At 72.4% G+C, this 54,935-nt stretch carries 57 protein-coding genes and 1 riboswitch (2 of these 58 cut by a window edge); of the genes, 34 read left to right on the top strand and 23 right to left on the bottom strand.

The window, feature by feature from the left end; all coding sequences use genetic code 11:
- The 9 genes from ACF08B_RS36020 to ACF08B_RS35980 all read left to right on the top strand — a co-directional run.
- Positions 1-17: the final stretch of a mannose-1-phosphate guanyltransferase gene (locus ACF08B_RS36020; RefSeq protein WP_123438583.1), read on the top strand. It extends 2,479 nt beyond the left edge of the window; only the last 17 of its 2,496 coding nucleotides appear in the window; its start codon lies beyond the left edge, outside the window; its stop codon occupies positions 15-17.
- Between the two features lie 173 nt (positions 18-190).
- Positions 191-1,108: a DUF881 domain-containing protein gene (locus ACF08B_RS36015; RefSeq protein ID WP_392321249.1), complete on the top strand. Its 918-nt coding sequence runs from the start codon at positions 191-193 to the stop codon at positions 1,106-1,108.
- Entirely contained in the window at positions 1,105-1,437 is a 333-nt protein-coding gene (locus ACF08B_RS36010; RefSeq protein WP_003988855.1) for a small basic family protein, read from the top strand. The genes ACF08B_RS36015 and ACF08B_RS36010 overlap by 4 nt, the downstream gene beginning before the upstream one ends.
- Before the next feature lie 5 nt (positions 1,438-1,442).
- Complete coding sequence (locus ACF08B_RS36005; protein WP_392321248.1) at positions 1,443-2,381, top strand: DUF881 domain-containing protein; 939 nt, start codon at positions 1,443-1,445, stop codon at positions 2,379-2,381.
- A 190-nt stretch (positions 2,382-2,571) separates the two neighbouring features.
- Complete coding sequence (locus tag ACF08B_RS36000) at positions 2,572-3,402, top strand: FHA domain-containing protein (protein ID WP_218137930.1); 831 nt, start codon at positions 2,572-2,574, stop codon at positions 3,400-3,402.
- Positions 3,403-3,446: 44 nt separating this feature from the next.
- Positions 3,447-4,184 carry a MerR family transcriptional regulator gene (locus tag ACF08B_RS35995; RefSeq protein WP_392321247.1) on the top strand — a complete coding sequence of 246 codons (738 nt, stop codon included), beginning with the start codon at positions 3,447-3,449 and terminating at the stop codon, positions 4,182-4,184.
- Between the two features lie 84 nt (positions 4,185-4,268).
- Positions 4,269-4,742: a bifunctional nuclease family protein gene (locus ACF08B_RS35990; RefSeq protein WP_026253112.1), complete on the top strand. Its 474-nt coding sequence runs from the start codon at positions 4,269-4,271 to the stop codon at positions 4,740-4,742.
- A gap of 258 nt (positions 4,743-5,000) precedes the next feature.
- Positions 5,001-5,684 carry a MerR family transcriptional regulator gene (locus ACF08B_RS35985; protein WP_392321246.1) on the top strand — a complete coding sequence of 228 codons (684 nt, stop codon included), beginning with the start codon at positions 5,001-5,003 and terminating at the stop codon, positions 5,682-5,684.
- A gap of 68 nt (positions 5,685-5,752) precedes the next feature.
- Complete coding sequence (locus tag ACF08B_RS35980; RefSeq protein WP_392321245.1) at positions 5,753-7,255, top strand: DNA polymerase IV; 1,503 nt, start codon at positions 5,753-5,755, stop codon at positions 7,253-7,255.
- 175 nt (positions 7,256-7,430) lie between these two features.
- Here ACF08B_RS35980 and ACF08B_RS35975 read toward each other — a convergent pair whose 3' ends face one another.
- The gene (locus ACF08B_RS35975; RefSeq protein ID WP_392321244.1) at positions 7,431-7,802 is read right to left on the bottom strand and encodes a PRC-barrel domain-containing protein; all 372 of its coding nucleotides are present in this window, start codon (positions 7,800-7,802) and stop codon (positions 7,431-7,433) included.
- Between the two features lie 119 nt (positions 7,803-7,921).
- A riboswitch (glycine riboswitch) is annotated at positions 7,922-8,017 on the top strand.
- A gap of 174 nt (positions 8,018-8,191) precedes the next feature.
- Here ACF08B_RS35975 and gcvP point away from each other — a divergent pair.
- A complete protein-coding gene (gcvP, locus tag ACF08B_RS35970; RefSeq protein ID WP_392321243.1) occupies positions 8,192-11,077 on the top strand; it encodes an aminomethyl-transferring glycine dehydrogenase in 2,886 nt (961 codons plus the stop codon).
- A gap of 53 nt (positions 11,078-11,130) precedes the next feature.
- Here the strand turns inward: gcvP and ACF08B_RS35965 are convergent, their stop codons facing one another.
- The 4 genes from ACF08B_RS35965 to modA are packed head-to-tail and all read right to left on the bottom strand — an operon-like array spanning position 11,131 to position 14,390.
- On the bottom strand, positions 11,131-11,550 hold the full coding sequence (locus ACF08B_RS35965) for a molybdopterin-binding protein (RefSeq protein ID WP_392321242.1): 420 nt from the start codon (positions 11,548-11,550) through the stop codon (positions 11,131-11,133).
- Positions 11,551-11,578: 28 nt separating this feature from the next.
- Positions 11,579-12,736, bottom strand: a complete 1,158-nt coding sequence (locus ACF08B_RS35960) for an ABC transporter ATP-binding protein (RefSeq protein WP_392321241.1) — start codon at positions 12,734-12,736, stop codon at positions 11,579-11,581.
- Entirely contained in the window at positions 12,733-13,593 is an 861-nt protein-coding gene (locus ACF08B_RS35955; protein WP_093479298.1) for an ABC transporter permease, read from the bottom strand. Before ACF08B_RS35955 ends, ACF08B_RS35960 begins: the two co-directional genes overlap by 4 nt.
- On the bottom strand, positions 13,590-14,390 hold the full coding sequence (gene modA / locus ACF08B_RS35950) for a molybdate ABC transporter substrate-binding protein (protein WP_392321254.1): 801 nt from the start codon (positions 14,388-14,390) through the stop codon (positions 13,590-13,592). The genes ACF08B_RS35955 and modA overlap by 4 nt, the downstream gene beginning before the upstream one ends.
- Positions 14,391-14,623: 233 nt before the next feature.
- Between modA and ACF08B_RS35945 the strand changes: the two genes are divergently transcribed.
- A complete protein-coding gene (locus tag ACF08B_RS35945) occupies positions 14,624-15,142 on the top strand; it encodes a molybdopterin-dependent oxidoreductase (RefSeq protein WP_392321240.1) in 519 nt (172 codons plus the stop codon).
- Here the strand turns inward: ACF08B_RS35945 and ACF08B_RS35940 are convergent.
- Both ACF08B_RS35940 and ACF08B_RS35935 read right to left on the bottom strand, forming a co-directional pair.
- Complete coding sequence (locus ACF08B_RS35940; RefSeq protein WP_392321239.1) at positions 15,027-17,795, bottom strand: molybdopterin-dependent oxidoreductase; 2,769 nt, start codon at positions 17,793-17,795, stop codon at positions 15,027-15,029. The genes ACF08B_RS35945 and ACF08B_RS35940 overlap by 116 nt on opposite strands.
- Positions 17,792-18,616 carry an FAD binding domain-containing protein gene (locus ACF08B_RS35935; RefSeq protein ID WP_392321238.1) on the bottom strand — a complete coding sequence of 275 codons (825 nt, stop codon included), beginning with the start codon at positions 18,614-18,616 and terminating at the stop codon, positions 17,792-17,794. The genes ACF08B_RS35940 and ACF08B_RS35935 overlap by 4 nt, the downstream gene beginning before the upstream one ends.
- Before the next feature lie 212 nt (positions 18,617-18,828).
- On the opposite strand from ACF08B_RS35935, the gene ACF08B_RS35930 reads away from it, so the two are divergent.
- On the top strand, positions 18,829-20,439 hold the full coding sequence (locus tag ACF08B_RS35930) for a helix-turn-helix domain-containing protein (protein WP_392321237.1): 1,611 nt from the start codon (positions 18,829-18,831) through the stop codon (positions 20,437-20,439).
- Between the two features lie 28 nt (positions 20,440-20,467).
- Here the strand turns inward: ACF08B_RS35930 and ACF08B_RS35925 are convergent, their stop codons facing one another.
- The 4 genes from ACF08B_RS35925 to ACF08B_RS35910 all read right to left on the bottom strand — a co-directional run bounded on the left by ACF08B_RS35925 (position 20,468) and on the right by ACF08B_RS35910 (position 24,587).
- Entirely contained in the window at positions 20,468-20,863 is a 396-nt protein-coding gene (locus tag ACF08B_RS35925) for a molybdopterin-binding protein (protein WP_392321236.1), read from the bottom strand.
- A gap of 104 nt (positions 20,864-20,967) precedes the next feature.
- Positions 20,968-22,926, bottom strand: a complete 1,959-nt coding sequence (locus tag ACF08B_RS35920) for an amino acid transporter (RefSeq protein ID WP_392321235.1) — start codon at positions 22,924-22,926, stop codon at positions 20,968-20,970.
- A 483-nt stretch (positions 22,927-23,409) separates the two neighbouring features.
- Complete coding sequence (locus tag ACF08B_RS35915; protein WP_392321234.1) at positions 23,410-23,943, bottom strand: hypothetical protein; 534 nt, start codon at positions 23,941-23,943, stop codon at positions 23,410-23,412.
- A gap of 113 nt (positions 23,944-24,056) precedes the next feature.
- Positions 24,057-24,587 (bottom strand): universal stress protein, encoded by a 531-nt coding sequence (locus tag ACF08B_RS35910; protein WP_392321233.1) that lies wholly within the window; start codon positions 24,585-24,587, stop codon positions 24,057-24,059.
- Positions 24,588-25,035: 448 nt separating this feature from the next.
- Here ACF08B_RS35910 and ACF08B_RS35905 point away from each other — a divergent pair, with 448 nt between their 5' ends.
- Genes ACF08B_RS35905 through ACF08B_RS35895 form a run of 3 tightly spaced genes read left to right on the top strand, consistent with a single transcriptional unit; the run spans position 25,036 to position 28,154 of the window.
- Complete coding sequence (locus ACF08B_RS35905) at positions 25,036-26,331, top strand: extracellular solute-binding protein (RefSeq protein WP_392321232.1); 1,296 nt, start codon at positions 25,036-25,038, stop codon at positions 26,329-26,331.
- Between the two features lie 6 nt (positions 26,332-26,337).
- Positions 26,338-27,330 (top strand): carbohydrate ABC transporter permease, encoded by a 993-nt coding sequence (locus ACF08B_RS35900; protein WP_392321231.1) that lies wholly within the window; start codon positions 26,338-26,340, stop codon positions 27,328-27,330.
- 59 nt (positions 27,331-27,389) lie between these two features.
- Complete coding sequence (locus tag ACF08B_RS35895; protein ID WP_392321253.1) at positions 27,390-28,154, top strand: carbohydrate ABC transporter permease; 765 nt, start codon at positions 27,390-27,392, stop codon at positions 28,152-28,154.
- A 111-nt stretch (positions 28,155-28,265) separates the two neighbouring features.
- Here ACF08B_RS35895 and ACF08B_RS35890 read toward each other — a convergent pair whose 3' ends face one another.
- Complete coding sequence (locus tag ACF08B_RS35890; protein ID WP_067045924.1) at positions 28,266-28,472, bottom strand: DUF5999 family protein; 207 nt, start codon at positions 28,470-28,472, stop codon at positions 28,266-28,268.
- Positions 28,473-28,777: 305 nt separating this feature from the next.
- On the bottom strand, positions 28,778-29,362 hold the full coding sequence (locus ACF08B_RS35885) for a hypothetical protein (protein ID WP_093479306.1): 585 nt from the start codon (positions 29,360-29,362) through the stop codon (positions 28,778-28,780).
- A 571-nt stretch (positions 29,363-29,933) separates the two neighbouring features.
- Here ACF08B_RS35885 and ACF08B_RS35880 point away from each other — a divergent pair.
- Positions 29,934-31,451, top strand: a complete 1,518-nt coding sequence (locus ACF08B_RS35880; protein ID WP_392321230.1) for a glutamate--cysteine ligase — start codon at positions 29,934-29,936, stop codon at positions 31,449-31,451.
- A 352-nt stretch (positions 31,452-31,803) separates the two neighbouring features.
- Positions 31,804-32,568: a CPBP family intramembrane glutamic endopeptidase gene (locus ACF08B_RS35875; RefSeq protein ID WP_392321252.1), complete on the top strand. Its 765-nt coding sequence runs from the start codon at positions 31,804-31,806 to the stop codon at positions 32,566-32,568.
- Positions 32,569-32,587: 19 nt separating this feature from the next.
- Here ACF08B_RS35875 and ACF08B_RS35870 read toward each other — a convergent pair whose 3' ends face one another.
- The gene (locus ACF08B_RS35870; RefSeq protein WP_392321229.1) at positions 32,588-33,400 is read right to left on the bottom strand and encodes a PhzF family phenazine biosynthesis protein; all 813 of its coding nucleotides are present in this window, start codon (positions 33,398-33,400) and stop codon (positions 32,588-32,590) included.
- 45 nt (positions 33,401-33,445) lie between these two features.
- Positions 33,446-33,883 carry a hypothetical protein gene (locus ACF08B_RS35865; RefSeq protein ID WP_392321228.1) on the bottom strand — a complete coding sequence of 146 codons (438 nt, stop codon included), beginning with the start codon at positions 33,881-33,883 and terminating at the stop codon, positions 33,446-33,448.
- A 91-nt stretch (positions 33,884-33,974) separates the two neighbouring features.
- Between ACF08B_RS35865 and ACF08B_RS35860 the strand changes: the two genes are divergently transcribed.
- Positions 33,975-34,337, top strand: a complete 363-nt coding sequence (locus ACF08B_RS35860) for a MerR family transcriptional regulator (protein WP_392321227.1) — start codon at positions 33,975-33,977, stop codon at positions 34,335-34,337.
- 51 nt (positions 34,338-34,388) lie between these two features.
- Positions 34,389-34,994, top strand: coding sequence for a TetR/AcrR family transcriptional regulator (locus ACF08B_RS35855; protein ID WP_392321226.1), 606 nt, complete (start codon positions 34,389-34,391; stop codon positions 34,992-34,994).
- A gap of 197 nt (positions 34,995-35,191) precedes the next feature.
- Here the strand turns inward: ACF08B_RS35855 and ACF08B_RS35850 are convergent, their stop codons facing one another.
- Positions 35,192-35,956, bottom strand: a complete 765-nt coding sequence (locus ACF08B_RS35850) for an SDR family NAD(P)-dependent oxidoreductase (RefSeq protein ID WP_392321225.1) — start codon at positions 35,954-35,956, stop codon at positions 35,192-35,194.
- A 204-nt stretch (positions 35,957-36,160) separates the two neighbouring features.
- On the opposite strand from ACF08B_RS35850, the gene ACF08B_RS35845 reads away from it, so the two are divergent.
- Positions 36,161-36,787: a PadR family transcriptional regulator gene (locus tag ACF08B_RS35845; RefSeq protein WP_073895396.1), complete on the top strand. Its 627-nt coding sequence runs from the start codon at positions 36,161-36,163 to the stop codon at positions 36,785-36,787.
- A gap of 61 nt (positions 36,788-36,848) precedes the next feature.
- Here ACF08B_RS35845 and ACF08B_RS35840 read toward each other — a convergent pair whose 3' ends face one another.
- A complete protein-coding gene (locus ACF08B_RS35840; RefSeq protein ID WP_073895212.1) occupies positions 36,849-37,277 on the bottom strand; it encodes an SRPBCC family protein in 429 nt (142 codons plus the stop codon).
- A gap of 279 nt (positions 37,278-37,556) precedes the next feature.
- Here ACF08B_RS35840 and ACF08B_RS35835 point away from each other — a divergent pair, with 279 nt between their 5' ends.
- The 3 genes from ACF08B_RS35835 to ACF08B_RS35825 all read left to right on the top strand — a co-directional run bounded on the left by ACF08B_RS35835 (position 37,557) and on the right by ACF08B_RS35825 (position 40,485).
- Complete coding sequence (locus ACF08B_RS35835) at positions 37,557-38,261, top strand: Clp protease N-terminal domain-containing protein (RefSeq protein ID WP_392321224.1); 705 nt, start codon at positions 37,557-37,559, stop codon at positions 38,259-38,261.
- An 85-nt stretch (positions 38,262-38,346) separates the two neighbouring features.
- A complete protein-coding gene (locus ACF08B_RS35830; RefSeq protein ID WP_392321223.1) occupies positions 38,347-39,351 on the top strand; it encodes a DMT family transporter in 1,005 nt (334 codons plus the stop codon).
- Between the two features lie 192 nt (positions 39,352-39,543).
- Positions 39,544-40,485: a DMT family transporter gene (locus tag ACF08B_RS35825; protein WP_392321222.1), complete on the top strand. Its 942-nt coding sequence runs from the start codon at positions 39,544-39,546 to the stop codon at positions 40,483-40,485.
- 28 nt (positions 40,486-40,513) lie between these two features.
- Here the strand turns inward: ACF08B_RS35825 and ACF08B_RS35820 are convergent, their stop codons facing one another.
- Positions 40,514-41,194, bottom strand: coding sequence for a pyridoxamine 5'-phosphate oxidase family protein (locus ACF08B_RS35820; RefSeq protein ID WP_392321221.1), 681 nt, complete (start codon positions 41,192-41,194; stop codon positions 40,514-40,516).
- Between the two features lie 49 nt (positions 41,195-41,243).
- On the opposite strand from ACF08B_RS35820, the gene ACF08B_RS35815 reads away from it, so the two are divergent.
- Entirely contained in the window at positions 41,244-42,575 is a 1,332-nt protein-coding gene (locus ACF08B_RS35815; RefSeq protein ID WP_392321220.1) for an aminotransferase class I/II-fold pyridoxal phosphate-dependent enzyme, read from the top strand.
- 549 nt (positions 42,576-43,124) lie between these two features.
- On the opposite strand, the gene ACF08B_RS35810 is transcribed toward ACF08B_RS35815, so the two are convergent.
- Complete coding sequence (locus tag ACF08B_RS35810; RefSeq protein WP_392321219.1) at positions 43,125-44,063, bottom strand: DMT family transporter; 939 nt, start codon at positions 44,061-44,063, stop codon at positions 43,125-43,127.
- Positions 44,064-44,137: 74 nt separating this feature from the next.
- On the opposite strand from ACF08B_RS35810, the gene ACF08B_RS35805 reads away from it, so the two are divergent.
- Positions 44,138-45,040 (top strand): LysR family transcriptional regulator, encoded by a 903-nt coding sequence (locus ACF08B_RS35805; RefSeq protein WP_093479319.1) that lies wholly within the window; start codon positions 44,138-44,140, stop codon positions 45,038-45,040.
- 3 nt (positions 45,041-45,043) lie between these two features.
- On the opposite strand, the gene ACF08B_RS35800 is transcribed toward ACF08B_RS35805, so the two are convergent.
- Positions 45,044-45,514 (bottom strand): pyridoxamine 5'-phosphate oxidase family protein, encoded by a 471-nt coding sequence (locus tag ACF08B_RS35800; protein WP_073895197.1) that lies wholly within the window; start codon positions 45,512-45,514, stop codon positions 45,044-45,046.
- 149 nt (positions 45,515-45,663) lie between these two features.
- On the opposite strand from ACF08B_RS35800, the gene ACF08B_RS35795 reads away from it, so the two are divergent.
- A complete protein-coding gene (locus ACF08B_RS35795; protein ID WP_392321218.1) occupies positions 45,664-46,326 on the top strand; it encodes a cysteine hydrolase in 663 nt (220 codons plus the stop codon).
- Here ACF08B_RS35795 and ACF08B_RS35790 read toward each other — a convergent pair.
- Positions 46,313-46,753, bottom strand: a complete 441-nt coding sequence (locus ACF08B_RS35790) for a Rieske (2Fe-2S) protein (protein ID WP_093479321.1) — start codon at positions 46,751-46,753, stop codon at positions 46,313-46,315. The two genes, ACF08B_RS35795 and ACF08B_RS35790, sit on opposite strands and share 14 nt — an antisense overlap.
- 173 nt (positions 46,754-46,926) lie before the next feature.
- Between ACF08B_RS35790 and ACF08B_RS35785 the strand changes: the two genes are divergently transcribed.
- From ACF08B_RS35785 to ACF08B_RS35755, 7 genes are all read left to right on the top strand, one after another.
- Positions 46,927-47,697, top strand: a complete 771-nt coding sequence (locus ACF08B_RS35785) for a HipA family kinase (RefSeq protein ID WP_392321217.1) — start codon at positions 46,927-46,929, stop codon at positions 47,695-47,697.
- Between the two features lie 17 nt (positions 47,698-47,714).
- Positions 47,715-48,143 (top strand): DUF3037 domain-containing protein, encoded by a 429-nt coding sequence (locus ACF08B_RS35780; RefSeq protein WP_392321251.1) that lies wholly within the window; start codon positions 47,715-47,717, stop codon positions 48,141-48,143.
- 148 nt (positions 48,144-48,291) lie between these two features.
- On the top strand, positions 48,292-49,053 hold the full coding sequence (fabG, locus tag ACF08B_RS35775; RefSeq protein ID WP_392321216.1) for a 3-oxoacyl-ACP reductase FabG: 762 nt from the start codon (positions 48,292-48,294) through the stop codon (positions 49,051-49,053).
- 21 nt (positions 49,054-49,074) lie between these two features.
- Positions 49,075-49,833, top strand: a complete 759-nt coding sequence (locus ACF08B_RS35770) for an SDR family oxidoreductase (protein WP_392321215.1) — start codon at positions 49,075-49,077, stop codon at positions 49,831-49,833.
- Positions 49,834-50,035: 202 nt separating this feature from the next.
- Positions 50,036-51,613, top strand: a complete 1,578-nt coding sequence (locus ACF08B_RS35765; protein ID WP_392321214.1) for an ABC transporter substrate-binding protein — start codon at positions 50,036-50,038, stop codon at positions 51,611-51,613.
- A 93-nt stretch (positions 51,614-51,706) separates the two neighbouring features.
- Complete coding sequence (gene ung / locus ACF08B_RS35760) at positions 51,707-52,390, top strand: uracil-DNA glycosylase (protein WP_392321213.1); 684 nt, start codon at positions 51,707-51,709, stop codon at positions 52,388-52,390.
- 100 nt (positions 52,391-52,490) lie between these two features.
- The gene (locus ACF08B_RS35755) at positions 52,491-53,006 is read left to right on the top strand and encodes a tetratricopeptide repeat protein (RefSeq protein ID WP_093479327.1); all 516 of its coding nucleotides are present in this window, start codon (positions 52,491-52,493) and stop codon (positions 53,004-53,006) included.
- 36 nt (positions 53,007-53,042) lie between these two features.
- Here the strand turns inward: ACF08B_RS35755 and ACF08B_RS35750 are convergent, their stop codons facing one another.
- Together ACF08B_RS35750 and ACF08B_RS35745 are read right to left on the bottom strand one after the other, a co-directional pair.
- Positions 53,043-53,510 (bottom strand): hypothetical protein, encoded by a 468-nt coding sequence (locus tag ACF08B_RS35750; protein WP_392321212.1) that lies wholly within the window; start codon positions 53,508-53,510, stop codon positions 53,043-53,045.
- 147 nt (positions 53,511-53,657) lie between these two features.
- The gene (locus ACF08B_RS35745) at positions 53,658-54,275 is read right to left on the bottom strand and encodes a TetR/AcrR family transcriptional regulator (RefSeq protein WP_392321211.1); all 618 of its coding nucleotides are present in this window, start codon (positions 54,273-54,275) and stop codon (positions 53,658-53,660) included.
- Positions 54,276-54,359: 84 nt separating this feature from the next.
- On the opposite strand from ACF08B_RS35745, the gene ACF08B_RS35740 reads away from it, so the two are divergent.
- Positions 54,360-54,935, top strand: partial view of an FAD-dependent monooxygenase gene (locus tag ACF08B_RS35740; RefSeq protein ID WP_392321210.1) — the beginning only. Its footprint extends 615 nt past the window's final position; the window shows 576 of its 1,191 coding nt (coding positions 1-576); it begins with the start codon at positions 54,360-54,362; the stop codon falls past the right edge of the window.

Genomic DNA, 54,935 nt, shown 5'->3' with positions numbered 1-54,935 from the left:
ACAGCGCGGGCCGGTGAGGCCGGTGACGGTGGACGGTTCCCGGAGCGCGGCCGCCGGCTCCTGACGGTCGGCGGCCCGCTCCGGGAGGGCGAAAACCACCGCACGCGCGCGTGCCGGACAAGTGTCCCCAAGGGGGCCTGTCCGGCACGCCGGTGGGGCCATTCGGAGGTACTGCTCGCGACATGCGACGATGTGCGGCATGCCGCAGCAACCCCCCGTTCGGAGCAGCCCCACGCGGCCGTCGCGTCCGGACGCCTCCATGTCGTTGATCACCAACGTCATGGACCACAGCCTCGACGACGGGTATGCCGAGGCCGCGGCCCGGAGGAAGACGCAGGGCGAGGGCGGGCTGCCGAAGACCCTCCGCGCGAAGCTGGGCCTGGCGGCCGGTCTAGTCCTCGCCGCGCTGGTCGTGACCCTCGGGGCGGCGCAGGCGCGGGTGGCGGCCCCGGTGGTGGCCAAGGAGCGCCAGGAGCTGATCGACCGCATCGACACCGAGACCTCGGCCGCTGACCGGCTCGAGGGCTCCGTGGACAAGCTGCGCGACGAGGTCGGGGCACGGCAGCGGGCGGCGCTGAGGTCGAGCGGCGGCAGCTCCGAGGCGGATCTGGTGGGCCTGCTGTCGGGCGCCACACCGGTGCACGGGCCCGGCGTCCGGCTCGTCGTGAACGACGCCAAGGAGGCCGCGGGCGGCGGCGAGGGGAGCAACCCGCGGGAGACCTCGGGCTTCTCCGACACCGGACGGGTGCGCGACCGGGACATGCAGCGCGTGGTCAACGGGCTGTGGGCCTCGGGGGCCGAGGCCGTCTCCATCAATGGCCAGCGGCTGACCGCCCTGTCCGCGATCAGGGCCGCGGGTGACGCGATACTGGTCGACAACAAGCCGCTGGTGCCGCCGTACACGGTGCTCGCAGTGGGGGACGGTCAAAAGCTCGGCACCCGGTTCCAGGACAGCCCCGACGGGCTGTATCTGCACGCCCTGAGGGAGAACTACGGCGTCCGCGCCACCATCTCCACGGAGGGCGACATCCGTCTGCCCGCCGCACCGAGTGTGATCGTACGAACCGCACAGCCGCACGCCGACACAACTGAGAAGGGCACATCGTGATCGCCGTACTGGGCCTCGTCGTGGGAGTCGTGGCCGGCCTGTTGGTCCGGCCCGAGGTTCCGGCGGTCGTCGAGCCTTACCTGCCGATCGCCGTCGTCGCGGCGCTGGACGCCGTCTTCGGTGGTCTGCGGGCCATGCTCGACGGGATCTTCGACGACAAGGTCTTCGTCGTGTCGTTCCTGTCGAACGTGGTCGTGGCCGCCCTGATCGTCTTCCTGGGCGACAAGTTGGGCGTGGGCGCCCAGCTGTCCACGGGCGTCGTCGTGGTCCTCGGTATCCGTATCTTCTCCAACGCCGCGGCGATCCGGCGGCACGTGTTCCGGGCGTGAGGGCGATGAGCGACGAGACCGGCCGGAACGGCCAGGACGAACAGAACCAGAACCCGGAGAGCGGCCCCGAGCGGAACGGCCCGGAGCGTCCGGACGCCGCTGACGGCCGCGGCGGCCGGGAGCCGCGGCCGGAGAACGGTCTGCGCAGGGAGCTGCCCGCCGAGGTCCCCGCCCCGGCGCCCGGTGCCGGGCAGACGCCGGGGGAGCGGCCCGAGGAGCCGGTGACCGGCCGGCAGCGGCTGGCCGAGGGATTGTGGCCGCCGCGTGTCACCCGCGCCCAACTCATCGTCGCCGTGCTGCTGTTCGGCCTCGGTTTCGGCCTCGCCGTGCAGGTGGCGTCGAACAGCGACAGCGACAGCGCGCTGCGCGGGGCGCGGCAGGAAGATCTTGTTCGCATCCTCGATGAACTTGATTCGCGTACTCAGCGTCTTCAGGACGAGAAGCAGGGACTGGAGAAGCAGAGTCAGGAGTTGCAGAGCAGCTCCGACCAGGCCGCGGAGGCGCGCAAGCAGACCGCCGAGAAGGAGAGACAACTCGGCATTCTCGCGGGCACCGTGGCGGCGCAAGGTCCCGGCATCACCATGACGATCGAGGACACGAAGGGGGCGGTCCAGGCGGACATGCTGCTCGACGCGATCCAGGAGTTGCGCGCGGCCGGTGCCGAGGCGATCGAGGTCAACGGAGTGCGAGTGGTCGCCAACACCTACCTCACGGACTCCGGTGATTCGGTGAGCGTCGACGGGAACAAGATCAACGCCCCCTATCGTTTCAAGGTCATCGGCAAGCCGCAGGACCTGGAGCCGGCGCTGAACATTCCCGGAGGCGTGGTGCAGACCCTGGAGAAGGAGCAGGCCACGGTGATCGTCGAACGGTCCGACAAGATCGTCGTGGACGCCTTGCGGCACGTGAAGCGGCCTGACTACGCTCGGTCGTCCTCCCAGTGAACCGGTGGTGCATGGGGGACGTCAGGCAGGGGCATGAGGTTGCGGGGGGTCGGCGCACCGAAGAGGTGGCGCGTGGTGGAAACTGTCTGGTGGTTACGGACGTTGTGAAGATGTCCGGCTCGGCCGGTGTAGGCAATCAGGGTTCGTCCTGCCCCACGGGCGGGTCTGTTTCGGTCAAGGGGAATCGCCCGTGAAGTTGTTTGCGAAGTTGTTCGGCAAGAGCGCGCGAGAGGGCAGCGACAACGCGACCGCTCGCCATCGCGCCCAGCCTGACCAGGAAGGACAGCGTCCGCTGTTCCGTGACCAGGTCGCTGGTCCGGGCGGTGACATTTCGGGTGGTCAGGGCGCGGCGTCTGTTGACCCTGCCCAGTCCGGCGGCATAGGTTTCGGGCAACCGTCAACCTCAGGTGCGGGTGGAGGGTTTGCCTCCGGTCCGTACGCGTCCAACGCCCCGGGTGGGCAGCCGCGGCAGGAGGATCCGTCGATGTCGGCCCTGGTGTGTACGAGGTGCGGTAACCGCAACGCGGAGAACGCTCGCTTCTGCTCCAACTGCGGTGCGCCGCTGCGTCCCGGTGTGGCGCCCGAGCGCGCCTCCGAGACGACGTCCACGATCTCGATCTCGGGTATCGAGGCCTACGAGGCGGAGGCGACCGGCCAGACCCCGCTGCCGATGCTGTCGCCCGAGGCGCAGGCCGCGGTGGACGCGCTGCCGCTGGGCTCGGCGCTGCTGGTGGTGCGCCGCGGCCCGAACTCGGGCAGCCGCTTCCTGCTGGACAGCGACCTGACCACGGCCGGACGCCACCCGCAGAGCGACATCTTCCTGGACGACGTGACGGTCTCCCGTCGGCACGTGGAGTTCCGGCGCTCCCCGGACGGCTCGTTCACCGTGGCCGACGTGGGCAGCCTGAACGGCACGTACGTCAACCGGGAGCGGATCGACCAGGTCGCCCTGTCGAACGGTGACGAGGTGCAGATCGGCAAGTACCGGCTGGTGTTCTACGCGAGCCGGCAGGGCATCTGACCCGCCCCCGGACCGGCGTCCGGGGGGAACCCCAGGGAAGGTCCATGCTTCACACACCGAGCGGCGGTGCCGGAAGCGGTACCGCCGCCAGGGACAGCGGGCTGATGAGCATCGGCGCGGTGCTGAACGCGTTGCACGACGAGTTCCCCGAGGTCACCATCTCCAAGATCCGTTTTCTGGAGGCCGAGGGGCTCGTCGAGCCGCAGCGGACCCCGTCGGGGTACCGCAAGTTCAGCCCCGGGGACGTCGAGCGCCTCGGCCATGTCCTGCGGATGCAGCGGGACCACTATCTGCCGCTCAAGGTGATCCGCGAGCACCTCGACGCGATGGAGCGAGGCGAGGCCGTCCCGCTGCCCCTGGTGGGGCGGCAGCGCACCGGGGACGACGTGCCCGTGCGGACCGAGGGGCCCACGGTGGCCCGGGTCGGCCGGGCCGAGCTGCTCGCGGCGGCTGACATCGACGAGGGCGAGCTGAAGGAGTGGGAGTCCTACGGGCTCCTCGCTCCGCTGGCGGACGGGGCGTACGAGGCCGAGGCCGTCACCGTGGCCGCGCTCGTCGCCGCGCTGGGCCGGTTCGGCATCGAACCGCGCCACCTCCGGGTGATGAAGGCCGCCGCCGACCGGGAGGCCGGCCTCGTCGACCAGGTGGTGGCTCCGCTCAGGCGGCACCGCAATCCGCAGACCAGGGCACATGCCGAAGCCCGCACGAAGGAGCTGGCGGCGCTCGCGGTGCGGCTGCACGCGGCTCTGGTGCATACCGCCCTCGGTGTGCGGCTGCCCTGAGGCTGAGTGCCGGGGGCGGCCGGATCGGCCACCTGTTCCCGGCCCGACTACCCAAACATCCCGGGCACGGCCTAGGGTTGCTGTGTGAACGAGCTCGATGTCGTAGGTGTCCGGGTCGAAATGCCCTCCAACCAACCGATCGTGCTCCTGCGCGAAGTGGGGGGCGACCGTTACCTCCCCATCTGGATCGGACCGGGGGAGGCGACGGCGATCGCTTTCGCCCAGCAGGGCATGGCGCCCGCGCGACCGCTGACCCACGATCTGTTCAAGGACGTGCTGGAGGCCGTCGGCCAGGAGCTGACCGAGGTGCGCATCACCGATCTGCGGGAAGGCGTCTTCTACGCGGAGCTGGTCTTCGCCAGCGGCGTCGAGGTCAGTGCCCGTCCTTCCGATGCCATAGCGCTGGCCCTGCGCACCGGGACGCCGATCTACGGCAGTGACACGGTGCTGGACGACGCGGGTATCGCCATTCCGGACGAGCAGGAGGACGAGGTGGAGAAGTTCCGCGAGTTCCTCGACCAGATCTCGCCCGAGGACTTCGGCACCAGCAGCCAGTGAGCGGCGGACGCGGCGGCCGGCTCGGCGGAACGAGGGCCGGCCACCTGGCGTGTGCGCCCTGGAGCGCGGCAAATGCCACCGGCCATTGAGAGCGTCCTACGGCCCGGCGCGAGCGCATTCGGCTAGCCTTTCCCCGCGGTGGGGCACGGAAAACCACTCCTAGGGTGATTATCACTCGGCGTGCCGAGTGTGGCGATCGTTGACGCACCCCTGGTGACTGCCTACCGTCGAGAAGGCAGGTCAAGGACGGAGGTCGGCGTGAGAACGAGCGGCGACGGTACGGCTGGGGGTGCCCCCGGACACGGTCTGGGGGAGAGCGGTCCGTACCCTTCCCCGAGCTCTCAGCTGCGTTCGAACAGGGGTCATCCCCATTCCGGCAGCGCGGTCGACAACGCTCCGCAGCGACCGACGGCGGTGCCGAACGGCGGAGGGGCGGCGTCCATGACGTCCGAGGAGATCGGCTACCGCGGGCCCACGGCCTGCGCGGCCGCCGGCATCACCTACCGGCAGCTCGACTACTGGGCCCGTACCGGCCTCGTCGAGCCGAGTGTGCGGCCCGCGTACGGGTCGGGCACCCAGCGTCTGTACAGCTTCCGGGACGTCGTCGTCCTGAAGATCGTCAAGCGGTTCCTCGACACGGGTGTCTCGCTGCAGAACATCCGCACGGCCGTCCAGCACCTGCGGGAACGCGGTTTCCGCGACCTGGAGCGGATGACGCTGATGAGCGACGGGGCGACCGTGTACGAGTGCACCTCGCCGGACGAGGTCCATGCCCTGCTCCAGGGCGGTCAGGGCGTCTTCGGGATCGCGGTGGGCGTGGTGTGGCGGGACGTGGAAAGCGCGCTCTCCCAGCTGCACGGTGAGCGCGTCGACACGGGCGAGACCCTCGTCGGTCACAACCCCGCGGACGAGCTGGCGCGGCGCCGCAACCGCGCGGTCTGACCTCCTCGCCGGGTGGGTGCGCCCGGGGCGCACCCGCATTGTCAGTGCCGTGGTGCAGCATCGGAGATGTGAGAAACGCGCCCACGATCCTGCATCTCGACATGGATGCCTTCTTCGCCTCGGTGGAGCAGGCGTCCAAGCCGAGCCTGCGCGGGAAGGCGGTCGTCGTGGGCGGGCTCGGACCGCGCGGGGTGGTGGCGACCGCGTCGTACGAGGCCCGGGTGTTCGGGGTCAACTCGGCGATGCCGATGGCGCAGGCGCGCCGGAGGGCCCCCAACGCCGCCTATCTGGTGCCGCGCTTCACCGTGTACCGGTCGATCAGCGAGCAGGTGATGGCGCTGCTGAGGGAGCTGTCGCCGCTGGTGGAGCCGCTCAGCCTGGACGAGGCGTTCGTGGATCTGGAGGCCGGGGGGACGGCCTGGGACGAGGAGTCGGCGCGGCTGGCCGGGGTGAAGCTGCGCGCGGACATCCGGGCGGTCACCGGGCTCACCGGGTCGGTGGGGCTCGCCGCCTCCAAGATGCTCGCGAAGATCGCCTCCGAGCAGGCCAAGCCGGACGGCCTTGTGCTCATCGAGCCGGGGACCGAGCGGGCACTGCTGGCGCCGATGACGGTCCGGACGCTTCCGGGGGTCGGGCCGGCCACAGGGGACCATCTGCGCAGAGCCGGGATCACCACGGTCGAGGAGCTGGCCGAGGCGGGGGAGGACGAGCTGGTCCGGCTGCTCGGCAAGGCGCACGGGCACGCGCTGTACGCGATGGCCCTGGCGCACGACGATCGGCCCGTGGTGGCCGAGCGGGAGGCCAAGTCGGTGTCGGTCGAGGACACCTACGACGTGGACATCCACGACCGGCTGCGGGTGGCCCTCGAGGTGCAGCGGCTGGCCGACCGCTGTGTGGGGCGGCTGCGCGGTGCCGGGCTGTCGGGGCGGACCATCGTGCTCAAGGTGCGGCGGTACGACTTCTCGACGCTCACCCGTTCCGAGACGCTGCGGGGGCCGACGGACGATCAGGCGGTGATCCGGGAGGCGGCCGCGCGGCTGCTGGAGGCGGTGGACACGACGGGCGGGGTGCGGTTGCTCGGTGTGGGGGTGACGGGGCTAGCGGACTACACCCAGGAGGACCTGTTCGCGCAGGCGGCGCAGCCGCAGTCCTCGGGGGCGGTGCAGGCGCCGCCGGTGGACGCCGTGGCCGAGGTGGTGCCGGTGCCGGAGGAGCCCCCCGAGCGGCACTGGCGCGCGGGTCAGGACGTGCGGCACGCGGAGTACGGGCCCGGTTGGGTGCAGGGCAGCGGGCTGGGGCGGGTCACCGTTCGGTTCGAGACTCCGCAGTCCCCTCCCGGGCGGGTGCGGACGTTCTCGGTCGGGGATCCCGCGCTCGAGGTGGGTGAGCCGCTGCCGCTGGTCCTGGACCCGGGCCCGGCCCGCTCGCCCATCCGTCCCACCCCGCCGAGCGGTGCTCCCCACGAGGCTCCGCCCCGGACCGCGGCAGAAGCCGCCGCGCCGACCGCCGGTGGACGGGCGACTCCGGGGGAGACGGCGGACGGCCAGGTCGCCGTGCCGGGCAACGGCTGACGCACGGTTCCGCCCCGGGCCCCGGCGCGCGTACCGCGAGGGTGCCGCCTGCCGGTGGACCGCCCGCGACGGAGCCGAGCGTTCGCGGACGGGCGGCCGAGGACGTGCGGAGCCCGGCGCGCGGGGTGCCGTGGACGCTTTCGGATGGGTGGGTGGGAGAGGGAGGGTGCCGGGGTCAGGGTTCTTCCGAGCCTGCCAGCTTGCCGAAGTCGTGATCGGGGAACGCGTGGGGCGGGGCCACGTCGAGGCCGTAGTGGTGGTAGAGCTGGAGTTCCTGCTCGGGGGAGAGATGGCGGCCGACGCCGAAGTCGGGGGCGTCCTTGATGAGCGCGCGCTCGAAGGGGACCCGGAGGACCCCCTCGATCAGTTCGCTGGGCTCCAGGGGGACGAAGGCGTCCCGGGAGAACAGGCCGGTGCGTATGGCCGCCCACTCGGGCACGCCGGTGGCGTCGTCGAGGTACACCTCGTCGATGGTGCCGATCTTGGTGCCATTGCGGTCGAACGCCTTGCGGCCGATCAGGTTGCGCGGATCGATGTCGGTCAGCACGGTCCCTCTCCCTCCACGTGGTCGCAACTCATCCGTAAGCACTACAAAAGAGCACATTCAAGGAGGCGGCCACTCGAAGCCCCGGGCGTTGACCTCGCTGGTAGGCTGACAGCGGCTGCTGACCCCGTGCGGGAGAGTCCTCCGACCACCGTCGGAGGCGCCGAAGGAGCAAATCCTCCCCGGAATCTCTCAGGCCCACGTACCGCACGGACGAGGTCACTCTGGAAAGCAGGGCGGATGTCGACGGCGTCCGCCCTCACCGACGGTGAAAGCCGGCGTCCACGGACGTCCGGTGAAGCTCTCAGGTTGAGATGACAGAGGGGGAGGCCGTCGGGGTATCCGTACCGGGGTGCCCCTCGAAGGTCGCGTCAGACCAGGAGGCCTCCGCAATGACCGCCCATCGCACCCCGCTCGCCGAGCTCGAAGCCGGCATTCCCTTCGAGCAGCGCCACATCGGCCCCGACCACGAGGCGCGGGCCAAGATGCTCGCGCACGTCGGCTACGGCTCCCTCGACGACCTGACCGCCGCCGCGGTCCCGGACGTGATCAAGAACGCCGACGCGCTGGACCTGCCGGGTGCCCGCACCGAGGCCGAGGTGCTCGCCGAGCTGCGCTCGCTCGCCGACCGCAACCAGGTCCTCGGCTCCATGATCGGGCTCGGTTACTACGGCACCTTCACCCCGCCGGTCATCCTGCGCAACGTCATGGAGAACCCGGCCTGGTACACCGCCTACACGCCGTACCAGCCGGAGATCTCCCAGGGCCGTCTGGAGGCCCTGCTGAACTTCCAGACGATGGTCGCCGAGCTGACCGGCCTGCCCACCTCCGGCGCCTCCCTGCTGGACGAGGGCACCGCCGCCGCCGAGGCGATGTCGCTGTCCCGGCGCATGGGCAAGAACAAGAAGGGCCTCTTCCTGATCGACGCGGACGCGCTGCCGCAGACGATCGCCGTGATCGAGACCCGTGCCGAGCCGACCGGTGTCGAGGTCGTCGTCGCCGACCTCAGCGACGGCATCCCGGCCGACATCGCCGCCCGTGAGATCAACGGCGTTCTGCTCCAGTACCCGGGCGCCTCCGGAGCCGTACGCGACCTCAAGCCGGTCATCGACCGGGCGCACGAGCTGGGCGCCCTCGTCACCGTCGCCGCCGACCTGCTGGCCCTGACCCTGCTGACCTCGCCGGGCGAGCTCGGCGCGGACATCGCCGTCGGCACCACCCAGCGCTTCGGCGTGCCGATGGGCTTCGGCGGTCCGCACGCCGGCTACATGGCCGTCCACGAGAAGTTCGCGCGCAGCCTGCCCGGCCGCCTCGTCGGTGTCTCCGTCGACGCCGACGGCCACAAGGCCTACCGCCTCGCGCTCCAGACGCGTGAGCAGCACATCCGCCGTGAGAAGGCCACCAGCAACATCTGCACCGCGCAGGTCCTGCTCGCGGTGATGGCCGGCATGTACGCCGTCTACCACGGCCCCGAGGGACTGCGGACCATCGCCCGCCGCACCCACCGCTACGCCTCCCTCCTCGCCGCGGGCCTGCGCGCCGGCGGGATCGAGATCGTCCACGGCGCGTACTTCGACACGCTCACCGCGCGCGTCCCCGGCAGGGCCGCCGAGGTCGTCGCCGCCGCCCGGGACAACGGGGTCAACGTGCGCGCGGTCGACGCCGACCACGTCTCCGTCGCCTGCGACGAGACCACCAACCGCGCGCAGCTCGCCGCCGTCTGGTCCGCCTTCGGTGTGGACGCCGACATCGAGGCGCTGGACGCGACGGCCGAGGACACCCTGCCCGAGGCGCGGCTGCGCACCGACGACTACCTGACCCACCCGGTCTTCCACGAGCACCGCTCCGAGACCGCGATGCTGCGCTACCTGCGCAAGCTCGCCGACCGCGACTACGCGCTCGACCGCGGCATGATCCCGCTGGGCTCCTGCACCATGAAGCTCAACGCGACCACCGAGATGGAGCCGGTCACCTGGCCCGAGTTCGGCCAGCTGCACCCCTTCGTGCCCGCCGAGCAGGCCGAGGGCTACCTCACGCTCATCCGCGAGCTGGAGGATCGTCTCGCCGAGGTCACCGGCTACGACAAGGTCTCGCTCCAGCCGAACGCCGGTTCGCAGGGCGAGCTGGCCGGTCTGCTGGCCGTCCGCGGCTACCACCGGGCCAACGGTGACGAGCAGCGCACCATCTGCCTCATCCCGTCCTCCGCGCACGGCACCAACGCGGCGAGCGCCGTGATGGCCGGCATGAAGGTCGTCGTCGTCAAGACCGCCGACGACGGCGAGATCGACGTCGAGGACCTGCGCGCCAAGATCGAGAAGCACCGTGACGAGCTGTCCGTGCTGATGATCACCTACCCGTCGACGCACGGTGTGTTCGAGGAGCACGTCGCCGACATCTGCGCGCAGGTGCACGAGGCCGGCGGTCAGGTCTACGTCGACGGCGCCAACCTCAACGCGCTGGTCGGCCTCGCCAAGCCGGGCCACTTCGGCGGTGACGTCTCCCACCTGAACCTGCACAAGACCTTCTGCATCCCCCACGGTGGCGGCGGCCCCGGCGTCGGCCCGGTCGCGGTCCGCGAGCACCTGGCGCCGTACCTGCCGAACCACCCGCTCCAGCCGGCGGCAGGCCCCGAGACGGGCGTCGGCCCGATCTCGGCGGCGCCGTGGGGCAGCGCGGGCATCCTCCCCATCTCGTGGGCGTACGTCCGCCTGATGGGCGGCGAGGGCCTCAAGCGCGCCACCCAGGTCGCCGTGCTCTCGGCCAACTACGTCGCCAAGCGCCTCGAGCCGCACTTCCCGGTTCTCTACACCGGTCCGGGCAACCTGGTCGCGCACGAGTGCATCATCGACCTGCGCCCGCTGACCAAGGCGACCGGCGTCAGCGTGGACGACGTGGCGAAGCGCCTGATCGACTACGGCTTCCACGCGCCGACGATGTCCTTCCCGGTGGCCGGCACGCTGATGATCGAGCCGACCGAGTCGGAGGACCTCATCGAGCTGGACCGTTTCTGCGACGCGATGATCGCCATCCGCGCGGAGATCGAGAAGGTCGGCGCCGGCGCATGGCCGGCGGAGGACAACCCGCTGGTCAACGCCCCGCACACCGCTGCCGCGCTCGGCGGTGAGTGGACGCACGCCTACAGCCGCGAGGATGCCGTCTTCCCGGCCGGCGTCTCGGCCGCGGACAAGTACTGGCCGCCGGTGCGCCGTATCGACCAGGCCTTCGGCGACCGCAACCTGGTGTGCTCCTGCCCCCCGCTGGACGCCTACGAGGACTGAGCGAACCGACGGTGAAGGCCCCGCCCGGATTCCGGGCGGGGCCTTCGGGCTTCCTACGCCGTCGCCAGCGCGACCTCGGTGGACTTGATCAGGGCGATGACGTCGGAGCCCACGAAGAGCCCGAGGTCGCCGGCCGCGTCCTTGGTGATCGCGGCGGTGAGTTCGCCCCCGGCCATGGAGACCTTCACGGTGGCCATGACCTCGCCGAGCAGGAGCTGGGTGACCGTACCCGGGACCTGGTTGCGGATCGACAGGCCCTCGGTGCGGCTGGTGGAGAGGGCGACCTCGGTCGACTTCACCAGGGCGCGCACCTCGGAGCCCGGGGCGAGGCCGAGCTCCTCGACGGCCTCCAGCGTGATGGCCGCCGTGAGGTTCTGCCCGCCGGCCAGCCGGACTTTCACGGTCGCCATGACCTCACCCGGCCGCACTTCGGTGACGGTGCCGGGAAGCTGATTGCGGATGCTCAGAGTCATGGGCCCTCACCGTAGTGGGGGAGGGCTTTCAGGCCGGGTATGCGTGCGTCTGCGTCGCCTTGACCGTCGCCCAGACCGGTGCACCCGGATGGAGGTCGAGTTCGGCGGCGGCGACCGTGGTGAGGTCCGCGGCCAGGGGCAGCTCACCGGAGAGGTCGGCGCGGATCTGGTCGCCGTGGGTCTCCAGACCGGTGACCTCGCAGCGCCACAGGTTCCGTGCGCTCGCGCCCGTGGGCCGGTCGCGGAACAGGGTCACGGCGGAGGGCGGGAACGCCACGAACACCGGCCCGGACAGGTCCTCCGTGGTGGTGATCGAGGGCCCGGCGTCGAGCCGTACCGTGTGCCGGTCGGCCCGTCCCCGGTAGAGGTTGAGGCCGACGAGCTGGGCGATGTAGTCCGTGCGCGGATGACGGGCGATGTCGGAGGGGGTGCCCTGCTGGACGACCCGGCCGTGCTCGACGACCACCAGCCGGTCCGCGAGCACCATGGCGTCCAGCGGGTCGTGGGTGACCAGCACGGCGACCGCCTCGAACTCGGCCAGGTGGCGGCGGAGCTGGGCGCGGACCTCCAGGCGGGTGCGGGCGTCCAGTGCGGCCAGCGGCTCGTCCAGCAGCAGCAGCCGGGGGCGGGTGGCCAGGGCGCGGGCGACCGCCACGCGCTGGGCCTGGCCTCCGGAGAGCCGGCGGGGCTTGGCGGCGGCGTGGTCGGCGAGCCCCATGCGCGCCAGCCACGCGGCGGCCTGCGCGCGCGCCTCCGCCCTGCTCACGCCCTGGCAGCGGGGGCCGAAGGCCACGTTGTCCAGCGCGGACAGGTGCGGGAAGAGCAGGTAGTCCTGGAAGACGACGCCGACCGGACGGTCCTCCGGGGGCGTGCGCTCCAGGGCCGTGCCGTCCAGGCGCAGGTGTCCGCCGGTGAGCGGGACGAGGCCGGCGAGGGCGCGCAGGGCCGTGGTCTTGCCCGCGCCGTTGGGGCCGAGGAGGGCGACGACCTCCCCGGGGACGGCCGTCAGGGCCACGTCCAGGCGGAAGGCGGAGCGGTCGACGACGAGGTGGGCGTCCAGACCGGCACTACGTGCGGGCGGCTCCTGCGGCGGGGCGGCGGCCACGGAGGGTTCCCGTACGGGTGCCGCGTCCCGCCCTCCGGTGGGCTCGGCGTCGCCCGCTGTCTTGGAGAACGGATTGCTCATGATGTCGTCATCCAACGGTCCCGCAGGCCGGCCAGTACCGCGATGGACACGGTCAGCAGGACCAGGCTCAGGGCGATGGCGGCCTCCGGGTCGTTCTGCAGGGCGAGGTAGACCGCCAGGGGCATGGTCTGGGTGCGGCCGGGGAAGTTGCCGGCGAAGGTGATCGTGGCGCCGAACTCGCCGAGGGCGCGTGCCCAGGCCAGCACGGAGCCCGCCGCGACACCGGGGGCGATCAGCGGCAGCGTGACCCGGCGGAACGCGGTGAACCGGGACGCGCCGAGCGTGGTTGCCGCCTCCTCGTAGCGCGGGTCGGCCGCGCGCAGCGTGCCCTCGACGCTGATGACCAGGAACGGCATCGCGACGAACGCCTCCGCGATCACCACGCCCGCGGTGGTGAAGGGCAGCGTGATCCCGAACCAGGCGTCCAGCCACTGGCCGACGACACCGTTGCGGCCGAGGGCCAGGAGCAGGGCCACACCGCCGACCACGGGAGGCAGGACCAGGGGGAGCGTCACCAGGGCGCGCACGAGACCGCGGCCGGGGAACTCGGTGCGGGCCAGCAGCCAGGCCAGCGGCACGCCCAGGACGAGACTCACCGCGGTGGCGGCGGTGGCGGTGATCAGGGACAGCTGCAGCGCCTGCCACACCTCGGGGCTGGTCAGCTGTTCCGGCAGGCTGCGCCAGGGCGCCCGCAGCAGCAGCGCGAGCAGCGGCAGCAGCAGGAACACCAGAGCGAGCACACCCGGCAGGAGCAGTGGCAGGGGCACCCCGCGCCGGCCCCCCGTGCCGGCGCGGCGGCGCCGCGGCCGGCCCGTGCGGGGGCCGGCCGCGGCGCCGGGTTCGTGCAGCGAGGTCACGGCTTGAGGAACCCGGCCTCGCTCAGCACCTGCTGGCCCTCGGCGGACTGCACGAGGGCGATGAACGCCTTGGCGGTCTGCGCGTGCTCGGCGTTCTTCAGCAGGGCGATCGGGTAGTCGTTGATGGCCTTGGCCGACTCGGGGAACTCCACGCCCTCCACCTTGCCACCCGAGGCCTTCACGTCGGTCTTGTAGACGACGGCCGCGTCGGCCTCCTTCAGCTGCACCTTGTTCAGGGCGCCCTTGACGTCCTGCTCGTAGGAGACCGGGGTGAGCTTGAGGTTGCTGGCGTCGAGGGCCTTCTGCGCGGCGGCGCCGCACGGCACCGTCTTGTCGCACAGGACGACCTTGAGACCGGACTTGGTGAGGTCCTTCAGGGAGGCCACCTTGTGCGGGTTGCCCGGCACGGTGGCGATCTCCAGCTGGTTGCGGACGAAGGTGGCCGGAGTGCCGACCGCGTCCTTCTTATCCGTCACGATCGCCATGGTCTTGGGGCTCGCGGCGGCGAAGACGTCCGCCGGGGCGCCGCTGGTGATGCTCGCGGCGAGCGCGTCGCTGCCGCCGAAGTTGAAGCTGACCTTGGTGCCCGGGTGCTGCTTCTCGAACTCCTTGCCCAGCGTCGTGAAGCTCTCCTTCAGGGAGGCCGCCGCGAACACGGTGACCGTGCCGGAGAGCTTCGGCGAGGCCGACGTGTCCGACTTCCCGGAGGCGTCGGTGGCGTTGTCGGAGTCGGACGAGGAGGAGCAGGCGCTGAGTGCCATCAGGGCGGCGGCTCCCGCACCGGCCAGCTGCAGCATCCGGCGGGTCCGGCGCACGGAACGGGTCTTCACGGATCTACTCCTCGGGTTCTGTGGATCAACTGTCGCGCCCTGCCGGCCGGACGATCGGCCGCGCGCCGATGATACTGCCGCATCTGCCAGGAGTAAGTCTCCTGTCGCATCGCATGAGCTGCATACTCACCGTTCGTAGCTTGCATGTGCGTTTGTACGGCACTCCCGGGCGGGTACGGTGCTGCGGGAGGTGGTCGACGGTGACGCTCGCGGAACTCGCCCTGACCGGCGATCTGGTACGACCCGCCCGGCTGACCGTGCCGCAGCTGCTGCGCTGGCCGCAGCACCGTGCGGAGGTCAGCTTCGAGTGCGCGACCAGTGGCATCCAGCACCACCGGTTCGCCGGGCCGCGCCTGTACGACGTACTCCCCGACGCCGGCCCGGGGTTCGATCCGGGGCGGCGCAAGGACAGGCTGCGGTTCCTCATCGCGGTCACCGGCACCGACGGCCACCACGCGGTGCTGTCCTGGGCCGAGATCGACCCGGACTTCGCCGACGCGCCCGTACTGCTGGCGGTCTGCGTCGACGACACCCCGCTGGACGCCGCGGGGCCTCAGCTGGTCCTGCCGCAGGACCGGTGCGGAGCCCGGCACATCAGCGGGATCACCGCGATCCGGGTGGACGGCGGGTACCGCTTCGAGCCGGACGGACCGCGCGGGGCGGCTCTGCGGCGTCCAGCGCCAGCCACACCCGGTCACGCGTCAGCGGCAGCTCCGTGAACCGTACGCCCGTCGCGTCCCGCAGGGCGTTGGCGAGGGCGGGGGCGACCGGGTTGAACGGGCTCTCGCTCATCGACTTGGCGCCCAGCGGCCCGATCGCGTCGGACGTCTCCATGAAGTGCACCTCGGTGCGCGGCACGTCGGCGTACTGGGGGAGCCGGTAGCGGCGGAAGGCTGCGGTGTCGACGGCGCCCCGCTCGTCCAGCCGTACCTGTTCGAAGAGCGTGGCGCCGAGCGCCTGGGCGACCCCGCCCTCGACCTGACCCCGGCACTGCATCGGGTTCATCACCTTGCCCGCGTCGGCGGCGTGCACGCTGCGCAGGACGCGGATCTCGCCGCTGCCGGGGTCGACCGCGACCCGGAACCAGTGCGCGTTGAAGGCGACCGAGCGCGGGGTGCCGCCGAAGTGCCCGTCGGCGGCCAGTTCCAGGCCGACCGCGCGGGAGGCGGCGTACATCTCCTTCAGCAGAAGCCGTCCCCCGGGGTGCAGCACCGCCTCCTCGGCGAGCCGGCAGCCGGCGCGCGGGACGCCCAGGTGGGCGGCGGCGAAGTCCAGCAACTGGTCGGCGAGGGCCCGGGAGGCACGCAGTGTCGCCTTGCCCGCCACCACCGTGCCGGTGGAGGCGAACGCGCCGGTGTCGTGCCGTACGACATCCGTGTCCGACTGGCGGATGGTGATCCGGTCGACAGTGGTGGCGAGTTCACCGGCGGCGATCTGCTGGTGCACGGTGGTGGTGCCGTTGCCGAACTCGGCGGTGCCGACGGCCAGGTCGAATCCGCCGTCCGGCAGCAGGGCCGCCCTGGCGTCGGCGAGGTGACCGCCGGGCGGTCCGGTCGCGATCATCGCCAGGGCCGCGCCCTCGCCGACCAGCCAGCCCTCCGGTGCGGGGGCCGCGGGCTCCGCCTGGGCCCGGCGCACTATGGACAGGCACCGGTCGAGGCCGTAGCTCGCGATGTGCAGGTCCTCCTCGTGGCCGCCGGGGGTGAGCATCGGCTCGTCCGGGCCGATGATGTTGCGCGCCTTGAACTCCAGCGGGTCCAGGTCCAGCCGGCGGGCGAGTTCGTCCAGGGCGGACTCGACGGCGAACAGCACCTGGCCGAGACCGTAGCCGCGGAAGGCGCCCGCCGGGACGGTGTGCGTGTAGACCGAGTAGGCGTCGACCTTCTTGTGCGCGGCGCGGTAGACCGCCATGGACTCGCCGACGCTGTGGAACATCACGGCCGGACCGTGGTTGCCGTACGCGCCCGTGTTCGCGACGACGCGCAGCCGCAGGGCGGTGAGGGTGCCGTCGCGGCGGGCTCCGGCCCGCACCCGGATGGTGAAGGGGTGCCGGGTGGTGGCGCCGTGGAACTGCTCGGCGCGGGTGTACTCCAGCTTCACCGGGCGGCGCAGCGTCAGTACGGCGAGCGCGACGACGTCCTCGACCAGCATCTCCTGCTTGCCGCCGAAACCGCCGCCGACGCGGCCCGCGACCACCCGGACCCGCTCCGGGGGCAGGTCGTACAGGGCGCACAGGGCGCGGCGGGTGAGGAACGGGGTCTGGGAGCTGGTGCGGACCGTGAGCCTGCCGTCCTCGTCGATCCAGGCGACCGCGCCGTGCGTCTCCAGGCTGGCGTGCTGCACCCGCTGGGTGCGGTACGTCTCCTCGTACACCACGTCCGCCTCGGCGAAGCCGGTGTCCACGTCGCCGATCTCGCCGTGCGCCTCGCCGACCACGTTGGATTCCGGGCGGGCGATCCGGGCGGTCGCCGCGTCCTTGTCGTGCACGACCGGCGCCCCCGGCCGCATGGCCTCCTCCGGGTCCAGGACGGCGGGCAGCACCTCGTACGACACCTCGACGCGGCGGCAGCCCTCCTCGGCGGCGGCCTCGCTGTCGGCGACGACGGCCGCGACACGCTGGCCGATGTAGCGCACGGTGTCGTCGAGGACGCGGGTGTCGTCCGGGTCCTCCTCCGGGCGCTCGTGCCGGGCGGTGGAGAAGTGCCGCTCCGGGGCGTCCCGGTGGGTGAGGACCGCGTGCACGCCGGGGACGCGCAGGGCGGCGGAGGTGTCCACGGCGAGGATGCGGGCGTGGGCGTGCGGGGAGCGCAGCAGCTTCATGTGCAGCAGCCCGGGCACGTCGACGTCGAAGGTGTAGCGGGCGGTGCCGGTGACGACCTGGGGTCCGGCCGGGGCGGGCAGGCTGCGGCCGACGGTCTCGCCGGGTGCCGGCTCCTCCACGTTCTTCACCCCGCGCACGGCGTCCTCGATGGCCCGGTAGCCGGTGCAACGGCACAGGTTGCCCTTGAACGCCCTGGGCAGATCGGCGAGTTGGTCCGGGCGGAGGGCGGCGGTGGTCATCAGGAAGCCGGCCGTGCAGAAGCCGCACTGGAAGCCCTGCGCGTCGAGGAACCTGCGCTGGACGGGGTGGAGTTCGCCGTCGGGTGCCGCCAGGCCCTCGACGGTGGTGACCTCGCGGCCGTCGGCGCGGAAGGCCGGGTAGAGGCAGCTGTGCACGGGCTCGCCGTCGACGTGGACCGTGCAGGCGCCGCAGTCGCCGGCGTCGCAGCCCTTCTTCACCCCGAACCAGCCGCGTTCGCGCAGGTAGGTCCGCAGGCACTGGCCGGGGCGCGGTTCCTCGTCGAAGGACCGCCCGTTGACGCCGATCCTCATCGCCGCTCCTCCTCGGCCAGTTCCCGGCGGATCTCCTCGGCCAGCCGGAAGGTCATGTGGCGCCGCCACGCGGGCAGCCCGTGAATGTCGTCGAACCACTCGCCGTCGGCCACGGCGGCCTCGATCGCCGCCCGGAGCGTCCCGGCGTCCGGCGGCAGCGCGAACCAGAGCCGGACCGGGCGGACGGTGGCGGCGGTCACGGTGACCGCCACCGAGTGGTCGACGGGATCGAGGGTGCCGATGACGAGAACGGCCGAACGTCCCAGGACGTACAGCGACGCCTGACGGAACGCCGTACGGCAGGCCAGGGCCCGGTCGGGCAGGGTGACCGAACGCAGCAGTTCACCCTCGGCCAGGTCCTTGCGGCCGGCCCCGGTCACGAAGTCGGCGACCCGGACCCGGCGTCGTGAGCCGTCCTGGGCGACGAGCAGACAGGTGCCGTCGAGGGCGGCCGTCAGGGAGATCATCGGTCCGGCCGGCAGGGCGTTGCACAGGTTGCCGCCGACCGTGGCCATGTTCCAGATCTTGAACGAGGCGAGGAAGGCCCGGCAGCACTGCTCGAACAGGGGTGCCGCGGGGGCGAGCGACGTCCTCGCGTACCGGGACAACTGGGCGATGGTGCAGGTGGCGGCGACCTCCAGCGAGCCGTCCGGGCGGCGGTCCACGGGGGTCCAGCCCATGCGGCTCAGGTCCACCAGCCGGCGCAGACGCGGCTGCGGCTCGGAGAACAGGTACGTCCCGCCGCCGAGCCAGGCGTCGCCCGGCCGCCAGGGGGCGGACCGCCTGGCATCTCGTATCTCGGCCACCGTGTTCAGGTCCATGGCCGGAAGTGAACCAACCGGGCACCGGCCCGCACGACTGGTTCGGGCCACGGAAACCACGGCGGCCCGGGCGCCGTGACTGGAGGATCCACCAGGAGGCGTTCCGCGCGCACCAGCCTTGCATTTACGATTCTCCACCACGCATTCACCTGGTGGATGCGAGAGTCCGGACGGTGCTTTCGCCGTCCGGCGGCCGTACGAGGAGCCAGCACATGCACGTCGAACACCTCCTGGGGGACGCCTCCCTCGGCCTGCGCCTGCTGTGGGCGGAGGACGCGCTGCTGAGGCGCGAGATCAGCGGAGTGACGGTCACGGACCTGGAGGACCCGGCCCGGTTCGTACGGCCGGGGGAGGTCGTGCTCAGCGGACTGGTGTGGTGGTCCCCGGACGGCGCCCCCGGCAAGGCGGAGCGGTTCGTCTCGGCACTCAGGGACGCGGGAGCCGCCGCGCTCCTCGCGGGCGAGGAGACTCACGGCGACGTGCCGGACGACCTGGTCGAGGCCTGCGCGCGCCACCGGCTGCCGGTGGCCGGCGTCCCGGCGCACATCATGTTCCGGGCCATCACGGACACCGTGTACCTGCGCCAGTGGGGCGAGCTGAGCCGGCACCACGCGCTGCCCGAGAACGCCCGGGTGCGGCTGAGCCGGCTGCTCGCCCAGCAGGCCGGACCGGACGCCGTCCTCGCCGCCGCCTTCGCGCACCTCGGGGGGACCGCCGCCTACGTCTTCACGCCGTCGGGGCGGACCGTCGCGGCCACCGCGGGCGCCCCGGCCGTACCGGCGGCACAGGCGGTGGCGCTCGCCGCGGACGGGACCGGGGTGACCGTCTCCGTCGAGTCCGGCGGCGTCCCCCCGTACCAGCGCTGGCTGCTGTACCTGCCCGACGCCGACGGCGCGCCGCCGCGCATGCTGCACGAGGTCGCCACCGCCCTGAGCCGCTGCCAGGAGACCGCCGTGCGCCGGCCGTCGCCGGGACACCGGGCGGCGGACGAGCTCGGTGCCCTGCTCGCCGCCCACGACGCGCCGGGGGACGGGACCGTCGAGGCCGCGCTGCGCCGCTGCGGGCTGCCGGAGTCGGGGCCGTACCGGGTCCTCGTGGCCGACGCGGGGCCGCGCCGGCCGGGGGCGGCCGAATCGCTGATCGCGGAGCAACTGTTCGCCGAGGGCGCGCTGGCGGAGGTGGCCGGGCACGTGACGGCACCGGTCGCGGACCGGACGGCGGACGCCCGGGCGGGGGACCCGGGGGCGGACGCCGCTCCCGCCGGCGGTCCCCAGGAGGAGGCGGCGGCCGTGGGGCGACTGCCGGACGGGAGCGCCTTCGCGGTGCTGGCCGGGTCACCGGCCGGCCGGCTGGGCGACGTGTGGCAACTCGTCGGGGGATGCGTGCCGGACGCCGTGCTGCACGGTGGCACCGTGGCGCCCGTGGCCGGTCCCGAAGGCCTGACCGGCGCGCTGGCACAGGCCCGCTACGCCCTCTCCGCGGCCCGGAAGGGCGCGCAGGGCACGTCACAACTCATCGACGCGACCTCGCTGACCAGTCTCGACGGCCTGCTCGCCGGGGTACCGGCCGAGGTGCGCAGGGCCTTCAGCGCCAAGGTCCTCGGCCCGCTGCTGGACACCGGCCGGCCGCCGATCGCCGCGCTGCTCGACACGCTGGAGACCTTCCTCGCCTGCGACGGATCCTGGGCGCGGACCGCACAGGCCCTGCACCTGCACGTCAACACGGTGCACTATCGGGTCGAGCGCATCGAGCGGCTGACCGGGCGCGACCTGTCCCGGCTGGCCGACCGGCTCGACCTGTGGGCGGCGCTGCTGTGCCGGTGAGGGGCTTCGACCAGCGGCGCCCGGTGGGTCAGACGCGGTCGATGTGCACGTTGGTGGACTTCACGCGCGCGGTGGCCTCCATGCCGACCTCCAGGCCCAGCTCCTCCACCGCCTCCCGGGTCAGCAGCGACACCAGCCGGTGCGGGCCCGCCTGGATCTCCACCTGGGCGGCGACGTCGCCGAGCTTGATGGCGGTGACGATCCCGGGGAAGGCGTTGCGGACCGAGGTGTAGGAGGCGTCGTCCTCGCCGCCGCCCGTCCCGGCCAGTTCGACCGAGAACGCGGCGAGGTCCTGGCCGTCGATGAGTCGGCGTCCGGCTTCGTCGCGATGGGTGGCCACCCTGCCCGCGTCGGCCCAGCGGCGGGCGGTGTCCGGGCTCACGCCGAGCAGCCGCGCCGCCTGGCCGATCGTGTAGGACTGCATGCCGGTCACGATAGGGCCAGGCGGCGGGCATCGCGGACCTGGGGTTGGCCGTCGGGGACGACGAGAGGGCCGGACGGCGGAGCCGCCGCCTGAAGCGCCCCGGGTCAGCCCGTGTGCACGCGCGGCCGGCGCGCACGGTTCGGTTCCGCCTCGCGCAGCACCTCACGGGTGACCGGGGCCACCTCGCCCTGACCGAACAGGAAGAACCGCAGGAAGTTGGCGAACGGGGAGCCCTCCGTCCACTCGAAGTAGATGTGCGGGGTGCAGCTCGTGGTGTCCCGGGCGTGCAGGAGCAGCGCGGCCAGGGCGTTGGGGATGGAGGAGTGCTCCAGGGTCAGCACGCGGTAGCGGCCGTGCAGGACCTCGCCGCGGACGGTCATGCTCGTCTCGAACTCGGACGGGTCGGTGACCGTGACCTCGGCGAAGACGAAGTCCTCCTGCTCGGGCATGTCGTTGTCCGCGCGGATCTGCTCGATCTTGTCCCGGTACTCGGCCTTGTCGCGGCGGTCCGGCTCGTTCGCGATGAACCGCATCTTGCGGCTGGCCATGTCCCGGATGAATCGTTCCGCCATCGGATCGAGCGTCACGCTGGTCACGCGCAGTTCGAAGGCGCGGGCCAGCCGGGACAGGAAGGAGACCAGCATGATGCCGACGATGAAGCAGGCGCCGATCTTCACACCGTCCGGGCGCTCGATGACGTTCACCACGGTGGTGTAGAGGAACACCGTGGCGATCACCGCGAACGCGACGGTCCAGTGCCGCTGCCGGGCCTTGCGGGCGGCGATGGTCACGGCGATCGCCGCCGAGCTGATCAGGACCAGGACGCCGGTGGCGTAGGCACCGCCCTGCTTGTCGACGTTGGCGTCGAAGATCCAGGTCACCAGGAAGGCGACCAGCGTGAAGACGATGACCATCGGGCGCACCGCGCGCGCCCACTGCGGGGCCATGCCGTAGCGGGGCAGGTAGCGCGGCATCAGGTTGAGGAGGCCGGCCATGGCGGACGCGCCCGCGAACCACAGGATGCAGATGGTCGAGACGTCGTAGATCGTGCCGAAGGCGCCACCGAGGTACTCGTGCGCGAGGTAGGCGAGCGCACGGCCGTTGGCCTGGCCGTCCGGCTTGAACTCGTTCTCCGGGATCAGCAGGGTGGTGATGAAACTGGTGGTGATCAGGAAGCAGCTCATGATGAGCGCCGCGGTCGTCAGCAGCTTCTTGGTGTCCCTGATCCGGCCGGTCGGCCGTTCCTCGGTGTCGCCCGGGTCGCCCTGGACGTGCGGCATGACGGCGACGCCGGTCTCGAAGCCGGACAGGCCGAGGGCGAGCTTCGGGAAGACGATCAGGGCCACGCCGATCATCACGAAGACGTTGCCGTGTTCCGCCGTCAGGGCGGACGCCCAGTCCGCGACCACGTGTTCGGCCGTGAGGACGTGGTAGATGCCGACGACCACCACGACGAGGTTGAGCGCGAGGTAGATGCCGACCAGGGCGACCGCGACGCCGATCGCCTCCAGGAAGCCCTTCAGGAACACCGCGCCGAGCAGGGCCACCAGGAAGAGGGTGATCACCATCTGGTGCCCCTGGAGGGTGCTGGTGAGGTGCGGGTTCTCCACCAGGTGGGTGGAGGCGTCGGCGGCCGACAGGGTGATGGTGATCAGGAAGTCGGTGGCGGCGAAGCCGAGCAGGGTGAGCACGAAGAGCTTGCCCTGCCAGAACGACAGCAGCCGCTCCAGCATCGCGATCGAGCCCTCGCCGTGCGGGCTCTCCTCCGAGACGCGGCGGTAGACCGGCAGGGCGCCGGCCAGGGTCACGATGACGAGGACGATGGTGGCGATGGGGGAGAGCAGGCCGGCCGCCAGAGCCGCGATGCCCGGCTGGTACCCGAGGGTCGAGAAGTAGTCGACACCGGTCAGGCACATCACCCGCCACCAGCGCTGCCCCTTGTGCGGGGGCTCGGGTTCGGCGTGCGGTCCCGTGTGGCCACCCGGCTTGCCCATGTCGGACAGGCCCTCCAGCATCCAGGCGCGCAGGCGGCCGGTACTGGGAGGGCGTTCGGTCGTGACCATGGGGGTGCTCCTGACGTGTGGCTCCGTGGTTTCCGGCCATCACGCGGACGGCGGCACCAGCGTAAGCAGAGAGTGACGCCAGGGCCCACGGATCGGGGCTCCGCGGGCGTCAATCTTGCGTTAAGAATGGCCCCCTGACGCGCGCACCGCATCAAGAAGCGAAGGCAGGAGGCGGTCGGCCGCGAGAGGGCCGACCGGGTGCCGGACCACGGCACCGACTCCGGCGCGGACACCGAGCGTCATGTCCAACGACGCCGGGGGCTCACGGTGTGGGGGTGCGCGAGGCGCTCCTCGGGCGGTGCGGAGGGCTACGGGATCTTGGGGGCGGGCGGGCGGGCGGGTGGTGTGGGCGGGGCGGTCCGTGCCTGTCGGTGTCCGGTGGCGCGCCGGCCGGCCTCGGGGCGGGCCAGGCGGGCGTGGAAGGTGGCGCCCCGGAGTGGCGCGCCGGCCGGCGTCGGGGCCGGGCCGGGTGGGCGCGGGTGGTCAGTCCAGGCCCGAGGCGCGGAAGACGCTCAGGGCCGTCTCCCGGTCGAGGTCGTGGGCGAGGCCGTGCAGGGCCGTCGTGCCGCGCCGCAGCGTTCCGTTCGTCTTCGACCTGCGCGTGCCCTCGTCGAGGCGGTACCAGAGGTCGGGATTGCGGATCAGGACCTCGGGGTCGATCTCGATGCGGTCGCCGAAGGCGTCGCCCAGCACCAGGCGCCGGGTCACGCCGTCCACCGGGCGTACCGTCACCAGCAGGTCGGTGCGGACCCGGCGGGTGCGCAACAGACGGCGGCTGGCCAGCCAGCCCTCCCCGGCCGACACCCGGGCCGGGAACAGGACGAGGAGCAGGAGCAGCGCCAGCAGCAGCCACAGGCCACCGCGCCACCAGTCGAGGGAGCCCGCCGCCCAGTCGACGAACAGCAGCAGGACGAACAGCGCGGCGGAGCAACGGGCCGATGTGCGCACGTCCTCGGCCCAGCTGCGGTCGTGCACCACTCCTCCGGCGAGGGGGCGCAGGTCGTCGCGGTGCTTCATGACTTCGACGGTAGACAGTGGCGGCCCCGTCGGAAACCGTCCGCACCGCCCCCTGACGGCCCCCTGACGCCCCGGGGGCCGTTCTTGACGCGGTCACAGCTCCCGGCCGTCTCTCACAGACCCCGGGTGTCCATGCGCAGATGCCAGGTGTTGCGCCGGTGCACCGACAGCAGCTCGGACTCCAGCGGGGACGGCGGCACCGCGAGGACCGGGCAGCCGGCGTGGGCCAGGCAGTGCCGGGAGACCCGGCCGGAGAAGGCGCGTTGCAGGCCGCGCCGCCCCGCGCCGACGACCAGCAGGTCGTTGTCCCGGTCCGCGGTCGCGACCAGCGCCCGGCCCGGGGCGCCGCGCACGATGACGGGGTGCATCGGCACACCGGGACCCTCCGCCCCGAAGAGCTCGTCCAGTACCGATGCCAGTCGCTGTCTGGCCAGCCGTTGCCACTCCTCGACCAGCAGAGCGGCGGCGGGGGAGCGCCGCGCGGCCGGGTCCCCGCCCGGCGGTTCCCAGGCGAGTACCGGCCAGAGTTCGGCTCCCAGCCGGCGGGCGAGCGCGGTGGCCCGCCGCAGAGCCGTGACGCTGCCCAGAGAGCCGTTCACACCGACGACCACACGAGCGGCCGCCGAGGCCTCGTAACCGGACATGACTCCCCCGTTCGTTCCGCACGGGCGCCGACCGGGCGACTCCGCGGGCACGAGGCCCGCGAGACCCTTGCTCCTCTTCCATCCCACTCCTCCGGCGGCGATTCGACCAGCCGGGCGGCAGGGTCCGGGGCGGGCGGCACCCCCGACCTCTTCGCAACCCGCCCCGAGGCGGCGGGAGTCGGCGAGTCGGCCGAAACATTCGAGCGACTTCCGGGGGAATCCGTCGTCGTCCTTCCGGGTGCTCCCAAGTGCCTGCACCCAACTCGTGCGTGACACCTTGACGCTCCCCACCCGCGTTTCTAGAGTCCGGGTTCGGAACGTTCGGGCTTTGGCTCGAATGTTTCGAATCGCAGGGCTGCGGTCTGTGCCACGGACCCCACGCAAGGGGCCCTGCCCTTCTCGTCGGGACATCTCCGAAGCAACTCCGAAAGTTTCGAAGGAGCGCATGATGGGCGACCCCGCACTGTCCCGCCGCGGCTTTCTGGCGGCCTCCATGGCCGCCGGCCTGGGAGCGACCGCCCTCGGCGGTTGCGGCGGCGACTCGGACGGAGGGTCGTCCTCGGGGACGACCACGGTCGAGTGGTGGAACATCTCGACCACGGAACCGACCAAGACCGTCTGGGCCGGCCTCGCCAGGAAGTTCGAGGCGCGGCACCCCACGGTCAGAATCAAGATCGTCCAACTGGAGAACGACGCCTACAAGTCGAAGATGACCGCGCTGACCGCCTCCGGAAAGCTGCCCGACGTCTTCCACACCTGGGGCGGCGGCGTGCTCGCGCAGCAGGTCGAGGCCGGTCTCGTGGAGGACCTCACCGACAGCACCGAGGACTTCGCCGCAGGACTGCTGCCGGTCTCCAAGCAGCCCTACCTCCTGGACGACAAGGTGTACGGCATCCCGTTCGACATCGGCATGGTCGGCTTCTGGTACAACAAGGCGCACTTCGAGAAGGCCGGGATCGGCACGCCCCCGACCACCTGGGCCGGCTTCCTCGACGCCGTGCGGAAGCTGAGGTCCGCCGGTGTCACCCCGCTCGCCCTCGCGGGCAAGGAGAAGTGGCCCGGCATGTACTACTGGGCGTACCTGGCGATGCGCACCGTCGGCATCGAGGCGCTGCGGAAGGCGGACGACACCAAGGACTTCACCGGCCCCGGCTTCGTGGACGCGGGCCGGCACCTCAAGGAGCTGGTCGACCTCCGGCCGTTCCAGAAGGGCTTCCTCGGTGCCGCCTACTCCAGCCCGACCGGTCAGGCCGCGACGGTCGGCAACGGCAGGGCCGCGATGGAGCTGATGGGCCAGTGGGCGCCGGTCGTCGAGGCCGACGCGGGCAAGGGACTCGGACCGGACCTCGGCTTCTTCCCGTTCCCGGAGGTCGAGGGCGGCCAGGGGAAGATCACCGAAGTGTTCGGTGGGGGCGGTGGGCACGCCCTGCGCAGGGGCGCACCGCAGGCGGCCGTCGACTTCCTGGAGTTCTTCGCCTCCGAGACCACCGACCGGGAACTCGTGCGGAGGACCGGAGTGCTGCCGGTCGTCCCCGGCGCCGAGAGCGCCCTCGGCGACCGCAACCTCAAAGCCGTACAGACCCAGTTGAAGGCCGCCACCGGCTTTCAGCTCTACCTCGACCAGGCCTACGCGCCCGCCGTCGGCCAGGAGGTCAACGACAGCGTGGCCGCACTGATCGCCGGGTCCAGGACGCCCGAGCAGGTGGCGCAGTCGATCACGAAGACCGCCGGGGAAGCGCAGTAGCCGGCGATGACCTCCACCTTCCTTCCGGACCGGCGCACCGGCCCCGCCGCCGACCGGCCGGCACCGGGCGCGGCCCGCGGGCGGGCACGGCGCCACGCGCTGAACTGGCTCACCGCCGTGGGCTTCCAGCTGCCCGCGCTGGTGCTGTTCACCGGACTGGTGCTGCTGCCGATGCTGTTCGCGCTGTACGCCGCCTTCTTCCGCTGGGGCGGCTTCGGCATGCCCTCCGACTATGCCGGCGCCGACAACTTCACCCGGCTGTTCGAGGACCCGGTCTTCCTGGGCGACCTCTGGCGCTGCCTGGTCCTGGTCGTCCTGTCGCTCGCCCTTCAGCTGCCCTTCGCCCTGGCCATGGCCGTACTGCTCAACCAGCGGCTGCGTGGGCGTGCTGTCTACCGGACGCTGTTCTTCGCGCCGTACGTCCTGTCCGAGGCCATCACCGGCGTGCTGTTCGGCATGGTCTTCGCCCCCGGCGACGGGCTCGCCGACCACGTCCTCGGCACGGTCGGCCTCGACGGCCTGGGCGGCGAGTGGTTCGCCGGACCCTCCTCCGTCATGGCGACCCTCTTTCTGGTCATGACCTGGAAGTACTTCGGCTTCCACATGATGCTCCACCTGGCCGGACTCCAGGCGGTCCCGGCCGAGTTGACGGAGGCCGCGCTGATCGACGGCGCGGGCCCCTGGCAGCGCTTCCGCAACGTCACCCTGCCGCTGCTCGCGCCCACCCTCCGCATCAGCGTCTTCCTGTCCGTCATCGGATCGATCCAGCTCTTCGACCTGGTGTGGGTCGTGACCCAGGGCGGTCCCGACCACCACTCCGAGACGATGGCCGTGACCGTGTTCCAGTACGGCTTCAAGCGTTACCAGGTCGGCTACGCCAGCGCGATCAGCGTGGTCATGTTCGGCATCTGCCTCGTCTTCGCCCTCGCCTACCAGCGGTTCGTGCTCCGCCGTGACCTGGAGGGGGCCACCACCACGATGAGGGGAGCCGGCACGTGAGCCGCAAGACCGTACGGACCCTGCCCGTGCACGCGATCCTCGTCGCGGTGGGCGCGGTGATGCTCGTGCCCCTGGTGTACGCCCTGCTGTCGGGCTTCAAGTCCACCGACGAGCTGTCCCGCAATCCGTTCGGCCTCCCGGACCGGTGGCTGACCGGCAACTACACCGGCATCCTCGGCTCGGGCGACTTCTGGCGGCTCCTCGGCAACAGCACGCTGATCGCGGTGGCGACGACCGTCCTCGTGGTCGCCGTGTCCGCGCTCGCGGCCTTCTCCTTCGCCCGTTTCGCCTTCCGCGGACGGGAGCTGCTGTTCACGGTCTTCACACTGGGGCTGATGTTCCCCTTCGCGGTGGCCGCCCTGCCGCTGTTCCTGCTGCTGCGCTCCCTGGACCTGCTGGACAACCCGCTCGGCGTGGTCCTTCCGCAGGCCGCGTTCGGGCTGCCGATGACGATCGTCATCCTGCGCGGCTTCTTCCGGCAGATCCCCGGCGAACTGGAGGAGGCGGCCACGCTCGACGGATGCGGCGCCTTCGGGTTCTTCTGGCGGGTGCTGCTGCCCATGGCCCGGCCCGCGCTCGGCACGGTGTCGGTCCTCGCCGTGGTCACCAGCTGGAACAACTTCTTCCTGCCGCTGCTGGTGTTCACCGACGGCACCTGGTGGACCCTGCCCATCGGCGTCCAGCAGTTCCAGGGGCAGTACTCGGCGGAGTACGCGCGGGTCTTCGCCTACCTGGTGCTCGCCATGGTCCCCGCTCTCGCCTTCTACTCGGTCGCCGAGCGCCAGCTCGTCGGCGGCCTCACCGCGGGCGCGACCAAGGGCTGAACCGTGCCCTGGGTCACCTGCGGCTACGGACGGTGACCGCACCCGGACACACGTCGGGGCCGGTGCGCACCGAGTGTGTGCGGCCGGCCCCTCGGGTAGCTCGTGCTCTGCTCAGGCGGCGGTCATCACATGCTCCGCGCCCAGCGGGCGGTGCGGAGCGATGATGCGGCCGTCGGGCAGCAGCTCACCGGTGTCCTCGAAGAGGAGGACGCCATTGCACAGCAGGCTCCATCCCTGCTCCGGGTGGTGCGCCACGAGGCGGGCGGACTCCCGGTCGGCGGATTCTGCTGGCGGGCACGGCGGCTGGTGCTGGCACATGGATGGGATCTTTCGCTGGGTCGTGGTCATGTCCGGTCCCCCGTGGTGATAAGTCGGTCGGTCCCAGTGTTGCCCTCTGGGCGTCGTTCCGCAGGGATTTGGCAGCACCGCTTCTCATAGGTTCATGACGTGTCACCCGCGCGGACGGTTCAGTCCAACTGCACTGCCTCTTCGGGTGGTTTCCCGTGGTCAGAACGGGCTAGTCCGGTCGGTGCGACCGTGCGCGCGGCTACGCAGCCGTACCTCGTGTGCACACACGGTCGTACCCCGCTTCCCTGGTGGGAAGCGGGGTACGCGGGACTCGGTCAGGCGGGTGAGCCGAGCAGCGGGACAGGAGTGGCGCGATGGGTCAGCACCGGCAGCAACTCGGCGACCGGGAAGGGGCGGTGCGTCGGTATGCCGGGCGGTGCCGGGGCCAGCGGGACGAGCAGGTCGGTGGCCGCCGGGTGGCCGTCGGCGCCGTCGGCGGCGCAGTCGCCGTGCAGCCACAGGGTGAGCATGTAGAGACCGGGCACGGACAGCAGTCGTGCCTGGTACGGCTGTTGCAGCGCCTCGGCCTGCTCCAGTGCGCGCTCGGTGGAGGTGACGTACGGGCCCTCGAAGAAGTGCGAGAAGGCCCAGCCGTCGGGGGTGAGCATGGTGTCCGCGGCGGCGACGGCCCGGTCGCCGCAACGGATCAGGAAGCGCCAGCCCGCCAGTCGGGTGGCGGACAGGCCCTGCGCGGTGATGCGGTCCAACACGTGGACAGGCAGAGGAAGTTCGGGTGTCGCGGGGCCCTGCGCGGCGCGCAGGGAAGGGGTGCGGGCCTCCCGGACCGCGGTCGGGGAACCGAGGGCGGTGAGGACGGAGCGCAGGGCGGGCGCAGGGGCAGGGGGCACGTGAAGCGGCATGTGGGTCGCCTCTCAGTCGACAGGCGCGGCGGCGCGAGGAGGGGTGGGGCGGACGGCGCTGTCTGCTCACGGAAGGCCAAAGGGGTGTGGGCCCGGGTCGGTGAACAAAGGGTGCGGCTCGGCCCGCCGCCCGTCGTGGTGACGGCAGGAACGCGGCAGGAACACAGGACCGAGGGCGCCAACCTTCTGCCTTGTGGACGAAGTTTATATGACGCATGTTCGGCCGTTGTTTCGTCTATCCCATTTCGGTAAGTCCCGCAAGGCGCTAATGAGTCGTCGATTTGCGGGGCTCATCCCGATTCCCGAGCCGGTACCTCGCCGCTGACCTGGTTCTACGCGCCGGTAGCGGTCGGCCGAATGTCGTCGGCGTTTTTCACGAGGCGTTCGGGGCACCCGAAGATGCGAGTTGCAGCATGCCCCGTGAATGTGCCGCGGGGAACATTCGACAGACTAGCGGGCGCCGGGCCGGCGCGGGACGTTATCGATCGCCCGGGCTGGGCATCATCCCACCTGACCCGGGAGAGCCCGGCGGCCGGATCGTCGGCCCGCCCATCCGAGGAGGGACACTTCGATGGGGGAGAAGGTCGCGGCAGGGCAGTTCGACCTGTCCGATCGCCAGCGCTACCGCGAAAAGCTGCAAAAGTGCCTGACGGGACTTGAGCGCTTGCTGGGAGAGAAGCGGTTCGATCGCCCCAAGAACCTCATGGGGGTCGAGATCGAATTGAATCTCGCGGGGTCCGACGGCATGCCCAAAATGTTGAACGGGCAGGTACTGGAGCGCATCGCGAGCCGAGATTTCCAGACGGAACTCGCGATGTTCAACCTGGAGGTCAACATCGCCCCGCACCGGCTGGGCGGACGGGTATTCGACCGGCTGGCCGAGGAACTGCGCACCTCGCTCGCCTATGCCGACCGGAAGGCCGGCGAGGTGGACGCGGGCATCGTCATGATCGGCATCCTGCCCACGCTCGACCGGGACGACCTGGTCTCCTCGAACCTGTCCGAGGTCGACAGGTACACCCTGCTCAACGACCAGATCGTGGCCGCGCGCGGGGAGGACTTCCGGCTCGACATCGAGGGCGTGGAGCACCTGGTCTGCACGTCCAAGTCGATCGTGCCCGAGGCGGCGTGCACGTCCGTGCAGCTGCACCTGCAGGTCACTCCGGGCCGGTTCGCCGACGTGTGGAACGCGGCGCAGGTGGCGACCGCCGCGCAGATCGCCGTCGGCGCCAACTCGCCGTTCCTCTTCGGTCACGAGCTGTGGCGCGAGTCCAGGCCGCCGCTGTTCCTGCAGTCCACCGACACCCGGCCGCCGGAGCTCCAGGCGCAGGGCGTGCGGCCGCGCACCTGGTTCGGCGAGCGCTGGATCACCTCCGCGTACGACCTGTTCGAGGAGAACCTGCGCTACTTCCCGGCGCTGCTGCCGCTGTGCGACGACGAGGAACCGCTGGAGGTCCTGGAGGCGGGCGGCATTCCCAAGCTCGCCGAGCTGGTCCTGCACAACGGCACGATCTACCGCTGGAACCGGCCGGTGTACGGCATCGCGGACGGCGTCCCGCACCTCAGGGTGGAGAACCGGGTACTGCCGGCCGGGCCGACCATCACCGACGTGATCGCCAACGCGGCCTTCTACTACGGCCTGGTGCGCGCCCTCGCCGAGGAGTCCCGTCCGGTGTGGACCCGGATGCCCTTCGAGGTGGCCGAGGCCAACTTCGACGCGGCCTGCCGGCACGGGATCGACGCGCGTTTCGTCTGGCCGCGCCGGGGCCGGTACGGCGGTACGGGCGAGGTCGACGCGGTGACCCTGGTCCGCGACGAGCTGCTGCCGCTCGCCGCCGCCGGGCTGGACGCGTGGGGCGTCGAGGCCGCCGACCGTGACCTCTACCTGGGCGTCATCGAGGAACGCTGCCGGCGACGGGTGAACGGCGCGTCCTGGCAGGCGGCGACCTTCCACCGCGCCCTGGAGCAGGGGCTGAGCCGTGAGGCCGCGCTGGCCGCGACGACACGGCGCTACGCCGAGCTGATGCACGTGGGCGAACCGGTCCACACCTGGCCGGTCGGTCTGCCCGAACCGGTACCGCTGGGCTAGCCCCGGTGGGGGCTGGTTGGGCGTCGTGCCTCAGCGGCACAGGCCGGCGTACGACCCGCCCCACAACGCTCAACCCCCGACCGACGACCGGGTGCGCGGCGGGGGAGCCGGTGGGCCATGAGTGCCGTCGGGGCGAGCGGGCCGGGGAGTCGGGCCGCGCTGAAGACGCGGGCGGGCTGAGTGTCGGCCACCGTGAGCGCACGGTGCCGCCCCTTCTCGGTCCCGCGGGTGGGGCCATGACGGGGTGCTCCCAGGCGCTTCTGCGATCCTTGCGGGCGAAGGTGGGCCAGGGGTCCATGAGCCGGTGGAGGCAGGAGTGCAGGTGGACGCTGAGTCGGTGGCCGATTCCGGGATGCGGGAGCGCGATCCGCGGCGGATGCTGCGCGACGAGACGCTGCTCGTCCTCGCGCTCTCGCTCGGCGCGAGCGGTGTCTCCGCGCTGATCAGTTTCGTCGGCTCGGTCACCAAGCCGGGCGGTCTGAAGGACCAGGCGGCCACCCTGAACGCCTCGGCCGCACCCGGCCGCCCATGGCTGGATCTCGCCTGGCAGCTCTTCGGCATCGCCTCCGCGCTGGTGCCCGTGGCCCTCGTCGCCCATCTGCTGATGCGCGAGGGACGGAGCATGCGGACGCTCGGCTTCGACCGCACCCGCCCGTGGCCCGACCTCGGCCGGGGAGCCGCCGTCGCGGCTGTGATCGGCAGCACCGGCATCGCCTTCTACCTGGCCGCCCGCGGCTTCGGCTTCAACCTCACCGTCGTCCCCGAGGCACTTCCCGACGTGTGGTGGAAGTACCCCGTGCTCGTCCTGTCCGCCCTGCAGAACGCGATCCTCGAAGAGGTCGTCGTCGTCGGCTATCTGCTGCGCAGGCTGGGCCAGCTCGGCTGGACCCCGGGCACCGCGCTGGTCGCCAGCGCGGTGCTGCGCGGGTCGTACCACCTCTACCAGGGCATCGGCGGCTTCATCGGCAACATGGTCATGGGCGTGGTGTTCGTCTGGCTGTACCGCCGCTGGGGCCGGGTCGGCCCGCTGGTCGTCGCGCACTCGCTGCTCGACATCGGCGCGTTCGTCGGTTACGCCCTGCTCGCGGGGAAGGTGGGCTGGCTGCCGACGGCCTGACACCCGCCGCCGGCGCCGCTCAGGCGCGCAGCTCGCCCTCGATGACCGTGACCGCGTGCCCGGTGAGCAGGGTGCGCGCCCCGCGCAGACCGACGCGCACCAGCCCGCTGCGCCGGGACGCCTGGAGCCCGGTGAGGTCGTCGCGGCCGAGACGGGCAGCCCAGTGCGGGGCGAGTGCCGTGTGGGCGCTGCCGGTCACCGGGTCCTCGTCGATGCCGACGTTGGGAAAGAAGCAGCGGGAGACGAAGTCGTAGCCCCGGGCCGGGTCCTCGGCCCGGGCGGTGGCGATGATGCCGCGCGCGGAGTGGGCGCCGAGTGCCCTGTGGTCGGGGGAGAGGCCGAGGACGGTCTTCTCGTCGGCCAGTTCCACCAGGAGGTCGCCCACGTTCGGGCCGGTGTCGAAGGCGGCGGCCGGCTCCGCGCCCAGTGCCTCGGCGACCCCGGCCGGCGCCGCCACGCGGGTGAGCGGGGCGGTCGGGAAGTCCAGGGTGACCGAGCCGTCCGCGGCGGGCGTGGCGATGAGCACTCCGCTGCGGGTGGCGAACCGCACCGGGCCCTCATGGGCACCGGTGGTGTGCAGCACGTGGGCCGTGGCGAGGGTGGCGTGGCCGCACATCGCGACCTCCGCGGCCGGGGTGAACCAGCGCAGCGCCCAGTCCGCCTCGCCGCCCTCGGGCAGCCGGTGCGCGAACGCGGTCTCGGCGTGGTTGACCTCCATGGCGACGTTCTGGAGCCAGTCGTCGTCCGGGAAGACGTCGTCGAGGAGCAGTACTCCGGCCGGGTTGCCGGCGAAGGGGCGGTCGGTGAAGGCGTCGACGATTCGTATGCGCATGGCGCAGACGCTAGTGTCCGCGCCGGCGCCGCGCCCAAGGCCAATTCACGGATGCCGGACTGATTTCCGCCCGGCGGTCGCGCGGGCCGCCCACGCCCACGGGAGGAGCTGCGCCACCCCGAACGACATCTCCACCACGAGGAACGGCCACAGCACCGCGGGCCCGCCGTGCACCAGCGCGTAGGCCTGCCAGAGGGAGAACAGGACGCGCGCGACCCCGTCGAGGAACCCGTGCTCCGGAAGGGGCCGTAGCACCCGCAGGACGGACCAGACCACCACGACCGAGCCCATGAGGTTGGCGTAGAGCGTCTGCATCGGGGTGAGCGCGGGCAGGGTGCCGAGACCCGCCGCGTCCCCCGCGGCCGACAGCAGACGGTGCACCAGGGCGTATGTCCAGGGGGTCGCGAAACCGGCCGTGACGACCAGGTCGTACCAGCCGCTCGTCCGGACGAGGCGCAGGTAGGCGGGGGCAGCAGGGTTCATCGGGGCTCCTCGGGAGGGCTCGCTCGGGCGCCGCTCACGCTAGACAGCGGAGTACGCTCCAAGGTCAAGTCGACCGAGCGGCGGGGGAGCCATGCGGATCGGAGAACTGGCCGCGCGCAGCGGGGTGTCCAAGGACACGCTGCGCTTCTACGAGAGGATCGGTCTGATCGCGGGCGACCGCCTGCCCAACGGCTACCGCGACTTCCGGCCGGAGACGGTGACCTGGCTGCGCCACGTCCGCACCGCGCAGTCGCTCGGGTTCACCCTGGCCGAGATCGCCCGGCACGGCGCGGGACTGCGGGACGCCCCGGACGGTGCCGAGGCGCTGTCCGCCCTGCTGGCGGACAAGATCCGCCTCATCGACGAGCGCATGGCCGCGCTCGCGGCTCTGCGGGCCGACCTCACCTCCCGGGCCGGGACCGCCTGCCCGCTGCGCGCGGCCGGGGCCTCCTGAACCGTGCCCTGCCTACGATGGACCGCGTAGTCCATTTCGGAGGAGACGGGCGTGGGCGCGAAGCTGACGGCGAAGGGGCGGGCGACCCGGGGCCGGATCGTCGAAGGGGCCGCCGAGGTGCTGCGGGAGAAGGGTGTCGCGACGGCGACCCTGGAGGACGTGATGGCGCGGACCAGCACCAGCAAGAGCCAGCTGTTCCACTACTTCCCGGCAGGCAAGGACGAACTGCTCCTCGCCGTGGCGCGGTTCGAGGCGGATCGGGTCATCGAGGACCAGCAGCCCGAGCTCGGCCGCCTCGACTCGTGGGAGGCCTGGGCACGGTGGCGGGACGTGGTGGTCGAGCGCTACGAGGCCCAGGGGGACACCTGCCCGCTCGGCTCGCTGTTCCTCCAGGTCGGACGGGCGACCCCGGGGGCGCGGGCGATCGTGATCGAGCTGATGCGGCGCTGGCAGGAGAGCCTGGCCGCGGGCATCCGGTCGCTGCAGGCGACCGGCAGGCTCCCCGCCGGCGTCGACGTGGACGCGCGAGCGGCGGCGCTGCTCGCCGCGGTCCAGGGGGGCGTGTCCATCCTGCTGTCGACGGGCCGTTCGACCCATCTGCGCGCCGCCCTCGACCAGGGCATCGAGGACCTGCGCCGGGCGGGCGCCGCCGTCTGAGCCGCCGCATCCGAGGCGGGAGGGCGGCTCCGCCGATCTCCTGAGGCGCGTTGCGGGACCCGGTCGCGTACGCCCCTGCATGAGCCCCCCATCGTGGGGCGGGGCGGCCGGGGCCGACCGCCTCGGCCGCCCGTTCCGGTGTCCGGGACGGCGCGGAGGGGCTTCTCCCCCTCCACCCCGTGGGCAACGCCCTTTCCTCACCCGGCGATCACCGCCGCCGCGGTGCGGCCGCCGTCGACGTCCAGGACGATGCCGTGGACGAAGGAGGACTCGTCCCCGGCCAGGTACACCGCGGCGTCGGCGATGGCCCCGGGGGCGCCCATCCGGCCCGCGGGCGTTCCCTTCATCATGACCTCGGCGGGGTGGGCCGCCCCGGGGGCGGGCGTCTGCACCACGCCCGGGGAGATCGCGTTCACCCGCACCCCGTGCGGGCCGAACTCCGCCGCCCAGGCCCGGGTCAGGGTCTCCATGGCGCCCTTGGTGGAGCTGTAGAGGGCGCCGACCGGGATGCCGAGGCGCGCGATCCAGGAGCCGAGGTTGATGATCGTCCCGCCGCCGGCCTCCACCATGGCGGGAGCGACGGCCGCGGTGAGGAAGAACGGCGCCTTCACGTTGACCGCGTACACCTCGTCGAAGGTCTTCTCGTCGGTGGCCGCCGTGGTGTCGCCGGGGTAGATGCCGGCGTTGTTGACCAGTACGTCGACACGGCCGCCGAGCACCCGTGCCGCCTCCCGCGCCAGTGCCGCCGAGGCGGCGGCGCTCCCGTCCAGGTCGGCCCGCACGAAGTCGGCGAGGCCGCCGCGTGCGCGGATCCCCTCGACGACCTCCCGGCCGCGCTCGGCGCTGCGGCCCGACACGGCGACATGCGCACCCTCCGCGGCGAACGCCTCCGCGATGGCCCGCCCGATGTTGCTGGTCGCTCCGGTCACCAGGGCAGTCCTGCCCTCGAGTCGCATCGACATGATCCACTCCGTTGCTCGGTTCTCTCGGTTCCCTCGGTGCGAAGCCACTGTGCGAGCCAAAAAATGGACCTGCAAGTCCAGAAAGCCTCTGCGTCCCAGGTGGATCGGGGGTTGTCGGACGATCGGTTCCGATATATCGTTGAGCCATCGCGAACGATACGCGATGCATACGTGACAGATCATCGATGGAATGGAGTGATCGCGATGCGTTCCCACGGATACGAGCGTGGACATCGGCACGAGGGCCCCGGCCGCTGGGGCCAGGGCGGCTTCGAGGGCCGGCGGGCGGCTTTCGGGCCCTTCGGTCCCGGCGGCCCGGGTTTCGGCCCGGGCGGACCTGGATTCGGCCCCGGCCCCTGGGGGCCGCGAGGACGCGGAGGCCCGCGAGGAAGGGCGCGGCGAGGTGACGTGCGCGCCTCGATCCTGGCCCTGCTCAAGGAGCGGCCCATGCACGGCTACGAGATGATCCAGGAGATCGCCGAACGCAGCGGCGGCGCGTGGAAGCCGAGCCCCGGCTCGGTCTACCCCACGCTGCAACTGCTGGAGGACGAGGGCCTGATCGCCAGCGAGAGCGAGGGCGGCAAGAAGCTGTTCTCCCTCACGGACACCGGCCGCAGTGCCGCCGAGGAGGGTCCGGAGGCCCCCTGGGAGGAGGCCTCGCGCGGGGTCGACTGGGAGGCCCTCAGCGAGATCCGTCAGGCCGGCTTCGGGCTGATGGAGGCCTTCGGTCAGGTCTGGAAGACCGGCAGCAAGGAGCAGCGCGAGAAGGCGCTGACCGTCATCAACGACGCCCGCAAGAAGCTGTACCTCATCCTGGCCGACGAGCACTGAGCGAACGGCCGTGAAGGCGCCCCGCGCGATGCCCGCGCGGGGCGCCTTCCCGTGTCCCGGCTCAGGTCACCAGACCGTCCAGTTTGCGCAGCGACTCGTTCAGGGCGGCCGTCGCGGAGTCCTTGAGCTTGCCCGCCATCAACGACACCGCGGCGCCCGTGAACTCGCCGTCGATGCGGAGGGTCGTGGCCTCTCCGTCGGGGGTGAGCGTGTAGCGGGTGGCGACGGTCACCGCCATCGGGCCCTTGCCGCGGATCGCGAGCACCCTGGCCGGCTCCAGCTCCTCGATGGTCCAGTCGACCTCCGCGGGGAAGCCCATCAGCTTCATGTTCTCCTGGAACGTCCCGCCGACCGCCAGTGTCTTCGGGCCCCCCTCGGGGAAGCTGGTGTGGGTCGCGTTCCACTCCGGGTACGACGGCCAGTCGGTGAGCTGGGCCCACACCTTCTCCGCCGGCGCCTGGATGCGTGCCTCCGCGCTGACTTCGGCCATGCGACCACCCCTTCGGGTCGGGCGTATCGGGCTACGGTGTCGCGGAAAGTAGCCGCACAGGCGTGAACATTCAATACTGATGAACCGTCAGGACGGCGTCTGGGAGACGGACTCGGGTGAGCCGCCGAGCGCCGGCCCGGGCCCGGTGTCCTGGGCCGACCCGGCCAGATCTCCTCCGTAAGGATGAGATTCCGGCCGGGGTTGTCCACTCGCCGTGGGACGCCGGAATGGTTCCCCTCGTGGATGACGCACCCCGTTGTGGCTGATGAGGTGGGGGATGTGCAACCCCGTACAGCCCCCCTTGCCGCCCGGGACGAGGCGGCTGCGCACTTCGCGGACGATGCAGGGCTCGACGCCGAGCCGGCAGCGGTGCTCGCCGGTGCCCGCCGCAGGGCGGTCCGGGACGGGGACCGCCAGATCGACACCGCCCATCTGCTGCACTCCCTCCTGGAGCACGACCCCCAGGTGCGTGCCGCCGTCGGCGGGTCACCCCGGCTCGTCCGGCTGCTCGGCTATCTCGTGCAGCGCAGCATCGGCTACGGACTGCGCTGGCAGGGCACGGTGGAGGACTCCGGGGCGCCGGCCGCGGTACCCGCGCCGGCGGCGCCGGCCGAACCCCGCACCTCGGCCACGCCGACCGGGCCCCGTGCGATGACCGTACCGACCGGGCCGCCCGCCCCCGCCGCTCGTGCGACCACTCCCGCCCGTGCGGTTCCGGCCGCTCGCGCCGCGCACGGCGGGCTCCGGGACGGCGCGGGCTGGTCGCCCGCCGCGGCCGCCGCCCTCGCCAGGGCTCGCGAGCGTGCCACCCGCCGGGGCGAGGACCGGGTCACCGGCACGGACCTGTTCGCCGCGCTCCTCGCCGACCCGCGGTCCCGCGCCGTCGAAGTCCTCGGACGCGCCGGCATCCCCGCGGGGGAACTGACCGCCCGGATCGAGAGCGCCGCCGAGCAGCCCTCCGACGGCGATACGGCGACCTGCTGACGCTCCGGCGTTCGGCGTGGCAGGCCGTCCACCAGCTGAGACAGGTGCCAACGGTGGTGACGCTCCTGTCTTCTCCTGTCATCATGTGCCGGTGCATACGTCAGTGAGCAGTCAGGGCGGCCGCGGCAAGGGCGTCGGGCTCGGTCTCGCGCTCGCCTCGGCCCTGGCCTTCGGCGGGTCCGGAGTGGCCGCCAAGCCGTTGATCGAGGCGGGTCTGGACCCGCTCCACGTGGTGTGGCTGCGGGTGACCGGCGCCGCCCTGGTCATGCTGCCGCTCGCCGTGCGGCACCGCGCCCTGCTGCGCCGCCGTCCCGCGCTGCTCGCCGGCTTCGGGCTGCTCGCGGTCGCCGGTGTGCAGGCCTGCTACTTCGCCGCGCTCTCCCGCATCCCGGTGGGCGTGGCACTGCTCGTCGAGTACCTGGCCCCCGCCCTCGTCCTCGGCTGGGTGCGGTTCGTGCAGCGGCGGCCCGTCACCCGTGCCGCCGCGCTCGGTGTGGTCCTCGCGGCCGGCGGTCTCGCCTGCGTGGTCGAGGTCTGGTCCGGGCTGAGCTTCGACGCGCTGGGCCTGCTGCTCGCGCTCGGCGCGGCCTGCTGCCAGGTCGGCTACTTCGTCCTGTCCGACCAGGGCAGCGACGCGGGCGACGAGGCCCCCGACCCGCTCGGGGTCATCGCCTACGGGCTCCTCGTCGGCGCCGCCGTGCTGACGGTCGTCGCCCGCCCCTGGGGCATGGACTGGCCCGTGCTGGCCGGTTCCGCGCACCTCGACGGCACCACCGTGCCTGCGTTCGCGCTGCTGGCGTGGATCGTGCTGATCGCCACGGTCACCGCCTACGTCACCGGAGTGCTCTCCGTGCGGCGGCTGTCCCCGCAGGTCGCCGGTGTCGTCGCCTGCCTGGAAGCGGTGATCGCGACCGTGCTGGCCTGGGTGCTGCTCGGCGAGCACCTGTCCGCGCCGCAGATCGCGGGCGGGGCGATCGTCCTGGTCGGCGCGTTCATCGCCCAGTCCTCCGCGCCCGCCGACGGCTCGCCGCGGCCGGTCGCCCAGGGTGGTGCGGAACTGGAGTTGTCCGCCCGCGGTACAGCGGCCTAGGGTGCTGGACATGGTGTCCGACGCACTCGTCCTCCCGCCCCCGGCCGTCTGAGGCGGGCCTCCGGTACACACGCCCGGCGCATTCGCGCCGGGTACGACGGTGCAGCCCGCAGATGAAGTCCGCGCGCCCCGCCCGAACGGGTCGCCCTCGAACTTCCGCGCCGCCGTGCGCGCTTCTGCGGAGAGAATCCCTTGTCGAACATCGCATCCGGCCTGCCCGTGGGGCGTGGCCTGCTCTATCTGATCATCACCGGTGCCGCCTGGGGCACCGCCGGCGCCGCGGCCTCGCTGGTCTACCGGACCAGCGACATGGGCGCCTTCGGGCTGTCCTTCTGGCGCTGTGCGCTGGGGCTCCTGCTGCCGCTGGCCGGCCGCGGGCTGCGCCCGCGCGTCCGCCCGGCCGCCGTCGAACCCGCGCGCCGCCGGGCCGGCCGTGCGGTGGCCACCGGCCTGGGCCTCGCGGTGTTCCAGACCGCCTACTTCGCGGCCGTCGGGTCCACCGGACTGGCCGTGGCCACCGTCGTCACGCTCGGCGCGGGCCCCGTGCTGATCGCGCTCGGCGCCCGGCTCCTGCTGGGGGAGCGGCTCGGCGCCGGGGGCGTCCTGGCCGTCGCCGGTGCGCTCGGCGGGCTGGCGGTCCTCACCTTCGGCGGCTCGGCCGCGACCGTCCGCCCGGCCGGTGTGCTGCTGGCGCTGGTGTCGGCGGCGGGGTACGGCGCCATGACCCTGCTCACCCGCTGGTGGGGCCGGGACGGCAGTGCCGACGCGTCCGACACCACCGTGGGGGCGTTCGCCGTGACCGCCCTGTGCCTGCTGCCGTTCGCGCTGCACGAGGGCCTGCTGCCGCACACCGCCCACCCGGCGCGGCTGCTGTGGCTGCTGCTGTACACCGCGGCCGTGCCGACGGCTCTGGCGTACGCGCTCTACTTCGCGGGTGCGGCCGTCGTGCGGTCCGCCACGGTGTCCGTGATCATGCTGCTGGAGCCGGTGACGGCGGCCGTGCTCGCCGTGGCCCTGCTCGGCGAGCGGCTCACCGCGGCGACCGCGGCCGGCACCCTGCTCCTGCTCGGCGCGGTCGCCGGACTCGCCGTGAGCGAGGCACGCGGGGCCCGGCGGGAGCCCGCGCCGGTGTGACCCGGAGGCCCACCGGCCGCGGTGTCCGTCACGGAGCCGACAAGTAGTCCGGCAGTTCGACGCCGGGCGCGAGGTCGGCGTTGGCGACGGGGGTCTCGTAGCCCTTGCGGAGCGGGACGACACCGGCCCAGTGGGGGAGGTCCAGGTCCTCCGGCTCGTCGTTGGCGCCGCCGGTGCGGACCTTGGCCGACACCTCCCGGAGGTCCAGGCGGATCACCGCGGTGGCGGCGAGCTCCTTCTTGTTCGCGGGCCGGGAGTCGGCGGCGCGGCCCGCGACGACGTGGTCCACCAGCGCGTCCAGGGCCAGTCGCCGCTCCTCGGGGTCGGTGACCTCGTGCGCGACGCCGTGCACCACGACCGAGCGGTAGTTGATCGAGTGGTGGAAGGCCGACCGGGCCAGCACCAGCCCGTCGACGTGGGTGACCGTGAGGCACACCCGCAGGCCCGGGTCGGCCTGGCCGGTCATCCGCAGCGGGCGCGAGCCGGTGGACCCGTGGACGTAGAGGCGCTCGCCGACCCGGCCGTACAGCGTCGGCAGCACCACCGGCGCCCCGTCGCGGACGAAGCCGAGGTGGCAGACGTATCCCTCGTCGAGTATCGCGTGGACCAGTTCCTTGTCGTACGACGCCCGGTCCGCGGAACGCGTGGGGACGGTGCGGTCGGTCGGCGTGTAGGCGGCGGTCCGCGCTTCCTCGGTCGTGCCCTGCATGAGGGGTCCCTCCTGGCGGTTTCTGTTGCACTAGTGCATAATGGGCTTTGTGCTAGGAGAGTATCGGATCCAGGGGCGGGGCGCAGCCGAGATTGCCGCCGGTGTCGAGCGCGCGGTGGGCTCGGGCGAGCTGCGGCCGGGGCAACCCCTGCCTCCCATGCGGGAGTTGGCGGCCCAGCTGGGGGTGAACGCGAACACGGTCGCCGCCGCCTATCGCATCCTGCGGGAACGCGGGGTGATCGAGACGGCAGGCCGCCGCGGCAGCCGGGTCCGGCCCAAGCCGGCCACCACCGGCCGTGAGGAACTCCGGGTGGAGGTGCCCGCGGGTGGCCGCGACCTGGCCACCGGCAACCCCGATCCGGACCTGTTGCCCCGCCTCGCACCGGTTCTGGCCGCGGCGGCCGAGCAGGGCGACCAGCGCCCCGTCCTCTACGGAGACGATCCCGTCGACGCGGAACTCGCCCGCCTCGCGCGTGCCGAGTTCGACGCCGAGGGCCTGCCGGCGGGACCGGTGACGGTCACCTCCGGCTCCCTGGACGCCATCGAACGCGTCCTCGCCGCCCACCTCAGGCCGGGCGACGCGGTCGCCCTGGAGGACCCCGGCTGGGGCAGCGTCCTCGACCTGATCCCCGCTCTCGGGCTGCGCACGGTCCCCGTCGGTGTCGACGACGACGGGCCGCACCCCGACGACCTGCGCCGCGCCCTGGAGGCCGGGGCCCGCGCCCTCATCGTCACCGACCGCGCGCAGAACCCGACCGGCGCCTCCGTGACCGCGTCGCGCGCGCACGACCTGCGGGCGGTGCTGCGCGAGCACCCGGAGACCCTGCTCATCGAGGACGACCACGGCCACGGCATCGTCGACCTGCCGCTGCATCCGCTCGCCGGCGACACCCGTCACTGGGCCTTCGTCCGCTCCGCCGCCAAGGCCTACGGCCCCGACCTGCGACTCGCCGTCCTCACCGGCGACGGCGTCACCGTCGACCGGGTGCGGGGCCGGCAGCGCCTCGGCCCCGGCTGGGTGAGCCTGCTGCTGCAACGGGCCGTGGTCCGGCTGTGGGCGGACGGCGCGGTCGACCGGGCGGCGGTGGCGCGGTCGTACGGCGCCCGCCGGAACGCCCTCGTCGACGCGCTGGCGACGCACGGGGTCACGGCGCACGGCCGCAGCGGGATGAACGTGTGGGTGCCCGTACCCGACGAGACCGGCGCGGTGGCCCGCCTCCTCCAGGCGGGATGGGCGGTCGCCCCGGGCGCCCGCTTCCGGCTGGCGTCCCCGCCCGGCATCCGCATCACCGTCTCACCCCTCACCCCCGAGGACATCGCCCCGCTGGCGGCCGCGGTGGCGACAGCGGTCCGCCCCTCCCCGATCCGCGTCTACGGCTAGGCGTACGGGGGGAGGGTCGCCAAGGCGACCGAGCGAGAGGCGGGAGCGAGGGGCTCCCGCGCCCCCTGCCCCCGTCTCCGCGCTTGCCGGGCATGTCGCTCACTCGCGGACTTGGCCGCGGTGGTGGCGGCGGTCCGACCGTCCCCGGGCAGCGTCTGCGGCTAGGCGTACGGGCGGAGGAGCGGCCAAGGGGGCCGAGAGAGGGGCAGAGGCGCCTCGGCGTCCCGCGATCCGGTCTCCCGGCGTCCCGCGTCACCACGCCTGCGGGTACGTCGTTGGCGCACGATGCGGTGAAGCAGGCGGTCCGCCTCTACCGCCGGGCCGCGTCTACGGCTGGGCGAAAGATGGGCTGCCAAGGCGACCGAGTGAGAGGCGGGGGCGAGGGGCCTCCCGCGCCCCGGCCCGCGTCCATGGCTGGGCGTACGAGGGGGAGGTGTGGCCGAGTCAGAGGCGGGAGGCTCATCGTCCCGCGCCCCGGCATGCGTCGCACGGCAGCGCCCGGCGTTCCCGCCTCCCGGCATACGCCGAAGGGCGGCGCCCGGCCCCCCGCTAAGCGTCCCTGCGTCGGACCTGGGTGAGTGCCGCCCCCGCCAGGACGACGACCGCCCCGACCGGGGTGGTCCAGCGCAGCGTCTCCCCGAGGATCGCCACGCCCGCGGCCGTGGCGATGACCGGGATGAAGTACGTGACCATCTGCGCGGTGGTCGGGCCGACCTCGGCGACCAGCCCGTACTGGAGGAGCACCGCCAGCCCCGTGCCCAGCGCGCCCAGCGCGGCGATCGCCAGCAGCGGCACCACGGACACATGGGTGGGGAACCCGGCGAACAGCGGGGTCACGACCGCCAGCTGGAGCGTCGCCAGCATCAGCTGCGCGCCCGTCATCGACAGGTGGGAGTTGCCCGTGCCGGCCAGCTTCCGCCGGACGTAGATCCACCCCACCGGGTAGCTCAGGGAGGCGAGCAGCGCCATCGCCGTGCCCCGCGCGTCCAGACCGTGGAAGCCCTGCCAGGCGCCGAGCACCGTCAGGACGCCGAGGAAGCCGAGGCCGAGACCGGCGACGCGCACCCGGGTGGGCCGGTCCTCGGAGAGGGCGACCAGGGACAGCGCCATGCCCCACAGCGGGGACGTCGCGTTGCAGATGCCGGCCAGCGTGGACGGGATCGTCAGCTCCGCGTAGGCGAAGAGGGAGAACGGCAGGGCGTTCAGGAAGAACGCGGCGACCGCCATGTGGCCCCACAGACGGGCCCCGCGCGGCAGCCGCTGCCGCTTCACGGCCATCGCCGCCGCCAGCACCGCCGAACCGAACACCAGCCGCCCGAGCGTCACCTGGAACGGCGCGTACCCGTCCGTGCCCACCTTGATCAGCAGGAAGCTGAAGCCCCAGATCAGGGAGAGGGCGCCGAAGCGCAGGCGCCAGTCGAGGCGGGCGCGGGCAAGGGCGGGTGCGGGTGCGGGGGACTGGGTCCGGGGTGCGGTGACCGTGCTCATGGCACCAACGATGCTTGAAGCAACCTCGTAGCACAATCGAGAATTGTCACTCGATACCTCTTAGTATCTCTTACATGTTGAACTTCGAGCGCCTGCGCACCCTGGACGCCCTGGCCCGGCACGGCTCGGTCAGTGCGGCGGCCGAGGCGCTGCACGTCACCACGTCCGCGGTCTCCCAGCAGCTGAGCAAGCTGGAGCGGGAGATCGGCCAGCGGCTCCTCGCCAAGAACGGGCGCGGCGTACGCCTCACGGACGCCGGCCGGCTGCTCTCGGAGCACGCGGGGCGCATCCTGTCGCAGGTCGAGCTGGCCGAGTCCGACCTGGAGGCGCACCGCGGCCAGGTCGTGGGCGAACTCCGGCTCTCGGCCTTCCCGACCGCCGCCCGCGGCCTGTTCCCGGCCGCGCTGGCCACCCTGCGCGCCCAGCATCCCGGGTTGCGCCTGCGCTCCAGCGAGCTGGAGCCGGAAAAGGGCGTCGCCGGGGTGGTGCGCGGCGATCTCGACCTGGCGGTCGTCCTGGACTGGTACAACAAGCCGATGCCCGTGCCGGACGGCCTGGTCAAGGCGCCCCTGCTGGACGATCCCGCGGAAGTCGCCATGCCCGCCGGGCACCGGCTCGCCGGCCGGGACGAGGTGGACCTCGCCGAGTTCGCCGAGGACGAGTGGATCACCTGGGGCGAGGGCGAGTTCTGCCACGAGTGGCTGATGTTCACGCTGCGGTCCAAGGGCATCGAGCCGATCATCGGTCACCGCGCCGGCGAGACCCACACCCAGCTCGGCCTGGTCGCCGCCGGGCTCGGGGTGTGCATCGCCCCGCTGCTCGGCCGCCGTCCCGTGCCCGAGGGCCTGGTCCTGGTCCCGTTGCGGCAGCGGATCCGTCGCCATGTGTACGTCGTCTGGCGGGCGGACGCCGACCGCCGGCCCTCGATCCGCGCGGCGGTCGAGGCCCTGCGCTCGGCGGCCCGCCGGCTCGACTGACCCCTACGCCCCGCCCAGCTTCCGGAAGTCCCAGGAGACGATCTTCTCCGGGGTCAGCCGGGCCCAGGCGTGCCGGCCGTCGTGCGGCATCTCGTCCAGGCCGAAGTTCTTCCGGGCGAACAGCGTCTCGGCCGTGTCGAGCTCGGCGCACAGCTCACCGGTGCGCGGCACCTCGCCCACGAACTCCACCCGGCCGGCCAGCTCGACGCCGCGCAACTGGTCGTACTCCTCGCCCGAGTCGACCACGACCGCCACGCGCGGATCGCGGCGCAACTGCGCCCAGCGCCTGCTGCGCACCACCGAGTACAACCACAGCGACGTCCCGTCCCAGGCGAACCACAGCGCGCTCACGTGCGGTGCGCCGTCCGCCGAGACGGTCGCGACCCGGCAGGTGCGCTGGGCGGTGAGAAACTCGTCCAGCTCGCCCGGCGTCATCATGATCTTCCGGCCCCGGCGCTGCTGAGTGACGGTCATACGGCCCCCTCTTCTCCCACGTCGTGCCAGAGAACCACCCTGTGCCGGTGATCCTCTGACATCACGTCAGAAAAGGGAATGGCTCGTCTTCCACCCGCGCCCGGACGCGGCTACTCTCACCGCCCCGAGCCCCGGTGAAAGGGTGCGTGATGCCGTCGTACGAGCAGCTGCGCGACCTCCTCGACCCCGCGCACACCGTCCTGCTCACCGTGGAGTGCCAGCAGGGGGTGGTCGGACCGGACAGCGCCCTGCCCGAACTCGCCCGCGAGGCCCGCTCCTCCGGAGCCCTGGGCAATGTATCCCGGCTGGTCGCCGCCGCGCACCGGACCGGCGTCCAGGTGATCCACGCGGTCGCCGAGCGCCGTCCGGACGGCCGGGGCGCGAACCGCAACGCCCGCCTGTTCCGCGCCGCCGGGCGGCTCCCCGTCCAGCAGCTGACCGGCACCACCGCGGTCCGGGTCGCACCTCCGATCGAGGTCGCCGAGGAGGATCTCGTCGTACGGCGGCTGCACGGCCTGTCCCCGATCCACGGCACCGGCGTCGACGCCCTGCTGCGCAACCTCGGCTGCCGCACGCTGGTCGTCACCGGAGTCTCGGCCAACGTGGCCGTGCCCAACGCGGTGTTCGACGCCGTGAACCTCGGCTACACCGCCGTCGTGCCGGCCGACGCCGTCGCGGGGGTGCCGGCGGACTACACCCCCGCGATGATCCGCAACACCCTCGCACTGGTGGCCACCGTCACGACCACCGACGACGTCCTCGGCTGCCTGCTCCCGCGACCGGCGGGGCCGACCCCGTTCAGGCCAGCTTGATGTCCTCCCCGGAGACGGTGATCTTCGCCGCGGGCAGCGGCTTGGTCGCCGGTCCCTTCTTCACGCTGCCGTCCTCGGCCGAGAAGTGGCTGTTGTGGCACGGGCAGACGATGACGCCGTCCGCCACACTGCCCACCGCGCAGCCCTGGTGGGTGCACTTGGACGAGAACGCCTTGAACGTGCCCGCCGCCGGCTGGGTGACCACGACACCCTGATCCTTGAATATCTTGCCGCCCCCCTCGGGGATGTCCGAGGTCTTGGCGAGCGTGCCGCCGGCGGCCTGCCCGGCCCCGGTGTCGACGGTGTCGGACGAGTCGCCGCCCGAACCGCAGGCGGTCAGCGCGGCGGCGAGCCCTGCCGCTCCCGCCGCCGCCATGACGGTACGGCGGGCCGGTCCCGATGCGGGCTGGGGCGAAGCGCTGGTCATGTGGGCATTCCCTTCCGCGGAGCTGGACGTGATCCGTCAGGGGGTACGGCCCCGGGGCCGCGGCCGTTCAGACGGGCACCCAGATCCCTGTGGCCGGGTGGTGAGCGGGCCGTGAGCCGTGGCTGTGGGCCCGCTGTCGGCCGCGCGCCCGCCGCGATCAGTAACCTGGGGCGATGCTCAAGGAAGTCACCGCCACCCGTTACATCACGCCCCTGCGTGAGGGGGGCTCGCTGCCGGGACTCGTCGAGGCCGACGACTTCGGGACGTACGTCATGAAGTTCACCAGTGCCGGACAGGGCCGCAAGACACTGGTCGCCGAGGTGGTCTGCGGCGAGCTCGCCCGGCGCCTCGGATTCCGGATGCCCCGCCTGGTCACCGTCGAGCTGGACCCGGTGCTCGGGCTCGGCGAGCCCGAACAGCAGGTGCAGGACCTGCTCCGGGGCAGCGGCGGCACCAATCTCGGCATGGACTTCCTGTCCGGTGCCCTCGGCTACGACCCGCTCGCCTTCGAGGTGAGCGCTGAGGAGGCCGGCCGGATCGTCTGGTTCGACGCGCTGATCAACAACGTCGACCGGTCCTGGCGCAACCCCAACCTCCTGGTGCACCGGGAGGAACTGTGGCTCATCGACCACGGCGCCACGATGATCTGGCACCACAACTGGCCCTCCGCCGAGGCGTCCGCGGCCCGCCCCTACGACGCCGCCGACCACGCCCTCGCCCGTTTCGCCCCGGACGTCGCCGCCGCGGCGGCCGAACTGGCACCCAGGGTCACCCAGGACCTGCTGGACGAGGTCACCGCCGAGATCCCCGAGGCGTGGCTCGCCGGGGAGCCCGGCTTCGACACCCCGGACGACCTGCGCCGGGCCTACGCGCGGCCGCTGCTCGCGCGGGCCGCCGTCATCGCCGGACGCATCACCGGCATCGGCTCCGAGGAGGGCAAGTGAGCGAGCGCCACATCCACATGGCCGGCCATGTGACCGAGCGGCACATCACCCGGGCGGGCCAGGGCGGCGACCGGGACGTGTTCGAGTACGCGCTGCTGCGGGTCGTACCGCGCGTGGAGCGCGGCGAGTGCATCAACGCGGGCGTCATCGTCTACTCCCGCGCCCGGGCCTACGTGGGCGCTCGCACCCATCTGGACGAGGCCCGGCTGCTGGCACTGGACCCGCGGGCGGACCTCGCCGGGATCCGGGCCGCGCTCGGCGCCGTGGAGAAGGTGTGCGCGGGCGGGGACGGCGCCGGCCAGGCGGCCGGTGACGACGCCGGACGGCGCTTCCGCTGGCTGATCGCGCCGCGTTCCACCGTCGTCCGGCCCGGGCCCGTGCACACCGGTCTGACCACCGACCCGGCCGCCGAGACGGAACGGTTGCTGGACCTCCTGGTGAGGTAATGGATCACACCGGCCGGATGTGCCGTTGACACCGGGTGCCAGGGCTTCTAGCGTCACGGGTGCTGAAGGTACTAAGCGGTCGCTCACCGCATGAGGGGCCTCCGACGGGGGCCCCGACAGGTTCTCTCAAGGGCGAGGAGAAGCAGCAATGTCCACCACTGAACAGCGGGTCGCGGTAGTCACCGGCGCGGCGCGCGGCATCGGCGCCGCCACCGCCGTACGGCTGGCCGCCGAGGGTCGCGCGGTCGCCGTGATCGACCTCGACGAAGCCGCCTGCAAGGACACCGTCGAGAAGATCACCGCGGCCGGCGGCAAGGCCGTCGCGATCGGCGCCGACGTCTCCGACGAGGCGCAGGTCGAGGCGGCCGTCGCCCGGATCGTCGAGGAGCTGGGCGCCCCGACGATCCTCGTGAACAACGCGGGCGTGCTGCGCGACAACCTGCTGTTCAAGATGAGCGTCTCCGACTGGGACACCGTCCTGAACGTGCACCTGCGCGGCTCCTTCCTGATGACCAAGGCCGTCCAGAAGCACATGGTCGACGCCGGCTTCGGCCGGGTCGTCAACCTCTCCTCCTCCTCGGCGCTCGGCAACCGCGGCCAGGCCAACTACTCAGCCGCCAAGGCCGGTCTGCAGGGCTTCACGAAGACCCTCGCCATCGAGCTGGGCAAGTTCGGCATCACCGCCAACGCCGTGGCCCCCGGCTTCATCGCCACCGAGATGACCAAGACCACCGCCGACCGCGTCGGCATGGGCTTCGACGACTTCAAGGCCGCCGCCGCCACCCAGATCCCGGTGCAGCGCGTGGGCGAGCCCGAGGACATCGCCAACGCCATCGCCTTCTTCACGGGCGAGGCGGCCGGCTTCGTCTCCGGCCAGGTGCTGTACGTCGCCGGCGGACCGCTCGACTAGGGACCTTGGGGAATCACCGACATGACTGAACTTCCGGAGCTGTCCGGCCGGGTCGCCCTCATCACGGGCGGCAGCCGCGGCATCGGCTACGGCGTCGCCGAGGCGCTGGTCGCCCGCGGCGACCGCGTCTGCATCACCGGCCGCAACGAGGACGCCCTCAAGGAGGCCGTCGACCGGCTCGGCGCCGAGCGGGTCATCGGCGTCGCCGGCAAGGCCCACGACCTCGACCACCAGACCGAGGCCGTCGAGCGCACCATGGAGGCCTTCGGCCGCCTAGACTTCCTCATCAACAACGCCGGTACCAACCCGGTGTTCGGCCCGATCGCGGACCTCGACCTGAACGTCGCCCGCAAGGTCTTCGAGACCAACGTCATCTCCGCGCTCGGCTTCGCCCAGAAGAGCTGGCACGCCTGGCAGAAGGACAACGGCGGCGCGATCGTCAACATCGCCTCGATCGCCGGCCTCGCGCCCTCGCCGTTCATCGGCGCCTACGGCGTCAGCAAGGCCGCGATGATCAACCTGACCCAGCAGCTGGCGCACGAGTTCGCGCCGAAGGTGCGGGTCAACGCGATCGCCCCGGCGGTGATCAAGACCAAGTTCGCGCAGGCCCTGTACGAGGGCCGCGAGGAGGAGGCGGCCGCCTCCTACCCGCTCGCCCGGCTCGGCGTGCCCTCCGACATCGGCGGCGCGGCGGCGTTCCTCACCTCGGAGCAGTCGGACTGGGTCACCGGCCAGACGCTCGTCGTCGACGGCGGCCTCTTCCTCAACGCCGGCGTCTGACCGTCCGACTGCCGGACGTCCGTATCGGGCGCCGTTTCCCCGCGGAACGGCGCCCGAAACGCCTCTGGAGATACATCCAGCGGCATGACAACGTAGTCATCGCGCAATCGATCAAGAACGCGTGCTTCAGAGGAGGTTCAGGGGCCCGGACGCTGCGGTATGGTCTGCCGACCCTTGGTATGGCAGATCGAGGAGCGTGCGCGTGTTCAACCGGAACCGATTCCTGCGGAGAGTCGCGGCGATCGCGTCCATATCCCTGGTGACCGGCTGCAGTCTGCTGTCCGACGGCGACCCCGACAGCGAGGGGCCGATCGTCGTGGGCACCACCAGCGCGCCCAGCACGCTGGACCCGGCCGGAGCGTGGGACGGCTCCTGGGAGCTGTACCGCAACATCTTCCAGACGCTCCTCGCCTACCCCAGCGGCGCCACCACCCCGCAGCCCGACGCCGCCGAGAGCTGCGCCTTCACCGACAACAGCAGCCGCACCTACCGCTGCAAGCTGCGCTCGGGGATGAAGTTCGCCGACGGGGACCCGCTGAACGCGGAGGCCGTCCAGCACTCCATCGACCGCATCCGCACCATCAACGCCCCCGGCGGGCCCGCGGGGCTGCTCGGCAGCCTGGACCGCGTCCAGGTCTCCGGCGACCGCGAGGTGATCTTCCACCTCAACCAGTCGGACGCCACCTTCCCGTTCGTGCTGGCCACCCCCGCCATGTCGATCGTCGACCCGGACGACTACCCGGCCAACTCCCTGCGCAAGGACACCAAGGTCTACGGCTCCGGACCGTACAAGCTCCAGTCCTACGAGGAGGGCAAGCAGGCCGTCCTCGTCAGCAACGGCAACTACAGGGGCTTCGCCGACCGGCAGAACGACGCGGTGACCATCCGCTACTTCCAGGACTCGTCCACCATGGTCAAGGCGCTGCGGGACAAGCAGATCGACGTCACCTACCGCGGCCTCGCCGCCGACGACATCATCGCCCTGCAGCAGCACGACACCGCCGACCTGCAACTGGTCGACGGCGCCGGCACCGACATCAGCTACCTGGTGTTCAACCCCAAGGACCCCTGGGCCAAGCAGCCCGCGGTGCGCAAGGCCATCGCCCAGGTCGTGGACCGCGGCGCGATCTCGCACAAGGTCTACCGCGACACCGTCGACCCGCTGTACTCGATGGTCCCCAAGGGCCTCACCGGCCACGCCACCAGCTTCTTCGACGACTACGGGGACCCGAGCGTCTCCAAGGCGCGCAAGATACTCACCGACGCGGGCATCACCCGTCCCGTCCCGCTCACCCTCTGGTACACCACGGACCGCTACGGCTCCGAGACGGCACTGATGTTCAAGGAGATCAAGCGGCAGCTGGAGGCCTCGGGCCTGTTCACCATCACCCTCAAGAGCCGCCCCTGGAAGACCTATGTGGTCGGCTACCAGAAGGGCGAGTACCCGGTGTTCGGCCGCGGCTGGTTCCCGGACTTCCCGGACGCGGACAACTTCATCGCCCCGTTCGTCGGCGAGAAGAACGCGCTCGGCACGCCCTACCCGGCCAAGGAGATCACCGACCGGCTGCTGCCCCACTCGCGCGCGGAGAGCGACCGTGCCCAGACGGTCAAGGACATGGAGCAGGCCCAGCAGGTCATGGTCGACGACGCCCGGCTGATCCCGCTGTGGCAGGGCCGGCAGTACGTGGCGGCCAGCGACGACGTCTCCGGCGGTGAGCAGGCCCTCGACCCGTCGACGATCATGATGATGTGGAGACTGCACCGCAAGACCAGTTGGTGAACGGCCCTCGCGGCAGCCGTTGTCAGTGGTCGCCTGTAGGTTCTGGAGCAGTGACCGCAGGCCGTAGTTGATCGACATCGTGAGGACGTTGACGTGACCGACATCGCCATGCTGCCCGAGTCCTGGCGCGGGGTTCTGGGCGACGAGCTGGAGCAGCCCTACTTCAAGGAGCTGACCGAGTTCGTCGAGGAGGAGCGGGCGAACGGCCCTGTCTATCCGCCGCGCGAGGAGGTCTTCGCCGCGCTGGACGCCACGCCGTACGAGCAGGTCAAGGTCCTCGTCCTGGGCCAGGACCCGTACCACGGCGAGGGCCAGGGCCACGGCCTGTGCTTCTCGGTCCGCCCGGGGGTGAAGACCCCGCCCTCCCTGCGGAACATCTACAAGGAGATGAAGGAGGAGCTGGGCCTGCCCGTCCCGGACAACGGCTACCTGATGCCGTGGGCACAGCAGGGCGTACTGCTGCTCAACGCGGTCCTCACGGTCCGGGCCGGCGAGGCCAACTCGCACAAGGGCAAGGGCTGGGAGAAGTTCACGGACGCGGTGATCCGCGCGGTGGTCTCCCGGCCGGACCCGGCGGTCTTCGTCCTGTGGGGCAACTACGCGCAGAAGAAGCTCCCGCTGATCGACGAGACCCGGCACATCGTGGTCAAGGGCGCGCACCCGTCGCCGCTGTCGGCGAAGAAGTTCTTCGGCTCGCGCCCCTTCACCCAGATCGACGAGGCGATCGCCCGGCAGGGCCACCAGCCCATCGACTGGACCATCCCGAACCTGGGCTGACGGCCGCCGGCCCTGGCGCGACGGCGCCGCCTGACCGGATATCCCCACGGCGCCGGTTAGCGTCGGCAGTGGATCATTGCCGACGTCCCGGAGGGACACCGTGGCGGAGCGACAGGAGCAGGCGGCACCGGACGCCGTGCTGACACGGATCGGTCAGGTCGTGATGCTCCACCACGGCGGTGACCGCGAGGAGGCCCGCAGCCGCTTCCTGGACCTGTGGGCCGAGATCGGCGAGGACGGCACCCCCCTGCACCGATGCACCCTCGCCCACTACCTCGCCGACACCCAGGACGATCCGGCGGACGAACTGGCCTGGGACCTCAGGGCGTTGTCGGCGGCGGAGGAACTGGCGGACGGCCGCGGCGGCGATCCGCCGAGCGTGCGGGGGTTCCTGCCCTCCCTGCATCTGAACCTGGCCGCCGACTACGTCAAGCTCGGCCGTGCGGAGGCCGCCCGCAGTCATCTGCGCCGGGCCCGGACCGCAGCGGGCGCACTGGCCGACGACGGCTACGGCAGCGGGGTCCGGGCCGCGATCGGCCGGCTGGAACTGCGGCTGGGTGAGGACGGCGCGGCGGGCGGGGATCTGTGGGGGCCGCCTCGGCAGCGGCCCAGTTAGGACGGCGGACCGGGCCCTCCGGGTCCGATGGCCCGCTCAGTGCCCGTAGGCCCGTTCGCAGATGACCGATGCGGGGCTGTCGCCGCGCCAGCCGCCGTACCGCCTCCCGAGAGCGCACACGTCCGGGGCCTCCGGGGCGGGGTGTGAGAGGTCCGGGACATCGACGCCCGTGTGCCGGTGGCCGTCCGCCCGCCGCCGCTCGGGCCGGGGCGCCGGCGGGGCGGGCGCCCGGTGCGCGACCGGCGGCGCGGCCGCGGGGTGCGGGGCCCGGGGTGCGGAGTGCGCGGGGTGCCGGGACGGGCCGACCATCTCCAGTGCCTCCCGTGCCGGTGCCTGCACCACCCGGGGCTCCGCGCTGCCGTCCGGCCGGGCCGCCGTCGGCTGGGCCCGCGCCGTGTCCGGTGGCGGTCCCGGTGCCGCCTGACGCTGGACCGTCATACAGCCGGAGAGGGCCGAGACGGCCACGCTGACGAGGAGCGCTGCGGTGGTGGTCGATCGATGCACCCGCGCCACTCTGGTGGTTCGGGTACCGGCTCGGCAGCAGGGAGTGGACGACGGGCCCCCGCACGGGTGATCTCGTGCCCCGTACGAAGGTCTTCGGAGGACCGAGGGTGACGTCCGGCGCCGCGGGGACGCCTCTCCCCGGGGGTCTCACCGGCCCAGCATGCCCGCCAGCAGTTCCCGCAGGCCCGTGCGGATCGCCTCCGCGTCCGGCACCTCGGTGCTGAAGGACCCGGCCGCGCACGAGAACATCAGCCCGTCCGCCCAGGCCACCAGGGACAGCACATGCCGGGCGGGGTCGGGCGAGCCGACGGCCGTGAGCATCGCGGCGAGCTGCTCCCGGAAGACGGCACCGGTCCGGTCGTAGAAGGCGCGCAGTTCGGGGCGGCGGGTGGCTTCCAGGGCCAGTTCGTAGCGGGCGATCAGCAGGTCGCGATCGCAGGTCAGGGAACGGTGGACGGCGAGTGCGAGCCCCTGCGCCAGCGCGTCGAGCCCGCCGCCCGGCTCCGGCATCTCCTGGACGGCGAGCACCCGGGCCTCCCGCTCGGCGTGCCGCCGCACCGCGAGTTCGAGCAGCGCCTGCCGGGTCCGCGCCACGTTCGACGTCGAACCGAGCGGCAGCCCCGCCGCCTCGTCCACCGCCCGGTGGGTCAGCCCACGCATACCGCGCTCGGCCAGCAGGGTGAGGGCGGTGTCGGCGACGAAGTCGGCGCGGGAGGCCCCGGAGGAGCTCGGGGTGCTCGGCGTGCTGGGTGTGCTCACGGACATGGGGACGACCCTACCCACTTCACTACGGCTGTAGTATCGTCAACCCGTACTACAGATGTAGTCCGAGAGGGCAGGGGGAGAGCCATGGCACAGCCGACGCGCGCGATCGTCATCGGCGGCGGGATCGGAGGTCTGACCGCGGCCGCGGCCCTGCACCGGCGCGGCCTCGACGTGACCGTCCTGGAGCGGGCCCCCTCGCTGGAGCCCGTCGGCGCGGCCATCTCGCTCGCCCCCAACGCCCTGCGCGCCCTGGACGTCCTCGGCATCGGCGACGAGATCCGCGACCTCGCCGCCTGGCAGGGCGACGGCGGACTGCGCACCCCACGCGGACGCTGGCTGTCCCGCTCCAGCGCCGAGGCCGCCGAAGCCCGATTCGGCGGCCCGCTGGTCCTGCTGCCCCGCGCCACCCTCGTCGACCGGCTCGCCGCCCTGCTCCCGCCCGGCACCGTGCGCACCGCGGCCGCCGCCACCCTCGCCGACCCGGGCGACCGCACCCGGCCCGCCCGGGTGACCACCGGCACGACGGAGCTGGAGGCCGACCTGGTGGTGGGCGCGGACGGCGTCCACTCGCGGGTCCGCGGCACCCTGTTCCCCGAGCACCCCGGCGCCGTGTACGCCGGGTTCACCACCTGGCGCGTGCTGATCCCGGTGCCCGGTGTG

Origin of the sequence: Streptomyces sp. NPDC015139, assembly GCF_043079785.1 — a bacterium.
GTDB lineage: Bacteria > Actinomycetota > Actinomycetes > Streptomycetales > Streptomycetaceae > Streptomyces > Streptomyces albidocamelliae.
This window is presented reverse-complemented; position numbering and strand designations above follow the sequence as displayed.

Coding starts and splice junctions, on each gene's coding strand:
- ACF08B_RS36015 (WP_392321249.1), top strand. CDS start 191: ATGTGCGGCATGCCGCAGCAACCCCCCGTTCGGAGCAGCCCCACGCGG.
- ACF08B_RS36005 (WP_392321248.1), top strand. CDS start 1,443: ATGAGCGACGAGACCGGCCGGAACGGCCAGGACGAACAGAACCAGAAC.
- ACF08B_RS35995 (WP_392321247.1), top strand. CDS start 3,447: ATGCTTCACACACCGAGCGGCGGTGCCGGAAGCGGTACCGCCGCCAGG.
- gcvP (WP_392321243.1), top strand. CDS start 8,192: ATGACCGCCCATCGCACCCCGCTCGCCGAGCTCGAAGCCGGCATTCCC.
- ACF08B_RS35965 (WP_392321242.1), bottom strand. CDS start 11,550: ATGACTCTGAGCATCCGCAATCAGCTTCCCGGCACCGTCACCGAAGTG.
- ACF08B_RS35960 (WP_392321241.1), bottom strand. CDS start 12,736: ATGAGCAATCCGTTCTCCAAGACAGCGGGCGACGCCGAGCCCACCGGA.
- modA (WP_392321254.1), bottom strand. CDS start 14,390: ATGCTGCAGCTGGCCGGTGCGGGAGCCGCCGCCCTGATGGCACTCAGC.
- ACF08B_RS35940 (WP_392321239.1), bottom strand. CDS start 17,795: ATGAGGATCGGCGTCAACGGGCGGTCCTTCGACGAGGAACCGCGCCCC.
- ACF08B_RS35935 (WP_392321238.1), bottom strand. CDS start 18,616: ATGGACCTGAACACGGTGGCCGAGATACGAGATGCCAGGCGGTCCGCC.
- ACF08B_RS35930 (WP_392321237.1), top strand. CDS start 18,829: ATGCACGTCGAACACCTCCTGGGGGACGCCTCCCTCGGCCTGCGCCTG.
- ACF08B_RS35925 (WP_392321236.1), bottom strand. CDS start 20,863: ATGCAGTCCTACACGATCGGCCAGGCGGCGCGGCTGCTCGGCGTGAGC.
- ACF08B_RS35920 (WP_392321235.1), bottom strand. CDS start 22,926: ATGGTCACGACCGAACGCCCTCCCAGTACCGGCCGCCTGCGCGCCTGG.
- ACF08B_RS35915 (WP_392321234.1), bottom strand. CDS start 23,943: ATGAAGCACCGCGACGACCTGCGCCCCCTCGCCGGAGGAGTGGTGCAC.
- ACF08B_RS35910 (WP_392321233.1), bottom strand. CDS start 24,587: ATGTCCGGTTACGAGGCCTCGGCGGCCGCTCGTGTGGTCGTCGGTGTG.
- ACF08B_RS35905 (WP_392321232.1), top strand. CDS start 25,036: ATGGGCGACCCCGCACTGTCCCGCCGCGGCTTTCTGGCGGCCTCCATG.
- ACF08B_RS35900 (WP_392321231.1), top strand. CDS start 26,338: ATGACCTCCACCTTCCTTCCGGACCGGCGCACCGGCCCCGCCGCCGAC.
- ACF08B_RS35895 (WP_392321253.1), top strand. CDS start 27,390: ATGCTCGTGCCCCTGGTGTACGCCCTGCTGTCGGGCTTCAAGTCCACC.
- ACF08B_RS35890 (WP_067045924.1), bottom strand. CDS start 28,472: ATGTGCCAGCACCAGCCGCCGTGCCCGCCAGCAGAATCCGCCGACCGG.
- ACF08B_RS35885 (WP_093479306.1), bottom strand. CDS start 29,362: ATGCCGCTTCACGTGCCCCCTGCCCCTGCGCCCGCCCTGCGCTCCGTC.
- ACF08B_RS35880 (WP_392321230.1), top strand. CDS start 29,934: ATGGGGGAGAAGGTCGCGGCAGGGCAGTTCGACCTGTCCGATCGCCAG.
- ACF08B_RS35875 (WP_392321252.1), top strand. CDS start 31,804: ATGCGGGAGCGCGATCCGCGGCGGATGCTGCGCGACGAGACGCTGCTC.
- ACF08B_RS35870 (WP_392321229.1), bottom strand. CDS start 33,400: ATGCGCATACGAATCGTCGACGCCTTCACCGACCGCCCCTTCGCCGGC.
- ACF08B_RS35865 (WP_392321228.1), bottom strand. CDS start 33,883: ATGAACCCTGCTGCCCCCGCCTACCTGCGCCTCGTCCGGACGAGCGGC.
- ACF08B_RS35860 (WP_392321227.1), top strand. CDS start 33,975: ATGCGGATCGGAGAACTGGCCGCGCGCAGCGGGGTGTCCAAGGACACG.
- ACF08B_RS35850 (WP_392321225.1), bottom strand. CDS start 35,956: ATGTCGATGCGACTCGAGGGCAGGACTGCCCTGGTGACCGGAGCGACC.
- ACF08B_RS35845 (WP_073895396.1), top strand. CDS start 36,161: ATGCGTTCCCACGGATACGAGCGTGGACATCGGCACGAGGGCCCCGGC.
- ACF08B_RS35840 (WP_073895212.1), bottom strand. CDS start 37,277: ATGGCCGAAGTCAGCGCGGAGGCACGCATCCAGGCGCCGGCGGAGAAG.
- ACF08B_RS35820 (WP_392321221.1), bottom strand. CDS start 41,194: ATGCAGGGCACGACCGAGGAAGCGCGGACCGCCGCCTACACGCCGACC.
- ACF08B_RS35810 (WP_392321219.1), bottom strand. CDS start 44,063: ATGAGCACGGTCACCGCACCCCGGACCCAGTCCCCCGCACCCGCACCC.
- ACF08B_RS35805 (WP_093479319.1), top strand. CDS start 44,138: ATGTTGAACTTCGAGCGCCTGCGCACCCTGGACGCCCTGGCCCGGCAC.
- ACF08B_RS35800 (WP_073895197.1), bottom strand. CDS start 45,514: ATGACCGTCACTCAGCAGCGCCGGGGCCGGAAGATCATGATGACGCCG.
- ACF08B_RS35795 (WP_392321218.1), top strand. CDS start 45,664: ATGCCGTCGTACGAGCAGCTGCGCGACCTCCTCGACCCCGCGCACACC.
- ACF08B_RS35790 (WP_093479321.1), bottom strand. CDS start 46,753: ATGACCAGCGCTTCGCCCCAGCCCGCATCGGGACCGGCCCGCCGTACC.
- ACF08B_RS35785 (WP_392321217.1), top strand. CDS start 46,927: ATGCTCAAGGAAGTCACCGCCACCCGTTACATCACGCCCCTGCGTGAG.
- ACF08B_RS35780 (WP_392321251.1), top strand. CDS start 47,715: ATGGCCGGCCATGTGACCGAGCGGCACATCACCCGGGCGGGCCAGGGC.
- fabG (WP_392321216.1), top strand. CDS start 48,292: ATGTCCACCACTGAACAGCGGGTCGCGGTAGTCACCGGCGCGGCGCGC.
- ACF08B_RS35770 (WP_392321215.1), top strand. CDS start 49,075: ATGACTGAACTTCCGGAGCTGTCCGGCCGGGTCGCCCTCATCACGGGC.
- ACF08B_RS35745 (WP_392321211.1), bottom strand. CDS start 54,275: ATGTCCGTGAGCACACCCAGCACGCCGAGCACCCCGAGCTCCTCCGGG.